General features: G+C 27.5%; 48 protein-coding genes and 2 tRNA genes (1 of these 50 running past the window's edge). 19 read left to right on the top strand and 31 right to left on the bottom strand.

The window, feature by feature from the left end:
* Positions 1-178: 178 nt before the first annotated feature.
* From rlmB to R4I97_RS11165, 3 genes are read right to left on the bottom strand one after another with little or no spacing between them, the layout of a single operon-like run.
* Complete coding sequence (gene rlmB / locus R4I97_RS11175) at positions 179-892, bottom strand: 23S rRNA (guanosine(2251)-2'-O)-methyltransferase RlmB (RefSeq protein WP_335785119.1); 714 nt, start codon at positions 890-892, stop codon at positions 179-181.
* A complete protein-coding gene (galE, locus tag R4I97_RS11170) occupies positions 892-1881 on the bottom strand; it encodes a UDP-glucose 4-epimerase GalE (protein ID WP_335785118.1) in 990 nt (329 codons plus the stop codon). The genes rlmB and galE overlap by 1 nt, the downstream gene beginning before the upstream one ends.
* A 29-nt stretch (positions 1882-1910) precedes the next feature.
* A complete protein-coding gene (locus R4I97_RS11165; protein WP_335785117.1) occupies positions 1911-2663 on the bottom strand; it encodes an ankyrin repeat domain-containing protein in 753 nt (250 codons plus the stop codon).
* 194 nt (positions 2664-2857) lie between these two features.
* On the opposite strand from R4I97_RS11165, the gene R4I97_RS11160 reads away from it, so the two are divergent.
* A complete protein-coding gene (locus R4I97_RS11160) occupies positions 2858-3097 on the top strand; it encodes a hypothetical protein (RefSeq protein WP_013243392.1) in 240 nt (79 codons plus the stop codon).
* Here R4I97_RS11160 and R4I97_RS11155 read toward each other — a convergent pair.
* From R4I97_RS11155 to R4I97_RS11125, 7 genes are all read right to left on the bottom strand, one after another.
* Positions 3094-3567 (bottom strand): ankyrin repeat domain-containing protein, encoded by a 474-nt coding sequence (locus R4I97_RS11155; RefSeq protein WP_335785116.1) that lies wholly within the window; start codon positions 3565-3567, stop codon positions 3094-3096. The genes R4I97_RS11160 and R4I97_RS11155 overlap by 4 nt on opposite strands.
* 88 nt (positions 3568-3655) lie before the next feature.
* Entirely contained in the window at positions 3656-5056 is a 1401-nt protein-coding gene (locus R4I97_RS11150; protein ID WP_335785115.1) for a phosphoenolpyruvate-utilizing N-terminal domain-containing protein, read from the bottom strand.
* 190 nt (positions 5057-5246) lie between these two features.
* Positions 5247-5720 carry an META domain-containing protein gene (locus R4I97_RS11145; RefSeq protein WP_335785114.1) on the bottom strand — a complete coding sequence of 158 codons (474 nt, stop codon included), beginning with the start codon at positions 5718-5720 and terminating at the stop codon, positions 5247-5249.
* 138 nt (positions 5721-5858) lie between these two features.
* A complete protein-coding gene (locus tag R4I97_RS11140) occupies positions 5859-6293 on the bottom strand; it encodes an ankyrin repeat domain-containing protein (RefSeq protein WP_335785113.1) in 435 nt (144 codons plus the stop codon).
* 198 nt (positions 6294-6491) lie between these two features.
* On the bottom strand, positions 6492-7595 hold the full coding sequence (gene rsgA, locus R4I97_RS11135; RefSeq protein ID WP_335785112.1) for a ribosome small subunit-dependent GTPase A: 1104 nt from the start codon (positions 7593-7595) through the stop codon (positions 6492-6494).
* A 58-nt stretch (positions 7596-7653) separates the two neighbouring features.
* On the bottom strand, positions 7654-9465 hold the full coding sequence (locus tag R4I97_RS11130) for an alginate O-acetyltransferase AlgX-related protein (protein ID WP_335785111.1): 1812 nt from the start codon (positions 9463-9465) through the stop codon (positions 7654-7656).
* Between the two features lie 11 nt (positions 9466-9476).
* Positions 9477-10889, bottom strand: coding sequence for an MBOAT family O-acyltransferase (locus tag R4I97_RS11125; RefSeq protein ID WP_335785110.1), 1413 nt, complete (start codon positions 10887-10889; stop codon positions 9477-9479).
* Between the two features lie 34 nt (positions 10890-10923).
* On the opposite strand from R4I97_RS11125, the gene R4I97_RS11120 reads away from it, so the two are divergent.
* On the top strand, positions 10924-11067 hold the full coding sequence (locus R4I97_RS11120) for a hypothetical protein (RefSeq protein ID WP_335785109.1): 144 nt from the start codon (positions 10924-10926) through the stop codon (positions 11065-11067).
* A 58-nt stretch (positions 11068-11125) separates the two neighbouring features.
* Here R4I97_RS11120 and R4I97_RS11115 read toward each other — a convergent pair whose 3' ends face one another.
* Together R4I97_RS11115 and R4I97_RS11110 are read right to left on the bottom strand one after the other, a co-directional pair.
* Positions 11126-12724 carry a potassium/proton antiporter gene (locus tag R4I97_RS11115; RefSeq protein WP_335785108.1) on the bottom strand — a complete coding sequence of 533 codons (1599 nt, stop codon included), beginning with the start codon at positions 12722-12724 and terminating at the stop codon, positions 11126-11128.
* Positions 12725-12773: 49 nt separating this feature from the next.
* Complete coding sequence (locus R4I97_RS11110) at positions 12774-13139, bottom strand: methionine-R-sulfoxide reductase (RefSeq protein ID WP_335785107.1); 366 nt, start codon at positions 13137-13139, stop codon at positions 12774-12776.
* Positions 13140-13346: 207 nt separating this feature from the next.
* Between R4I97_RS11110 and R4I97_RS11105 the strand changes: the two genes are divergently transcribed.
* From R4I97_RS11105 to R4I97_RS11080, 6 genes are all read left to right on the top strand, one after another.
* A tRNA-Lys gene (locus R4I97_RS11105) sits at positions 13347-13419 on the top strand.
* Positions 13420-13455: 36 nt separating this feature from the next.
* Positions 13456-13529 (top strand) — tRNA-Glu (locus R4I97_RS11100).
* Between the two features lie 55 nt (positions 13530-13584).
* The gene (locus R4I97_RS11095) at positions 13585-14802 is read left to right on the top strand and encodes an LCP family protein (RefSeq protein ID WP_335785106.1); all 1218 of its coding nucleotides are present in this window, start codon (positions 13585-13587) and stop codon (positions 14800-14802) included.
* Positions 14789-15178 (top strand): ribosome silencing factor, encoded by a 390-nt coding sequence (gene rsfS, locus R4I97_RS11090; protein ID WP_335785105.1) that lies wholly within the window; start codon positions 14789-14791, stop codon positions 15176-15178. Before R4I97_RS11095 ends, rsfS begins: the two co-directional genes overlap by 14 nt.
* Before the next feature lie 42 nt (positions 15179-15220).
* Positions 15221-15961, top strand: a complete 741-nt coding sequence (locus R4I97_RS11085) for a hypothetical protein (RefSeq protein ID WP_335785104.1) — start codon at positions 15221-15223, stop codon at positions 15959-15961.
* A 21-nt stretch (positions 15962-15982) separates the two neighbouring features.
* A complete protein-coding gene (locus R4I97_RS11080) occupies positions 15983-16900 on the top strand; it encodes an alpha/beta hydrolase (protein ID WP_335785103.1) in 918 nt (305 codons plus the stop codon).
* Positions 16901-17196: 296 nt separating this feature from the next.
* Here the strand turns inward: R4I97_RS11080 and R4I97_RS11075 are convergent, their stop codons facing one another.
* The gene (locus R4I97_RS11075; protein WP_335785102.1) at positions 17197-17667 is read right to left on the bottom strand and encodes a hypothetical protein; all 471 of its coding nucleotides are present in this window, start codon (positions 17665-17667) and stop codon (positions 17197-17199) included.
* A 223-nt stretch (positions 17668-17890) separates the two neighbouring features.
* Here R4I97_RS11075 and gap point away from each other — a divergent pair, with 223 nt between their 5' ends.
* Both gap and R4I97_RS11065 read left to right on the top strand, forming a co-directional pair.
* The gene (gap, locus tag R4I97_RS11070) at positions 17891-18934 is read left to right on the top strand and encodes a type I glyceraldehyde-3-phosphate dehydrogenase (protein ID WP_335762915.1); all 1044 of its coding nucleotides are present in this window, start codon (positions 17891-17893) and stop codon (positions 18932-18934) included.
* A gap of 107 nt (positions 18935-19041) precedes the next feature.
* Complete coding sequence (locus R4I97_RS11065) at positions 19042-20241, top strand: phosphoglycerate kinase (RefSeq protein WP_335785101.1); 1200 nt, start codon at positions 19042-19044, stop codon at positions 20239-20241.
* A 142-nt stretch (positions 20242-20383) separates the two neighbouring features.
* Here the strand turns inward: R4I97_RS11065 and R4I97_RS11060 are convergent, their stop codons facing one another.
* The 7 genes from R4I97_RS11060 to R4I97_RS11030 all read right to left on the bottom strand — a co-directional run bounded on the left by R4I97_RS11060 (position 20384) and on the right by R4I97_RS11030 (position 26915).
* Positions 20384-22219 (bottom strand): methyl-accepting chemotaxis protein, encoded by a 1836-nt coding sequence (locus R4I97_RS11060; RefSeq protein ID WP_335785100.1) that lies wholly within the window; start codon positions 22217-22219, stop codon positions 20384-20386.
* Positions 22220-22522: 303 nt separating this feature from the next.
* Positions 22523-22768: a thioredoxin family protein gene (locus R4I97_RS11055; protein ID WP_420535698.1), complete on the bottom strand. Its 246-nt coding sequence runs from the start codon at positions 22766-22768 to the stop codon at positions 22523-22525.
* 145 nt (positions 22769-22913) lie between these two features.
* Positions 22914-23192: a thioredoxin family protein gene (locus R4I97_RS11050; RefSeq protein WP_420535696.1), complete on the bottom strand. Its 279-nt coding sequence runs from the start codon at positions 23190-23192 to the stop codon at positions 22914-22916.
* A gap of 113 nt (positions 23193-23305) precedes the next feature.
* Positions 23306-24253: a hypothetical protein gene (locus R4I97_RS11045; RefSeq protein WP_335785098.1), complete on the bottom strand. Its 948-nt coding sequence runs from the start codon at positions 24251-24253 to the stop codon at positions 23306-23308.
* 248 nt (positions 24254-24501) lie between these two features.
* The gene (locus R4I97_RS11040) at positions 24502-25506 is read right to left on the bottom strand and encodes a permease (RefSeq protein ID WP_335785097.1); all 1005 of its coding nucleotides are present in this window, start codon (positions 25504-25506) and stop codon (positions 24502-24504) included.
* Positions 25507-25529: 23 nt separating this feature from the next.
* Complete coding sequence (arsB, locus tag R4I97_RS11035) at positions 25530-26567, bottom strand: ACR3 family arsenite efflux transporter (RefSeq protein ID WP_335785096.1); 1038 nt, start codon at positions 26565-26567, stop codon at positions 25530-25532.
* A 27-nt stretch (positions 26568-26594) separates the two neighbouring features.
* On the bottom strand, positions 26595-26915 hold the full coding sequence (locus R4I97_RS11030) for a metalloregulator ArsR/SmtB family transcription factor (RefSeq protein ID WP_335785184.1): 321 nt from the start codon (positions 26913-26915) through the stop codon (positions 26595-26597).
* Between the two features lie 162 nt (positions 26916-27077).
* On the opposite strand from R4I97_RS11030, the gene R4I97_RS11025 reads away from it, so the two are divergent.
* Positions 27078-27593: a flavodoxin family protein gene (locus tag R4I97_RS11025; RefSeq protein WP_335785095.1), complete on the top strand. Its 516-nt coding sequence runs from the start codon at positions 27078-27080 to the stop codon at positions 27591-27593.
* Between the two features lie 37 nt (positions 27594-27630).
* On the opposite strand, the gene R4I97_RS11020 is transcribed toward R4I97_RS11025, so the two are convergent.
* The 3 genes from R4I97_RS11020 to R4I97_RS11010 form a co-directional block, all read right to left on the bottom strand.
* Positions 27631-28212 (bottom strand): RlmE family RNA methyltransferase, encoded by a 582-nt coding sequence (locus tag R4I97_RS11020; RefSeq protein ID WP_335785094.1) that lies wholly within the window; start codon positions 28210-28212, stop codon positions 27631-27633.
* 11 nt (positions 28213-28223) lie between these two features.
* A complete protein-coding gene (locus tag R4I97_RS11015; RefSeq protein WP_335785093.1) occupies positions 28224-29624 on the bottom strand; it encodes a tetratricopeptide repeat protein in 1401 nt (466 codons plus the stop codon).
* A gap of 127 nt (positions 29625-29751) precedes the next feature.
* Positions 29752-30288: a PadR family transcriptional regulator gene (locus R4I97_RS11010; RefSeq protein WP_335785092.1), complete on the bottom strand. Its 537-nt coding sequence runs from the start codon at positions 30286-30288 to the stop codon at positions 29752-29754.
* Between the two features lie 505 nt (positions 30289-30793).
* Here R4I97_RS11010 and R4I97_RS11005 point away from each other — a divergent pair.
* From R4I97_RS11005 to R4I97_RS10995, 3 genes are all read left to right on the top strand, one after another.
* Positions 30794-32740 (top strand): NAD(P)/FAD-dependent oxidoreductase, encoded by a 1947-nt coding sequence (locus R4I97_RS11005; RefSeq protein WP_335785091.1) that lies wholly within the window; start codon positions 30794-30796, stop codon positions 32738-32740.
* Between the two features lie 515 nt (positions 32741-33255).
* On the top strand, positions 33256-39072 hold the full coding sequence (gene uvrA / locus R4I97_RS11000; RefSeq protein WP_335785090.1) for an excinuclease ABC subunit UvrA: 5817 nt from the start codon (positions 33256-33258) through the stop codon (positions 39070-39072).
* Between the two features lie 343 nt (positions 39073-39415).
* A complete protein-coding gene (locus R4I97_RS10995) occupies positions 39416-40747 on the top strand; it encodes an ABC transporter substrate-binding protein (protein ID WP_335785089.1) in 1332 nt (443 codons plus the stop codon).
* Between the two features lie 167 nt (positions 40748-40914).
* Here the strand turns inward: R4I97_RS10995 and R4I97_RS10990 are convergent, their stop codons facing one another.
* The 6 genes from R4I97_RS10990 to R4I97_RS10965 form a co-directional block, all read right to left on the bottom strand.
* Positions 40915-42048, bottom strand: coding sequence for an RsiV family protein (locus tag R4I97_RS10990; protein ID WP_335785088.1), 1134 nt, complete (start codon positions 42046-42048; stop codon positions 40915-40917).
* Between the two features lie 72 nt (positions 42049-42120).
* A complete protein-coding gene (locus R4I97_RS10985; RefSeq protein WP_335785087.1) occupies positions 42121-43848 on the bottom strand; it encodes a hypothetical protein in 1728 nt (575 codons plus the stop codon).
* A gap of 285 nt (positions 43849-44133) precedes the next feature.
* Positions 44134-45606, bottom strand: a complete 1473-nt coding sequence (locus R4I97_RS10980; protein ID WP_335785086.1) for a hypothetical protein — start codon at positions 45604-45606, stop codon at positions 44134-44136.
* Positions 45607-45734: 128 nt separating this feature from the next.
* Complete coding sequence (locus R4I97_RS10975) at positions 45735-47705, bottom strand: hypothetical protein (RefSeq protein WP_335785085.1); 1971 nt, start codon at positions 47703-47705, stop codon at positions 45735-45737.
* Between the two features lie 123 nt (positions 47706-47828).
* Complete coding sequence (locus R4I97_RS10970) at positions 47829-48920, bottom strand: ankyrin repeat domain-containing protein (protein ID WP_335785084.1); 1092 nt, start codon at positions 48918-48920, stop codon at positions 47829-47831.
* Positions 48921-48951: 31 nt separating this feature from the next.
* The gene (locus tag R4I97_RS10965) at positions 48952-50148 is read right to left on the bottom strand and encodes a hypothetical protein (RefSeq protein WP_335785083.1); all 1197 of its coding nucleotides are present in this window, start codon (positions 50146-50148) and stop codon (positions 48952-48954) included.
* 389 nt (positions 50149-50537) lie between these two features.
* Here R4I97_RS10965 and pbpC point away from each other — a divergent pair, with 389 nt between their 5' ends.
* From pbpC to R4I97_RS10945, 4 genes are all read left to right on the top strand, one after another.
* The gene (gene pbpC, locus R4I97_RS10960) at positions 50538-52982 is read left to right on the top strand and encodes a penicillin-binding protein 1C (RefSeq protein ID WP_335785082.1); all 2445 of its coding nucleotides are present in this window, start codon (positions 50538-50540) and stop codon (positions 52980-52982) included.
* A gap of 72 nt (positions 52983-53054) precedes the next feature.
* On the top strand, positions 53055-53723 hold the full coding sequence (locus tag R4I97_RS10955) for a FecR domain-containing protein (RefSeq protein WP_335785081.1): 669 nt from the start codon (positions 53055-53057) through the stop codon (positions 53721-53723).
* A gap of 100 nt (positions 53724-53823) precedes the next feature.
* Positions 53824-54390: a TetR/AcrR family transcriptional regulator gene (locus tag R4I97_RS10950; RefSeq protein WP_335785080.1), complete on the top strand. Its 567-nt coding sequence runs from the start codon at positions 53824-53826 to the stop codon at positions 54388-54390.
* A gap of 6 nt (positions 54391-54396) precedes the next feature.
* Positions 54397-55944 carry a ComEC/Rec2 family competence protein gene (locus R4I97_RS10945; protein ID WP_335785079.1) on the top strand — a complete coding sequence of 516 codons (1548 nt, stop codon included), beginning with the start codon at positions 54397-54399 and terminating at the stop codon, positions 55942-55944.
* 65 nt (positions 55945-56009) lie between these two features.
* On the opposite strand, the gene R4I97_RS10940 is transcribed toward R4I97_RS10945, so the two are convergent.
* Complete coding sequence (locus R4I97_RS10940) at positions 56010-56366, bottom strand: FMN-binding protein (protein ID WP_420535695.1); 357 nt, start codon at positions 56364-56366, stop codon at positions 56010-56012.
* Positions 56367-56449: 83 nt separating this feature from the next.
* Positions 56450-56845 carry a hypothetical protein gene (locus tag R4I97_RS10935; protein WP_335785077.1) on the bottom strand — a complete coding sequence of 132 codons (396 nt, stop codon included), beginning with the start codon at positions 56843-56845 and terminating at the stop codon, positions 56450-56452.
* A 143-nt stretch (positions 56846-56988) separates the two neighbouring features.
* Between R4I97_RS10935 and R4I97_RS10930 the strand changes: the two genes are divergently transcribed.
* Positions 56989-57671: the 5' end (the start) of a hypothetical protein gene (locus R4I97_RS10930; RefSeq protein ID WP_335785076.1), read on the top strand. The gene runs 892 nt beyond the window's last position; the window shows 683 of its 1575 coding nt (coding positions 1-683); the start codon lies at positions 56989-56991; the stop codon falls past the right edge of the window.

The raw sequence follows: 57671 nt of genomic DNA, 5'->3' as shown, positions 1-57671 counted from the left end.
CCCTGCGAAGCGTGCCCTTAGGGTACACACCCCCACTTCTTTTGGTGACCCAAAGAAGAAAAAGGACTGCATTTTCATGGAATATAGTTACAAACATATATCATTATTTAATATATATTCATAATCAATAAAATTAAAACAATATAAATATTTATTAACTTACTTTGAGAACATTATATTATTTTTTATACACAGAATAAGCGTAAGATATTATAGCGGATGCTGCTGATACATTAAGTGAATCAAAATCGCTGCAGGCTCTTATTATAATGCTGCCGTCAGAATTCTTCTTCAAACTCTCCCTCACGCCGCTATGTTCATTTCCAAGTATAATAGCTGTAGGTGTATCAAATTTAAAATTTTCTAATGATGTATCGCCCTTCTCGCTCGCATAATATACCCAAAAACCTTTCTCTTTCATTATCTCAATAACCCTATTAAGATTAGTCTCTATTGATATAGGCAAATGATAGGCAGCACCAGCCGATATCTCATAAACCTTTTCATTTATAGGAGCAGCATTGTCTTTAGGTATAATAATTCCGCCCAAATCAAAAAAATATGCATTTCTTATAATAGCACCCAAATTATGAACATCTGTTATAGAATCAAGTATAAATATGAGCGGCGTATTAGTTTTTTCTAAAGCCCTATCCAAAAAAACATCAATACCTATATCAGCATTTTCTTTCACGCTCGCAGCAATAGAATAAACCTTCCCTACAATGCTTTCCATCTCTCTTTTGTCAACATTTTTAATTAAAACTTTCTTTCTCTCGGCAAGCTTAATAATTTCTTTTTCTCTTTTAGATATAGGAAATTTAATATAAATAACATCAACCAAGTCTTTAGATAGAGCTTCAACTATAGCATTCTTTGAGCTAATAAACATTATTTCTTATAACCATTAGGGTGATTTTTATGCCAATTCCAAGCAGTTTCAACTATCTTTTCTAATGAGTCTATAGTAGGAGTCCAGCCCAATACCTCTTTAGCCCTATCACTGCTTGCAATAAGTTCAGATGAATCCCCTGCCCTTCTAGGACAAACTTCTGCAGGTATAGCATGCCCTGTTACTTTTCTTGCCACCTCTATAACCTCTTTTACACTAAATCCGTTTCCATTACCCAAATTACAAGCAACACTCTTACCGCCATTTTTAAGATAATTCATAGCAGCAATATGCGCCAAAGCCAAATCGCATACATGTATATAATCTCTCAAACAAGTGCCGTCTGGTGTAGGATAATCATCACCAAATATTTTTATATTTTCTCTTTTTCCAAGCGGAACTTGAAGTATTAAAGGTATTAAATGTGATTCAGGGTTATGGTCTTCTCCAATGTCTCCGTCAGGATGAGCACCAGAAGCATTAAAATATCTTAAAGCCACATAATTAAAATCATAAGCCTTTGTATACCAAGCAAGTATTTTTTCTAATGCAAGCTTACTATCACCATAAGGATTAGTAGGCTCTTTTCTGCAATCTTCTTTTAGAGGAATAGCTTCAGGTTCTCCATAAACAGCAGCAGTAGAAGAAAATATAAAGTTCTTTACTTTAGCTCTAAGCATAGCATTAAGTAAATTGATAGAGTTAGATACATTATTGTGATAATATTTAGCAGGATTTTGTACACTCTCACCTACTTCTATATAGGCACATAAATGCATAACAGAATCAATATTATGTTTAGAAAATATTTCATCAAGTAAAGCACTATCCCCAATGTTTCCCTGATAAAAATTCTTACAATCTTTAATAGCCTCTTTATGACCATACTCAAGTGAATCTATTACAACAGTCTCTATATTCTGTTTTAAAAGTTCACGCACCACATGAGAGCCAATATATCCAGCTCCCCCACAAACTAAAACAGCCATAATAAAAAAACTCCTTTTATTTATAAAAATTAATTTTCAGCACCTAAACTCTCTAAAAGCTCAGTAGTCTCAGCATCGTTAGCATAATATAAAACACCATCTCCATCTTCATCAGTACTGTTAATATCAAATCCCAAATCATTAACCAAATATTTAATAACTTCTAAATTATCATTTAAAGAAGCAATATGAAGTCCATTAGCATCATAAATATTTACAGAATCAACTAAATCAGGATGAGCTTGAACTAACATTTTTACTTCTTCAACACTTCCAGTACCGCAAGCCCATAAAAAAGCATTCCACCCATCTTCATCTTTAATATAAGGGTCAGCATCATTGTCAAGTAAATATTGCATTATGCCCAAATCCCTATAAAATATAGCAAATATCAAAGGAGTAGCTCCATCAATGCTATAACTATCGTCCATAAACTCACTATACTCGCTTTCATCTGTACTTATAGTATCATTAATTAATTGACTATCCATCTCTACTAATTCAGCAACCCTTTTTAAACTATGATTTCTTATAGCATCAAATATATCATACTCTTCACTATATTCACCTTCTTCTCTATCTTTGTATGCAAACGCATAAGAACTCTTAGTATCAACAAACTTTCCATTCACTTTTACAACGTTAGTATATTCTTTATGATATATATTATTAGGGTCACTAACATAAACTTTATTATTATTAACTATCATTTCAGATTCTTTTTTACAAGAAAATAGTACTACAGATAATACTATTAAAACAATAAACCATATTCTTTTCATAAACTAAAAACCGCCATACTATATAACTTATAATAATTATACTATAAAACCTAAATATTTTCTATAGCAAGTATAAATAAAAAATATTTACTATTTTAATAAATAAACTGTTATAACTAATGCAGACTAATATAATTGACTTTTTTAATAAAAAATATTAGACTTTGCATCAAGCTTTTTTAGGAGATTTTATTATGGGACATAATATAATAGACGGATATAGAAAAATAGAAGGTAATTATCCAACATACAGAGAATATTTAATACATTTCTATTGTAAAGACTGTTCTAATTTCTGGGCTGTAGATGATAAAGAAATCAATATAGTAGAAGATGATGATTTAACCAATATAGATGATATAATAGATGATTCTGTATCAAATTGCCCTATATGCGGCTCAACAAATATAGCAAGAAGCAATAAAAATAATTAATTACTTAATTTATTTTTAATAAGTTCTATAATCTCTTTAGAATCAATTTCATTAGCTAATTGCAGAGCATCTTTATCTTCTTCATTTTTAATGCCTAAATTAGCTCCCTTCTCTATTAATATTTTTGCCACATGAATATTATAATTTTTTAAAGCTATTATCAAAGCAGATTCATTTTTTACATCAACATCATCTAAATTAGCACCATTGTCTATAAGGAAATTCACAGTGTCAGCTGCTCCGTCCTCAGCAGCATACATAAGAGGAGTCTTATTACTAAAATCTTTAGCATTTATATTAATTCCAGAGCTAAGCATAGCTTTAACCTTTTTTAAATCCCCATATAAACAAGCTATATGTATACTGTCATTATTAGAATCTAATCTAATATTTTTAAAAGCTCGTTTTAATACAGGTGTAAGTATAACAAGAGCAACTATGACAATAATTATTATAGTACCGTATTCCATAATACAAAATCCTATGCTTTCAAATCAACTTAAGAACTACTATAAAAAACATAAAATACCCTAATTTTGTAAAATATATAATAAATTATCAATTATCCAAATAAATTATATCCTTATTATTAGTATCTATTATAATGTTTTTTCCATCAAATTTTTTTGCATCTTTATAAACTATATATGGTATATTTAAAGCTTTAAGAAGTATAGCAGAATGAGAAATAGAGCTTCCATTCAAAGATATAACCCCTTTAATATTATTAGAAAAATTAGCAATATTTGATACATAAATATTATCTGATATCAAAATAATATCATTTTTCTCCGGCAATTCTATTTTTTTATCTAACATTACAGCTAACACCTGATTTAAAATATCCTGAATATCATATTTTCTCTCTACCATATAAAAATCATCAAACTCGTTAAAACAATCATACATATTTTGCATAATATTAGTATACAAATATAAAGCAGTATGCTTAGAAGTTTCAAGCAAGCTATCAACATCATTAATAACAGCCTCATCAAGAAGCATAGATAAATGAGAATCAAATATAAGACTCTCATCGCTGCCAAGCTTCTTTTCTTCTATTTTCTTTTTTTGCTTTAATATCTCTTTTCTTACAGTTTCTATTGCATATACAAATTTTTCTTTTTCAGTTTTTATATCTATCTCTCTTTGTTCCTCATACCCTATTTTTATATCTAAATCAACATACTTAGCTAAACCACAAGCCCTGCCCTCACAAACAATTTCAAAATCTGAATTAACCGTATAAACTTTTTTCGCTTCATTATCATTAAACTCAAACTTTCCATCAAACAAATCTTTAAAATATTCTGTTAAAACTTGATGATTATCGCCTTTTATATATACTTCTACAACATCATTATTTTGTATATTTAATAAAGATATCTTACTCATACTATCAGCGCAAACAATATTTTTATTTTTAGTTTTATTAGTAATGTATACAGAACAATGATTTTTAGAAATCATATTCATAAACATAAATATAGGTCTAACATGAAAACCATTTTTTAATTTTACTACATATTCTTTTTTTATATAATCTTTTAAATTTTCTTGAATATTTTCACTATAATATTTTTTTGCTAAATTATTTAATTTATCTTCTATCTCATCTATTTTTTTATTTAAAGATACTTCAAAAGCAGCAGCCATTCCACCTTCTACAATAGGCGCAAATGATATCCTCACATTTTTTTGCTTTTCTTTATCTAACATAGCAACAGCCATCTCACAATTAATTAAAGCCTCTTTGCTGTCAAAAAATACAATAACACCATCATCAGTATAATTATCATTTATAACTTTATAAATATCATTATGATTAGTACCAAATAAGCTGTTATTCTCCCCTATTCCTCCAGAACATGCAACAGATATCTTACTAACTTTATTAATATATTTTTGTAATGCCTTTACAAAATCATTACTGTCAGAAACAAAAATTAAACCAACCACATTTAATCCTTTTACAATTTTTTATAAATTAACATATTATTTACAAGATAAAGTATAATAAAAACATAGTTTTTTTGCAATATCATAATATATATATATTATTGTTTATAATACAAATTTAGTATTAAAAAAATAAAAAAAGGAGTGATGAAAAAATCAACACTCCTTATATAATAATACTAAATATTTATTATTGATTATTAGTTACTATCTCTACATTTTGAGTGAAAGTATAAACTAAGTTAGTACCAGAAGCAGTAGTAATAGTTAATACATCGCCATCTAAAGCAATAGTATCAGCGCCATTTAATATTTGTAAATATTCCATTTCGGCATTCATATCTTCTTCAGGACCAGCCATTTTAGTAGAACCCATAGGACTTAATTTAATTTTGTTGCCTTCTAAAGTAAACCCGCCAAAATAATTATTAATAACAGCTTTACCGCCTAACATGTTAGTAGCAGAAAAAGCAATAGTTACTGTTTTGCCTTCATACATATTAGTAAGAGCAAACTCTTTGCCTAATAAATCATCAACTGTAACCATGGCAGTATTTTGTCCAGAAGCATTTGCTGTTTCAGTTGTTGTATTTGAAGATTGTCCGCAAGATACTACGAGTATTGTTCCCATAACAGCAAGAACTAAAAATAATATTTTTTTCATTTTTATTCCTCTTAATTAAATTTTGTAAAAAGTATTATATTATAATTAAATTTTATTATCAATATCAATATTATGATTTTAATATAATTTAATGTTTTTTTTTAATTTTTTGTGTTAAAATAGTAATAATATTTAAAATTATTTAGAAGAACCTGCTTTCAAAATATTCACTATATTTTGATGACCTCTTTGAATTGCATAAGATAATGCTGTTTTACCATATTTGTCTTTGATACTAATATCTGCACCAGCATTAACCAACATACGTACTATTTCAGTATGCCCTTTATATGAGGCCCTGCTTAAAGCTGTTCTGTTTCTAACATTTACAGCATTTAAATTCGCTTTCTTTTCTATCAAAACTTTAACAACTTCTGTAAGCCCCTCTTCTGATGCCTCTATCAATGGTGTTTCTCCCATTCTGTCTTTAGTGTTAATATCAGCCCCAGAGTTTATAAGTTCTATTGCTCTTTTAGCGTCTTTTCTCTCTAAAGCTTCCATTAATGGAGTCATTTTCTTTTGAGCAAATAAAGATAAACTAAAAAACATTATAAAAACTATAATTCTTTTCATACAAAATCTCCATTTAATCTGTAAAATATATATTATAAAAAATAGTATAATAAATACAATATAATTTGTCAATTTTATGTAAATAAATTTTGTTATAAATTTACGTTTTGTTGTATAAATATAGGTTATATAAGATAAATTTACATTATAGATTCTATTATATATTAATTTTATAATAAATATCATTATGAAAATAAATTATTTCTTATTTTTGACATTCATCTTTTTATAATTATTTCTATGCTTAGTGATTTTCTTAAGAGCCATTTTTCTGTCTTTCTTTATCTCTATAGAACTTTTTTGCAACTCTCTATTTTCATTAAGAAGCGTTATATAAGCATCATATCTCTCATAAGGTATTTCATCATTTTCAAGCAGCTCCAATATATAACAATCTGGTTCATGCTGATGAGTACAATCTTTAAATTTACACTTTTTAGCGTACTCTTCTAAATCCTCAAAAGTTTTCTTTATACCTTTATCATCTTCCCAAAGTCCGAGATTTCTCAAACCAGGTGTATCTATTACAACACCACCGCTTTCCAAAACTAAAAGCTCCCTATGTGTTGTGGTATGCATTCCCTTAAAATCATACTCTCTTACCTCTTGAGTTTTCATCTTCTCATCTTTCAAAAGATAATTAATAATAGTAGATTTACCAGCACCAGATGCCCCTATAAAAACGGAAGAAGTATCTTTCTTAATATATTTCAAAAATGTATCAGCATTCTTTCCTGTCTTTGAACTATATGCAAAAGCTGTTTCATTTGGATAAGTTTCTTTTATAGTTTCTAATAATTCTTCATATTCAGCATCTTCATACAAATCTATTTTGCTTATTGCAATTATTGGTTTTATATGCGATGTGTGAACAACTGACAAATATCTTGCAATGGCAGACATCGGCATTTCATTATCAATACCAACTATTATAAAAGCATAATCAATATTGCTTACTATAGCCTGTATATCATTTTTTTTAACATTAGCTTTTCTATATAAAATATTTTTTCTTGTAAGTATAGTATCAATAAAAGCATTATTATCCGACTTTTTCATTAATACCCAATCACCAACAACAGGAAGCTCGCTTTGTACTTCAGAGTTGTATCTAATCTTTCCTTTAATTCTTGCTAAAAACTCTCCCTCATCAGAAAAAAGAGTATAATATCTTTTATTAATCCTTATCACTCTTGCAGGAATAAGTTCTTCATTATTAATTTCTTTTAAAGAATTAATTTTCAAACTTTCTAATGCTAACTTCTCAAAATATTCATCAAAGCCAATATCTCTTATTTTCAATATTTTCATCCTCTAAATTTTATATTTTTATAATACTAAATTTAAAAGTTTTGTCAATTTAATTATTAGTTATAACATTATTTATATTAAAATCTATGTTTATTTCCCCCAACCTGGGATACTTTATTAGAGATAAACCATTTTTTAATTCTCTTGATACTATTTCAAAAATTACTATATCAGGATTTTCATTTAATACATGATTAAAATTAAATTCTGATACATGTAAAAAAGTAAATTTATAAAATGAAGAAGCAATATAATCAAACATAGCTCCAGTATAAGAATCTCCAAACACTAACAATTTATTACTGTTAGTAGAATCAGATTCCATATAAGTATATTGATGAGGAATATTAGTAGCTTTTATTAATTTATAATTAATTGGATAATTAATATTATAATCATTATCATCATTATACTGTTTAATAAAATTTATCATTATTGCTAAGTCCCCAGAAATTTTAGCAGAATTTGATACTATCAAATTATCTAAGTGTTCAGGATTCATATTAATTTTTTTCATAATCTCACAATATCCTATATAACCACCTAATTTATTCCAATGGGTATCATACTTATAATATAATTGATATTTATTTTTATATTTTAATAATTCTTCTTTAGGATAAACTATTTTTAAATCTGTATTTCTATTCATATAATCAACAAATTTATCTACATAATTTATATTAGTTTTTCTTCTTACATAATGAGGAATTTTTTCTTCATAAATGAAAGTTTTATCAGGACATATCATGAATATAAAATCTATATTTCTTTTCTTTAATTCATCTCTGAAATAAATTAAATTATTTTTTATAGTAATTAACTCTTCATCTGTAAAAAATTCGCTGTCAAGACCAATATATTTTTCCATCAAATTGCCATCTTTATAAAATAACCAGCTATCTTTACCTAATAAAATTTTATCAGAAATAATATTTTGAAATATTTTTATATCTATAATATTCTTTAACTGTACTAATTTATTTCTAAAAGGAATATTATCATCAAAATATTTTTCGTATAGTTTAGGATACACATCTAAATGATTTATATCTATTATTGGTTTTGAAGCTAAAACTCTATTTTCATAATTACTTTTATCAAAATAATTTCCAAATACATTATAAATAATGGTAGGTAATATCAAAAAGCTAAAAAATATAATTATAATATAATGTGTTTTTATATTAGATAAACTTCTTAATTCTTTTATGAATAAGAATAAAACTAATAATACAAAAACTATAAATATACTATTTAAAGAAATGTTGAATAATATAAAAAAAGCAAATATAAATAAAATAATTGGAATTATATATTTTTTCAATACAAAAAAATAATCAATTTTATTAAAAAAATTAATTATAAAAATACATAAATCATCTGAAATATAAACAAATATAGCGAATAAAATAACTAATAATATAAACAATAAAAAAATATTACTTTTTACTTTCAAAATATATTTAATATTATCTATTTTTTCTATTTCTAATTTATTTGCAGTAAATAAAATGCCAAAAGGAACACCAAATTTATTATTCATTTTTATTTCTTTTATATAATTAGGTAAACTATTAGTATTTAAATATACTCCATATATATCACTATTTCTAAATACTTTGCTGTAATAACTTACTCTAAAAGAATAAGCATAATTTCTTATTATATTATCATTTTTAATATCATTAATTTCTAAATTATTAGTATTGTATAAAAACGTTTCTTCTGTATTCAATGAAATACCAGATAAATAACCTACCCTTTCTTTGCTACCTAAAACACTAAGAACTATTAAAGTTATAAAATACAAGATTAATATAGATATATAAATATTCATTAATATTTTTTTTAATTTCATAAAATACTCTCTTAAAATCTGAAATAGATAAATGGATTGTAAGTTCCATTAACTAAATACATAATACAGATAAATAGAAGTATGAATTGAATTATGCTCTCTAATACATAAACTCTGCTTGAAAATATAGCTTCTTTAATTTTTGGAAATAGACTCTGGAATAATCCACTAAACAATACTCCAAATATAAAACAAACTAAAGTCTGAGGATAAAAGAAATATCTAATTGTAAAAATACTTTCTTTATAACTAAACATTAATTTGTATAAATCTAAGGCATGTTTCAAGTCATTAGCCCTAAATAATACCCAGCCAAGTACAAATACTAATATCACATATATATGATTTAAGAATTTTAATTTATTCTTCTCTAATAACTTACCTAAAAAGATTCTCTCTATTATCAAGAAAAATCCATGCCATAAACCCCAAAGAATAAAATTAAAACTAGCACCATGCCATAAACCAGTAGCAAAAAATACAATAAATAAATTCAAATAGGTGAAATATTTTCCTTTTCTGTTGCCGCCTAATGGAATATATAAATACTCCTTAAACCAAGTAGATAAAGATATATGCCATCTTCTCCAAAACTCCTGTACAGATTTAGATATATAAGGATAATTAAAATTCTCTAAAAACTTAAATCCAAACATATAACCTAAACCTATAGCCATATCCGAATAGCCAGAAAAATCATAATATATTTGAAGTGTATAAAGAATAGCAGCAAGCCAAGCCAATATTGTTCCTATATCACCTATGGGTTGCTTTAATATCTCATCACAGGATAAAGCAAACATATTGGCAAGTATAACTTTTTTAGATAGTCCGTAAATAAACCTTTTTATTCCGTAGCTAACATTCTCTAAAGTCTCTGTTCTATTTATTATTTGACTGTCTATATCATGATATTTTACTATAGGTCCTGCTATTAATTGCGGAAAAAAAGAGATATATAAAGCCAAATTAATAATATTTTTTTGTGCTTTATTATGTTCTCTATAAACATCTATTACATAAGATAAAGCCTGAAAAGTATAAAATGATATCCCTATTGGTAATACTATTTTTTTTAATGAAATAACTTCTTTACCTGATATTGAATTAATTATTGATATAGCAAAATCAGTATATTTGAAATACCCCAATATAGATAAGTTAATAACTATACACAAAGCTAAATATAATTTCTTTTTTCTTTTATTATTATCTTCAGTTGCTTTATCAATAAATAATGCAAAAATGTAGTTAATAATTACGGAAGAAAACATTATTAAACTGTAACTAACTCCGCCCCAAGCATAGAATATAATACTTGATATTAATAACAAAACATTTCTATATTCTTTTTTGATTAAATAATACGATATAAAAACTATTGGTAGAAAAAGCCATAAAAAAATCATAGAGCTAAATAACATAATAACTCCATGACTATAAATTTTTTATGCAAAAATGAATTTATTAAAGAATTATAAGATATTAGGTGCTGTGCTGTGCTGTGCTGTGCTGTGCTGTGCTGTGCTGTGCTGTGCTGTGCTTCATAGCACTCTCCTTCTATTTATTAGTTTAAAAAATAATATTACATTTTCTATTTAAAGTCAAATAAGAATATTTCTATATCTAATTATTTTTTATAAAATAAAAACATATTTTCTCAGTCATTATTCCTCATGAGTAAAACATCTCTATATTTTATCATTGTGTTCCCGCGAGGTATAATAGTGCCTCCGTCTCTTTTTATCATTACTATTAAATTATCCTTTGGCAATTTCAAATCTTTCAACTCTTTATTTTTCCAAGGATGATTCATATTAATATTTATCTCTTTTAATGTTATATCATAATATTTTGTTCTTTTAGCATTAAGTATTATTGTATCGCCGCTGTTTATAACAGTGCTTCCATTTGGAATAATAGTTTCATCACCACGTTCTATTGTTATAATAATTGAGTTTTCTGGAAGCTCTATATCTTTAATTTCTCTGCCAACCCAATGATGATTTTTAGTGATATTAACTTGTATAAGTTCCATATCATCATCATCAACATAATCGTTAAAAGTTTTTAATACATTTTCTGCAGAATCAACAAGTCCGAGTTTTTTGGCAATAATAGGAAGTAAAGTACCCTGAAAAGATACAGATATGATTGCTAAGAAAAATACAATATGAAATATATCGTAGCTAATAGCATCCCCATTTACTATAACAAATATAGCAAAAACAATGGAAGCAGCCCCTCTAAGTCCAGCCCACATGATTAAAAGCTGTTTTTTTAATGATACCTTAAAAGGAGTTAATATTGCTAATACAGCTATAGGTCTCGATACAAATGTTATAAACAATGCTACAAATATAGCAGTAGGAGCTACATTGGATATTCTTGAAGGGAAAGAAAGAAGACCAAGCAAAAAAAACAACACCATCTGCATAAGCCCAGTAACACCATCAAAGAAATTAACTAAAGCTACTTTATTTTTAATACTGCTGTTTCCAAGAACTATACCAACTAAATAAACTGCTAAATATCCATTGCCTCCCACTATAGAAGATAAAGAATAAGAAAGCAAAGCAACAGCAAGCACAAATATAGTATCAAGACCGCTTACAGGAAACTTGAATTTTCTTAAAACATTATAAGCCATAAAAGATATTAAAGCAGCCACTATCACAGCAAATACTATCTGAGCAAATACCATATAAACTATTGAAAGAGGACTATTTAATGTTTTTCCAATAAGCCCTAAAAATATAACAGTAAGCATATAAGACATAGGGTCATTACTTCCGCTTTCAAGCTCTAAAAGTGAAGCAAGCCCGTCTTTTAAGTTTAAATTCTTTGAACGAAGTATAGAAAACACAGAAGCAGCATCGGTAGAACCAATAACCGAAGCTATTAAAAAACTCTCAAATAATTCAAACTTTAATACAAAATAACATAAAACACCCGTAACCATAGAAGTGATAAAAGTACCAACAAATGAGAGTAAAAAAGCTTTTTTTGCCACAGGTTTAGCAACTTTCCAATTAGTACCAAAACCTCCGTAAAACATTATGAATATTAAAGTTATGGTACATATCTGTTCTGCCACAACATAATTATCAAACTCTATTTTTAAAATTCCGTCAGAACCAAACAGCATTCCCAAAACTAAAAAAAGTAAAAGCGAAGGCACCCCAACCTTCATAGATATTTTACTAGCTACTATACAAATTATAATTATTAAAGATGATATTAATATAGCTGTATTCATATTAAAGCATTATAATCCTTATTAATTTTCTTATTATTTATTTTTTTATTTATTTTTCTTTAGGTTTAAATATTAATGAAATAGAGTTTACACAGTGCCTTATATTTTTATCTGTTAAATGCTCACCTTGAAACACATGTCCCAAATGAGCACCGCAGTTATTACATGTAATTTCTATTCTATATCCGTCTTCATCTAATGACCTTCTAATAGCTCCTTTTATTTCATCATCAAATGAAGGCCAGCCGCATCGAGACCTAAACTTATCTTCAGAGCGGTATAATTCAGCACCGCATTGTTTGCAGCAATAAACTCCGTCCTCAAAAAAATCATTATATTCACCTGTAAAAGGATATTCAGTTCCTTTAAATATTATTACATTTCTCTCTTCTTCTGTTAATTTTCTTAGCTCCATAAAAAAACCCAATAATCATATAATTTATAAAAAAATTGTATACTAAAACTTCAAATAAAACTACTCTTTTATTATTTTTTATATTAAAAAAATATAATTTATATAATAATAATTAGATTTATACAGAAAAAAATTACTTTTAATACTTGACAAAAATAAAATAATATAGTAATATAGCCAAACATTAAATTGATAAAGAAAAGAAACGGGCCAATAGCTCAGTCGGTAGAGCATCGCCCTTTTAAGGCGGTTGTCGAAGGTTCGAACCCTTCTTGGCTCATATAGGTTTTTATACACCTACAATTACTTTATATACGCCGGTGTGGTGAAGAGGTTTAACACACAGGATTTTCATTCCTGCATTCGCGGGTTCGAAACCCGTCACCGGTTCATCTACTTGCCATATCTGTAAATGATATGGTTTTTTTATAGCTATAATATTTTTATGAAAATTAAAAACAAAGATAATAATAATAAAGCACTAAAAACAATAAGCAATGCCAATAAAAAAGCTCTAATCATATTAATTTCATCAATTGCTGTAATAATTATTATCATATCTTTTTTGTTATATTATTTTCTATATAGTCAAATAAATTCAGCAAGAAAAAATGATGAAGAGTTATATTTTTCTGTGTTATTTATAGATGAAAATAATGAGCCTTATGGTGCATATATCGGAGTATTATCAAGTTTACATAATAGAATCGGATTAATAGGTATTCCAAGAAATGTTGCTCTTTGGAAAAACAAAAAAGATGACTCTATGCCTCTAAGAGAACTATACAAAGAAGGCGGAGATTCTGCCGTATTTAAAGCTATAGAAAATACCGTTAATAAAAAAATAACATACAAAATAACCCTTGATAATAAAAGCATATCAGACATAATAGATTTGATTGGCGGGGTAAAGATGTATGTAGAAGAACCTATATATTACACAGCAAAGAACAGCCTTTATAATATTAACTTTGATATAGGGGAATGGATTTTTCAGGGAAATAAAGTAGTATCATACTTACATTATATTAGTATGAAGCAATATGAGGATATAGAAACATTATATAGACTTGAAGATGTTATTATTAATTTAATGATTAGTTTTATACAAAGCCCAGAACTTAAATCTATGATAATTAGAAAAGATATGAGGAATGCTATATATTCAAAAATAAAAAGTAATTTAAGACCTCCTGATATTAAGGCTATATTAAAAATAATATCAAACAGCAATGAAAAAAGTTTAATAGTGCAAAATATTGATGGACGAGTTGACGAAAAAGGAATAATTAATCCGTTGCTCAAAGGAAGTGCTTTTGTGAAACAGATGGAAGATTTGGCTTTATATGTGGGGTTAAAAACGGAGAGAAGCGAATTAAACAATGAAGATGTTAGTTTAATAATTTTAAATGGAACTGATGTTTCGGGGCTTGCGGACAGAATAAATATTAGAATGCGTTATAGGGGCTTTGCGGCTGGTGAGTATGGAAATTTCCCTGCTAAAGTGTATAATAGCATCGTTCTTATAAGAAACGGTGAAATAGAGAAGTCTTTTATGGTTGCTAATGAATGCAGAATTAGCAGAATATATGCTAAAACAGATAGAAGGCTTTTAAATAATGCAGTATTAATTTTGGGGTATGATTATTATGAAATTCAATGATTCAAACAAAACAAAAAAAATGATAGACAGAGAAATGGCTAAACACTTAACTCTAAAAGCCGCAAAAGCTTTAGATGATAAAAAACTTGAAGATATAGTAATATTAGATTTGGACGGAGTTACTACCCTTTCAGATTTTTTTATTATAGCAACAGCCTCTTCTGCTCCTCAAATGAAAGCTGGTTCTGACGCTATTTATAAAGAATTAAAAGAAGAAGGCGTTACTCCTTATGCAGAAAATGATAATAATTCTGATTCTTTATGGTATTTAACAGATTATGGCTTTTTGGTGATACATTTGTTTACACAGGAAGGAAGAGAGTATTATGATTTGGATAAATTATGGCATGAGGCTAAAAAAATAGATATGAATTAAATTTATTAAAAGTTATTTTAAAATTATTTTATGGAGAGTTTTATGAAAAAAATTATTATTTTATCTTTTTTATTTATATTCGCTAAATTATCATTTGCAGAAAGCGGTTGGCAATTAGGAGCTACTATACCTATTGGAGCTAGTTTTAGTTTTTATAATGTTTATTTTTCTAAAGATGCACCTCAAAGCTATAAGGATAATTATAGAAAAAATAGCGGTACTATTGGATTTGATGCCGGCATAAGTTTTCAGGCTGGGTATTTAGTAACTGATGAAGAGAAAGGAATTAGCTTACTCGTAGATATAGGTTATTCTCATGATTCTTTCGGACTTAAAAGCTCTTATAAAGATGAAACTACTCAGAAAGATGTAAATGTGAGAGAATATTATACTTTTGAAAATATGCAAATTGGCATACTTCCTAAATTCCATTATAGTAATTTTGCTTTCGGTCTTGGTATTGGAGTAAAAGTACCTTTATATCTCACACATTCTGCAGAGTTCTTTAATGATAACACAAGTACTAAAACTTTTAGCTATTATGATGTTGGAAAAATTGATGATGTAATGAAAAATATGGTAATGACATATATTAAGCTCACTTTTGATTATTCTTTTAATATTCAAGATAATGTTGCTTTATTAGTTGGAGCATATATTGGTACTGATTTTGGCATAGATTTAAGAGGGGCAGAAAAAGTTATTGTTGAAAGCAGAAATTTAGCTTCTTTAGATATAGGTGCACAAGTGGGAATGAAATTCGGTACTACTATAGGCAATTAAAATCGGCAATTAAAAAATAATATGATATTTATAATAATATTAGTAATATTACTTTTAGCCATTATTATAATATCAAATTATTATGTACAGTTAGTTTTAATTAAAGGCAAAAAAAGAATACTCGAAATCAAAAAAAACAGCAAAGAAGAAACTGAAGAAGAATTATTAGAAAAAGAAAAAAGAAGAGAATGGTTTGAAAAGTCTCAATCAGATGTATATACAAAAACTTCTGATAATTTAAAAGTGCATGCTCATTTCATAGAAAATAAAAACTCTAATATTTACACAATAATAGTTCATGGATATGAGAGTAAAGGCTCTAATATGAGGTATTATGGTGAGAAGTTTTTTAATATGGGGCATAATGTTCTTCTTATAGATTTGAGAACTCATGGTTTAAGCGAGGGTAATTCTTATGGCATGGGGTATTTAGAAAAAGAAGATATTCTCGCTTGGATTAAATATATATTATCAATTAACAGTAATGCTGATATTATTTTATTTGGAATTTCTATGGGGGCAGAGTCTATAATGATTGCTTTAGCTCAAAATATTCCTTCAAATGTTAAGCTTGCAATAGAAGATTCTGGATATACTAATGCTAATGAACAGCTTGGAAATAGGTTAAAAATAAGTTATCATCTGCCCTATTTCCCATTTATACCCATAATATCATTAATAACAAAATTAAGAATAGGATATTTCTTTTCAGAGGCTAATGCTTTAAAATCTGTATCAAAGACAAAAACTCCTATATTATTTATTCATGGAAGTGAAGATGATTTAGTACCTTTAGAGATGATGGAAAGACTATATAATGCATGCTCATCAAAAAAAGATAAATTAATTGTAGAAGGTGCTTATCATATAAGTTCTGCAAAACATAATGAAAAATTGTATTGGGACAAAATAAAAGAGTTTATAGCAGAGCATTTATAATTTTTCATTGTTGGTGATATATATTGAAATAAATATATTTTGTCAATTTATATATTTTTATAAAAATTTTATCAACTTTTTCCCGCCGCAAAAAGTGCAAGTTTTTTAGATTTACATGTTAAGAATATATATTAAATGTGGAATAAAACCTAAATTTTAGCTAAAAATGCAGTCTTTTTGCTTCTTTTATACCAATACCGAAGATACCTTACCGCAGGCACGCAGAACGTCAGTAAAAGAAATGGGGAATAAAGCCACCACAAATAAAAAAACATAAAAATAAACTCTACACAGTGTTAATTATTATTTACTTTCGTATTAGTTTCTACAATACGGTTTGTGTAGAGAGAATATAGCCTATATGAAGCTTTATCTGTAGTATAAGCTTTATTATTCATTTCAAAAGCGTATAACTCCCAATTATAATGGTCAAGTATTTTAAATTGAAAAATATATTTATTTGTATCTATTGTGCCTATAATGTCCACATAACGCATATAATCATCTTCTGCTATAAAATCTTCCCATTCAACAGTATTAAAAGAAGTTATTAAATCTTCTATTTTTATATCAGGATACATTGTAAAGGAGCTTTTTTTTATTAAACCTATAGCATCAAATTTCCTGCTTCTAACATCTATATCATTGGTATATATATTATTTGTCATATTGCCAGTATATTGCTTACTTTCATAAACTATATTTTTTTTACAAGATATTACAAATATTGCAGCAAACAATAATGAAATAATTAATAATTTATTCACTACTTAAAAACCCTACCATTTTTAATATATAATTAAAATTATAAAATTCAATTATATTTTTTATTAATAATTATAGTTTAACTATCTCGGAAAATAAAACAAATAAAATTATGTTAGATAAAATTAAAAATATTAAATTATCCTTGACTTAATTTTTTATTTATGATAGCATAGATTTTATATGTTCGTATATAGAATATTATTTTAATTAAGGAGTAATTTTATGGCTGTAAAAGTAGCAATAAATGGTTTTGGACGTATTGGTCGTCTAGTTTTTCAGGCATTGGTAGAACGCGGTTTATTAGGTAAAGAGATAGATGTAGTTGGTGTTGTTGATGTTAGTACTGATGCTAAATATTTTGCTTATCAATTAAAATATGACTCTGTTCATGGCAGAATGAAAGCTGACATCACAACAGAAGGCGAAGATGTATTAGTAGTAAACGGAAACAAAATTAAATGTATCGGTGCTACTAAAGAATTAAAAGACCTTCCTTGGAAAGATTTAGGTGTTGAATATGTAATCGAATCTACTGGTCTTTTCACTGACAAAGAAAAAGCTGAAGGTCATATAGCTGCAGGTGCTAAAAAAGTTATCATATCTGCTCCTGGTAAAGGTGATTTAAGAACTTTCGTTTATGGTGTTAACCATGAAGAATATGACCCTTCTAAACATCATGTAGTATCAAATGCTTCTTGTACTACTAACTGTTTAGCTCCATTAGTACATGTACTTCTTAAAGAAGGTATCGGTATAGAAACAGGTCTTATGACTACTATTCACTCTTATACTGCTACTCAAAAAACAGTAGACGGTCCTTCTAAAAAAGACTGGAGAGGCGGACGTGCTGCTGCTGTTAATACCATCCCTTCTACTACTGGTGCTGCTAAAGCTGTTGGCGAAGTTTTACCAGTTACTAAAGGTAAATTAACAGGTATGAGTTTCAGAGTTGCTACTCCAGATGTATCTGTTGTAGACTTAACTTTTAGAAGTGAAAAAGATACTTCTATTGAAGAAATCGATGCTTTAATGAAAAAAGCTTCTGAATCTTATATGAAAAATGTTTTAGGTTATTGTAACGAAGAATTAGTATCTAGCGACTTCATACATGACAATAGAAGCTCTATTTACGATTCTTTAGCTACAGTTCAAAACAACTTGAAAGGTGAGAAAAGATTCTTCAAAATCGTTTCTTGGTATGATAATGAATGGGGTTATTCTAACAGAGTAATTGATTTATTATTGTATATGTACAACAAAAAATAATAATAAGTTATAATAATTAATTTATTAGGCTATAATAAGGGTGCATAATATTAAATTATAGCACCCTTTAAATTTTTAATGAATATAAAAATTAAAAGGATATAAAAATGAAAAAATCAGTAAAAGATATAGATATTAAAGGCAAAAAAGTCATAATGAGAGTTGACTTCAATGTTCCTCTTGATAAAGAAACAAGCTCTAAAATTACAGACACTACAAGAGTAGATGCTGCTATGCCTACTATTGAGTATATTCTCTCTCAGGGTGCTTCTCTTATACTTATGAGCCATTTAGGAAGACCAAAAGGAGAAGCTAATCCTAAATATTCTCTAAAACCTGTTTATGATTATTTAAAAACTAAACTTCCTAACAATAAAGTTATTTTTGCTAATGATTGTATAGGAGAAGAAGTAAAAAAACTTGCTGCTGAATTAAAGTCAGGAGACGTACTTTTACTTGAAAACTTAAGATATCATGCTGAAGAAGAGAAAAATGATGCTAACTTCTCAAAACAATTAGCTGATTTAGCTGATGTTTATGTTAATGATGCATTTGGTACTGCTCACAGAGCACATGCTTCTACTGCTGGTATAGTATCTGCTAAAGCTGGCATGCCTGCTGTTGCTGGTTTCTTAATGGAGAAAGAGATACAGTATTTGGGTGATGCTGTTGCTAACCCTGCTCGTCCTTTTGTTGCTATCATTGGCGGAGCTAAAGTTTCTTCTAAAATTTCTGTACTTAAAAACTTACTCAACAAAGTAGACACTTTAATTGTTGTAGGCGGTATGGCTTATACTTTCTTTAAGGCTAAAGGATTAGAAATAGGTGCTTCTTTATGTGAAGATGATTATATTGCTACTGCTAAAGAGATTATGGACAAAGCTAAAGAATTAAACAAAACTTTATATTTGCCTGTTGATAATGTTATAGCTGATAAATTTGATAATGATGCTGCTATAAAAGTTGTAGATTCTACTGCTATACCTGCTGGTTGGATGGGTATGGATGTTGGACCTAAAACTTTAACAGAAATTGAAGGTATACTTAAAAATGCTAAAACAGTTGTTTGGAATGGACCATTAGGTGTATTTGAAATGGGTAATTTTGCTAAAGGTACTTTTGAAGTAGCTAAGTTTATTGCTAATTCTGGAGCTGTAAGCATTATCGGCGGAGGCGACAGTGTATCTGCTGTAAATAAATCTGGGGTTGCTGACAAGATGACTCACGTATCTACAGGCGGCGGAGCTTCTTTAGAGTTCCTTGAAGGTATAGAATTACCAGGAATCGCTGTATTACAAGATAAATAATGCATTTATTTAGATTTGAATAAAAAAACTCTGATAGCTTTTTTAGCTGTCAGAGTTTTTTATAAGCTATTTCATATATATTTCAAAACTAAATTAATAGTATTTTTTAGTTTATAACCCATCTACTTCTAATAAAAATTAATCACATCTTTTTAAACTTAAAATAGGAAATATTTTCAGCTATATGCTCTGTTTTATCTAATATTTCTTTACTTGAAATAGCACTGTCATTTGCAAGAGAACTATTTCTTTGTGTAATATCATTAATAGAAGAAACACTTATATTAATTTGTTCAATATTATCTTTTTCTTCCTCTGCTGCATTCGATATATTAATCAATGAATTTGATACTTCTGTAACAAAATTATTAATTTCTTCTAATATAGAAGATGATTCTGATACTGTTTCATAACCCGAATCTATTTTTTGAATTGTACTTTCTACTATAGCTGTAATATCATCAGCAGATTTAGCAGAAGTTTGTGCTAAATTTCTCACTTCACTTGCTACAACCGCAAATCCTTTACCCTGTTCACCTGCTCTTGCTGCCTCAACAGCTGCATTAAGAGCTAATATATTAGTTTGAAAAGCTATAGACTGTATCATTTTAATAATTTCTGATATACTTTTACTTGCCTCAGATATTTCAGTCATATTTGACAATGTTTTTGATACGATATCCACTCCTCTGCTGGTATATTCTAATGCCTTCTCACTTGTTTCTTTTGCCTTATTAGTATTAACATAAGTTTCTGTAATTGAAGAAGATAATGATTCTATAGCACTTGCTAATTCATTAATTGAAGATGATTGAGAAAGTGTTTTTACAGACAAATCGCTATTGCCTGAAGATATTTTATCCATTTCACTATTAATAGAATCTATATCCAATTTTAAATTATAAATCACTGAACTAATATTTTTTTGCATTTCATATATAGAAGACGATAATACTTGTGCTATATTATGATTAGCTTTATCATTATCATCATTATCAATATCAAAATTACCTGATGCCATCTTATTTATATGCTTAACAGCTTCATTTAAAGTATTAGTAATAGGTATAGTAATAATTGTAACCAAAACAATCTCTAATATTATAGAAAGCATAATAATCATTAATAAATAAAATGTTAATTTATATATATTTGATTTTAAATCGTTATTATTACCCTTAGCTATTATGTACCAAGGGAACCCCTTTATTTCTCTTATACCATACCATTCATTTCTTAAAACAGATACAGCGCTGCCATTTTCTATGTTGTTTTTTATTTTAGCAAATTCAGGTATATTAAAAGCTAAATACTGAGAATTGAGCAAATAATCTTTATTATCATGATTAAAATATCTTCCATCTTCCAAAACTACAAAAAACTCATATCCTTTATCATTTTTTATTTTATTAATTATTTCTTGTATCTTTGAAAAATAAACATCTAATGCCACAACCCCTTTTAAATTACCATAAGAATCTGATACCTTTTTTGATAATGTTATTATTACAGAATCTACAGATATATCAGTATATGGTTCTGTTACAAAAATATTATTAGTATTAACAGCTCCTATATACCATTCTCTGCTTGTTTGGTCATAATCGCTTGGTATATTGCCAAGAGCTGTTATAAACTGACCTCCCTGAGAATAAGGAGTTGTATTTCCAAAATATATATCAAATATTTCTTTATCTGATGCTTTCACATTAGAAACAGACAAATTAATATAGTATTCAGGCAAATCTGATTTTATAAAATTTTCTGCAGCATCCACTTTTACGCTATATTCAGATATCCATTCTAAAACATTTGCTGAAACATCTTCCATCATATATGAAACATCATATATAAAATTTTGTTTATAACTATTATAATAAACTAAATATATAGGAATACAAATTAACACAAAAAATATAAAATAAGGTATAACAAATTTTAATACTACCGCCCTTCTGCTAACTTTTAATTTATCCATATATAAAAACTCCTATATAAAATTAGTTTATAAATAATATAAAATCATATAAAAATATCATATTATTGTCAATCAATTTTTTTAATGATACTTAATACAAAATTGATAACTTTTGCTATATAACATAATAACTATAATATATCATAATACTTTTTGATATATTGTAGTTATCTCGGTTTGTTAAAATAAAAAATTTAAAATTATATTTAAGGCAAACATATAAAATATTTACTTATTAGATTATAAAAATAAGAATAAAAAAGAGATGAATATAAAAATACTCATCTCTTTTTATATAAAAGATTATAAATTAGCTTTCAATAATTCAATGATCTCTTCTTTACTTAATACTTTTCCATAAGAAAGAACCTTATCATCTAAAACCAAAGCTGGAGTTGACATAACACCATAAAATGCTATATCCTCCATATTTTCTACATGTTTAATAGCCAAATCAAGTTTAGCTTCTTCGATTGCTGCTATAGTATTTTCTTCTAATTTTTTACAATTTTCGCAACCTGTTCCAAGTATTTTAACTCTTGCCTCAATAGGTTCCTCTTGTACTTTTTCCTCTTCACCGAAGGGATCTACAGCAGGTCCTCAGCCGCAGCCTCCATTACCAAAAAAAAGATCTTTTAATGACATAAAATTTTCTCCTTATAAATTTTATTTTTATATATTTTAACTTTTTAAATTATAACAATTTTTCTTGTAAAATTACTATTAATTTTTCTTCAGAAAGTATTTCTCCATAAGAAACAAGTTCATCATTTATTATAAGTGCAGGCAAAGTCATAACACCATAATATGACATAGTAGCCTTATCATCAGTACACTTAATAGGAAAATCAATATTTAACTTATTTATAGCATTTTGCAAATTAGTTAGCATCTGAGAATAGTTTTCGTTAGATAATAATAAGATTTTATCAACTTCTCTTTGTATACCCTCATCTTCTAGAGAGTCTGGCAAACAGCCTCAGCCAAAATCTATTCTTTGCATATAGCCTCCATAACATTCTTTATATATACATCATACAGGTATATTAATATAATTGCAAATTTATTTTTAAAATATTAAATAAATTATTTTCTATAAGCCATTCTCCTGTAAGTGTGTCTTATACCCCTAAGAGCAATAGACATAGCCATAATATTTTCAGGCAATGCCATTCCCCCATAAGCAGCATCGCCAATATGTACAATATCAGCCCCAGCCATCTTTGACCATAAAGTCATCTCTCTAATAGTATTAACATCAGCCCCCTCTTGAGAAGTACCTATAGCAGTTTTTGCTAAAACTCCAAAACTATGTATTCTTTTTATCTGTTCATAAACAAAATCAACAGTATAACCAGGAAGCGTTGAAGGAGAGCCAACCATAACAACATCAGCACCAGCCTTAACCATATTGTCAAGCTCTTCCATAGAATATACATTATCCCCGCCTGCTCCATGCATTTTACCAGCAATAATAAGGATTTTATCACCGCACACACTTTTTAATTCTTTAGCAGCCTTTGATATATTTTCTATTGTAACTCCTGTATTAGGGTTTCCAGTAAGAACAACATAATCAAAACCATATTTAAGAAGTTTTTCATAATTTTCTTTTGAAGCTCTAAAACCAGGATTATAATTACTATCTTCTGGTACAGGCTCCAAATTAACTCCTATTAATCTTCCTGTAATTTTTTTTAAATCTCTAATGATATTATCATTGCTTTTATTAATTTCATTAATTATGCCTTTTAACCTTGCACAAAGCCAAGTTTGCTCTGATGAATCAGGATTTTCTTTGTATAATCCCCAAATAAAAGGTTTATTCATATCAAATAAATTTAATGTAATAAAATCTGCCCCAAATGCCCCTGCTGCTTCTGCATTACTAACAGAATCTATTAAAGGCTGATGTCCAGAGCATATTTCCGCCATCACAGATCTCCCCTCAGATTTTTTTACAATCTCTTTTAATAAAGATGCATTCATATTTAATACATCTTCTAAAGCAAGTTCAAAAATTCTTTTAGACATAAAAATACTTCCTTTTTAATTAATAATATTTATGATATATATTAAACTATCAATCTTTAAACAACTCTCCTATATTCATTGTTAAATAGATTTGTTAATAATTTACTTTCATGTTTTTTTTTTTTTTTACATTATAAATAATAAAATATAATTCTCAAATAAAAATATTACAGCAATAATCTGACAGTAATTTTTTTATCATTTATAAATAATCAAATATAATTATTTCTTAATTAAAATAAATACTTTTACACAAAATAAAAAGCATTAAATAAATAGCCCATTATTATTATACCAACAGTAACAATACCAACAAACACTATAAGAAGCGGCATTTTTACAACCTTTTTAATCATAATCATAGAAGGAAGAGACAAAGCAGTAACAGACATCATAAATGCTAAAATAGTACCGATTCCTGCTCCTTTATAAAATAAACTTTCAGCTATAGGAAGCGTGCCAAATATATCAGCATACATTGGAATGCCCACCAAAGAAGCCAAAGGCACAGAATACCAATTATTTTTTCCAAGTATTGTATTTATCCACTCTTCAGGTATAACATTATGTATAAAAGCCCCAATTCCTACACCTATAAATATATATAAATAAACCTTTTTTATAGTTTGCTTTACCTGATTTTTTGAATATATTAATCTCTCTTTTTTTGTCATAGTTTGTATTTCTATATTAGCATTAGATTTTATATTTTTTACAAAGTCTTCTAAATATCTCTCCATTTTAAGTTTGCCTATTATAGTTCCACCCAACACAGCAAGTACAAGACCAACAACAACATAAGCAATGGCAATCTTCATTCCAAACACGCTTGAAAGAAGTATTAAAGATGCTAAATCTACAAGAGGAGATGATATTAAAAAAGAAAATGTCATAGATATTGGTATTCCCGCAGAAGTAAAGCCTATAAAAAGAGGTATAGAAGAACAAGAGCAAAATGGAGTAACAGTTCCAAAAAGTGCTGCTAATATATTTGCTGATATTCCATTAAATCTTCCTAATATTTTTTTAGTTCTTTCTGGGGGGAAGTAGCTTTGAATATATGATATACAAAATATGAGCACTGATAATAGAATAAATATTTTTATAACATCATAAACAAAAAATTGTATAATTCCTTTTAATGTTTCTGAGATAGCAAAATTATTTAAAATATTTCCTATCAAAGTATTAAGCCATTTCATAGATATAATTTGATCTTGTATAAAGATAAATATATTTTTTATGTTTTCCATTTTTTATAACTCCAAATATTAAATTAAAATTTATATTTTGTTGCATTTGCTATTTTTACAAGTGTAAGCATTACAGGCACTTCAACTAAAACTCCAACTATAGTAGCAAGTGCCGCCCCAGAATTAACTCCAAATAACGATACAGCTACAGCCACAGAAAGTTCAAAGAAATTTGATGCTCCTATCATTCCTGCAGGTGCTGCTATGTTATGAGGAAGTTTTAATAAATAACTTGCAATATATGCTATAAAAAATATTAAAAATGTTTGTAATATTAAAGGTATAGCTATCAAAATTATATGAATGGGGTTTGATAAGATAACATTTCCTTGAAAGCTGAATAATAATATCAATGTTAATAATAATCCTATTATAGTAATATTATCAAATTTATGAATAAAAATATTATTAAAATACTCTGCTCCTTTTTTACCGCATACATAAAGTCTTATAATAATTCCAGCAGTTAAAGGAATAAGAACAAATAATACAACAGATAAAAATAATGTATCCCAAGGCACCGTAACATTTGATATGCCTAATAAAAATTTTACTATAGGAACGAATGCAACAAGTATTATTAAATCATTAGTTGCAACTTGCACTACAGTATATGACGGATTTCCATTTGTTAAAGCACTCCAAACAAATACCATTGCAGTGCACGGAGCAGCTCCTAAAAGTACGGCACCTACCAAATATTCCTTTGCTAAGTCTTTTGGTATAAAATTACTTAGTATAGTATAAAAAAAGAATGAAGCTATAAAAAACATAGTAAAAGGTTTTATAAGCCAATTTACAATCCAAGTAACAAACAAGCCTTGCGGATTTTTTGTAACATTCTTAATGCTTTGAAAATCTACACTCATCATCATAGGATATATCATAAGCCATATTAATATAGCTATAGGTACAGACACATTTGCATATTCAAATTTATTTAATGTATTTGGTATGATAGGAAAAAATTTAGATATTAATACCCCTATAACCATGCATATAAATACCCATAAAGTTAAATATTTTTGAAAAAAACTTATATTTTGTTTTTTATTTTCCATAATATTGAACCCTCTAAAATTATTTTATTAATCACATTTACATTTTATTTTCTTGTTAGTTTTTGATTTATCTAAATGTTCTCCATAAGAGTTCAGAATATTTTTTGCCTCTTCAAAGCCTTTTTTACTTATACTATAATGAGTCCATTTGCCTTCTTTTCTACCGTTTACTATTTTTGCATCTAAAAGTATTTTCATGTGATGTGATAATGTTGACTGAACGATATTTAGTTTCTCTAAAATTTTACAGGCACATATCTCCCCTTCTTTTAACATATCTAATATTTGAAGTCTATTTTCATCACAAAAAGCTTTGAATACTAAAGCATCTTTTTTATAATTTTTCATTAAGCCTCCTAATATATATCGAACTTTATCGATATGTATTATAGCAATCATATCGAAATTTGTCAATATGTTTTTAATATATATTTTCAAAAACCTTATACTTGCAAAAATATTCAAATAATATATTATTAGATTAATCTAACATTTAAAGGAGATTGTAAAATGAAATACTCAATAGTTTATACAAGTAAAAGCGGAAACACAGAAAAATTAGCTCTTGCTATAAAAGAAGCTGCTAATGGAGAATGTTTACAATGCGTTAAAGTAAATGCAGTAGATAATGCTAAAGTTAATGATTCTGATATAGTATTTGTTGGTGCTGGAAGCTACAAGGGCACTTGCGATGAGGCTGCTGGCAAATTTATGGAAACATTAAAAAACAAAAAAGTATTTTTATTTATGACAGTTGGTTACGGAGATAATCAAGCTTATTATGATAAAATGCTTAATCCTGCTAAAACATTTATAGATTCTTCTAATACAATAATTGGCACTTATGCTTGTCAGGGTCAATGGATAGAAGGACAGAAAAAAAATCTTGAGAATATGTTAGCTAAAGCTGCTACTGATGACGAGAAAAAAGTTATAGAAGGCAAATTAGCTAATCATTCAAATGCTATGGGGCACCCTAATGCTGAAGATTTGAATAAACTTAAAGACATAGTTAAATCTTTATAATAACTTTTATAAGAGGGCAGGTTTTATACTTGCCCTTTTAATTATTCTTTTTAAAACCTTTGGCAAATAAAAATACTTCCCTGCTTTCATCTCTTGAACTTTTTGGCTTAAATACTGTTACAGAAGCAAAATAATCATTGAGCTCTTTCTTAAAATTAGGCAAATCTTTTCCGTCAAAAACTTTTATAAAAAAATTGCCATTATCTTTTAAAACATCTTTTGCCAAATAAAATATTTTCTCACACAAACCTATAGAACGCAAATGATTAGTTTCTCTATCTGAAGTAGTATTAGGCATAGCATCACTAACAACAACATCAAACTCTATATTATCAAAAGTAGAAGCGTCCATTTCTTTTATGTCGCCAAGAATAAATTTAAATCTCTGATGTGATAAATTATTAGGAAGTATATCGACCCCTACAACAGTACCTGTTTTAATAATTTTATTGAGCATATACTGACTAAAAGAACCCGGAGAACAGCCCACATCAAGCACATTATCTGAAGATTTAATAAACTTGAACTTATTTTGTGCCTCTTCCAATTTAAATACACTTCTCGCTTTATAATTTTCTTCTTTAGCTTTTTTAAAATAAAAATCTTGAACTTTTTTCATAAGATAAAAATTTATACAATCCAGTCTAATTTTTCTTCACTTCTAGTAACACCAACAGGGACGCTTGTAAATGTAGACTTCTCTACTAAACTCTCTAAACGTTTAATACCAACTATATCAATCCTAGACATAGCAGCATATCTTATAGCATCAGGAGTAGCCATAGCACAAGTCACAAGCACAGAATTAACGATGTTAGAATTAACCGCATAATCATACAACTGTATAAGCTCTTCATTAAATATAGGACTATAAGACATTCTAAAGAAAACTATTTTTTTAGTAGAATGTACACTCTTACCGTCTTTAGCAAAAATTATCACATATTTTTTATCTGTAGTCTTCAATGAATATGGAATTAAATTCATAGACGCTACTATTTTTAATGCCAAATCAGCAAATTCATTTTCATCAAGCTTAAAGAAACTTTTAATATTATCACTATATCTTGACTCTTTATATTCGGCCAATTTTTTCTCAGCATCTTTGTAATTTGGGTCTATTATAATGATATTTTCTAAGAACTCTATAGCTTTATTAATATTTTCCATTCTGCTGTAGCATTCGGATAATTGATATAATATAGCTAAATTCAATTCTCTATCAATACCGTCATAAGCAATAGCCATTTCCAAATATTTAATAGCAAACTCTATATTATTTAATTCTATATAACATAAAGCAATCTCATACAAAGATTTAATAGCATACTCTCTATCTTTGCTTGATATTTTATAATGCTTAATAGCATTTTTACAGTCAGATTTACCTTTATAAGCACGTCCTAAATTATAATTCAAAGCAGGGTCATTAGGATATTTGTTTATAATACCATTCATTATAACTATAGCTTCATTATAGTTACCAGCACTAACATAACAATATGCCTTATATTTTAAAGCCTCTTTATTTGTAGAATCATTCTCTAAGGCATTCTCAAAAAATTGAAAAGCAGTATTGTATTGCCCATTCTCATAGTATATCTTGCCTATTTCTATAGAAACATTTACTTTATACTCTCCGCCCAATTTTAATAAAGATAAAAACTGAGCCAATGATTCTTCTTTTCTTCCTATAGCATTTAAAGATTTACCTAAAGATATTACTGTTTCAGGCGCATCATCACCTGTATCTATGGCATGTCTATACTCAACTATTGCAAAAGGATATTCTCCCATTTTATAATAGCAATCTCCTATAATTTTATACATCTTAGAAGATCTATTATGAGATTTTGACTGTATATCTCTTAATTTTTTTATCGCTAAATCATATTTTTCCGCTGCTATAAAGTTATTTACTCTATCCATATCGGACTGGACATATTTTGAATACAATTTTGGAAGTATTTTACTTGCAATAAAAAGCAATATACAAAATACTACAATAAATACTATAATATAAATAGTCATATTCTTTCTTATTTTTTTTATATTCTATATTATATTACTCGGCATTATTTGCAATATGTAAAGTACTTTTTATTATATAGTATGTAAATTATAATATTTTTATATTAACATTTTTTATGATAAAATTTTATTTACTGCACAGCTCCAAGCATTTCTCAAGCCACCTGCAAGTATTCTCTTCACGCATAATAGCCCCCATTAATACCAAATAATCGCTGAAAGCATTCGTATTTTTTTCTGGAATAGAACCAAACTTCTTTTGGCTGTTTATTAAATACTCTAATCTATCTCTATGCTGATTAAGATGGTTTATAATCAATTCTTCTCTATTCTTTTCTGATAAAAAGTCTGAAAAAAATAACTGCAGTCTAAACTCATCTTTAAAAGTAGGCGGAATATCTATTTTTGATCCAAGCCATTTCATAAAATCCTTTTTACCAAGTTCTGTTATTGAATATAACTTTTTTTCGAGAACAGTACCTGATATCTCTATTTTATATTCTACCATACCATGCTCATGAAGGTTTTTTAATTCTGGATATATTTGACTATGTTTTGCACTCCAAAATTCACACAAAGCCTCTTCAAATTCTTTTGTAATATCATATCCTGTCATGCTTTTTTTATTCAAAAGCCCCAATATAGCGTACTTTAGCACTCCCATAAAAAACTGCTCCAATTATTATTTTTAGTTTTTATATTATAACACTATTTAAATTAAAATCTATAGTAAAATACATATAAAAATAAATATGTATATATTGACATGTTTATATATATATGTTATTATACCTTATATGTAAAAATGTTTTGTATAAAAATGATTTATGAGAGCATATTTAACTTTAATTAATACTTAGAGTTTATTGATGGTCGCTATGTATGGTATTTATGCAAAATATTAAAAAAAGACATTAACTTCTGCCCAAACTTAGCCATAGTATAGCTAATAGTTTGTAGCTAAATAATGATAAATTAACAATAAAGAGCTAATGTTATATATTTTTATATTAGGAATATTAGTAAGAGTTTATTTTGGTTGTTCTTAAAGATTTCCTTTGTTGTAAAAGAATTGGGTGGAAGTTAAAGCCGTACAAATTTTAAAATTAAAAATATATTTTTTTCAAAACACATTTAAGAAAATTTAATAAATATAAGGAGTATAAAATATGAAACATAAATATCCTAATCTATGTAAGCCTATAACTATAGCAGGTGTTACATTTCAAAATAGAATGTTTTCAGCTCCAATGGGGGGAACTGATATAACTAATGATGGTTGTATAGGGCCTAAATCTACTGCATTTTATGAATTAAGAGCAAAAGGCGGTGCTGGTTCTGTTACAGTAAGTGAATGTATGGTTCATCCTGAAACAGACGGCTCTCATGCTTATCATTTAGATACAAAAATATTGAACTCTCTTGCTGCTGCTACTTATAGCGCTGATGCTATACGCAGACATGGTTCAATAGCAAGTTTAGAATTATCTCATTCTGGTATGTATGCTGGAACATATATGACAGACAAAAACAAAAAGAAAAGTATGGCTCAATGGGGGCCTTCTGATACAGTTCGTCCTGACGGTGTAGAAGTAAAATCATTAACAAAAGAAATGATTAAAGAAATAGTTGATGCTTATGGCAATGTTGCTGCACTTGCTAAAAGAGCTGGTTTTGAAATGCTTTTAATACATGGCGGTCATGGTTGGTTATTAAATCAATTTTTATCTCCATATTTTAACAAAAGAAAAGATGAATACGGAGGAAGTTTAGAAAATAGGTGTCGCTTGTCAATAGAAGTATTAATAGCTGTTCGTAGAGCTGTTGGAGAAAAATTTCCAATAGAGTTTAGATTAAGCGGTTCTGAATTATTTGACGGAGGTTATGATTTAGACGAGGGAATAGAAATAGCCAAGATAATATCTCCTTATTTAGATTTACTTCATGTTTCTGCAGGTACTTATCAAAGAGGTTTTGGGCACACTACCCCTTCTATGTTTAGTGCACATGGATGTAATGTATATTTAGCAGAAGCCATAAAAAAACATGTTTCCGTACCTGTATCTACAATAGGGGCTTTAAATAGTCCTGAACAGATGGAAGAGATTATTGCTTCTGGAAAAGCTGATATTGTATATATGGCTCGTGCTTTGCTTGCTGACCATGAACTTCCTAGAAAAGTGATGGAAAACAGAGATGAAGAGATAGTACATTGTTTAAGATGTTTTACTTGTATGGCTGAACGTGCTACTACTGCTACAAGAAGATGTACTGTTAATCCTCTAATAGGAAGAGAGCTTGATGGAGTTGAGGTTATGCCTGCAAGAGAAAGCAAAAAAGTTTTGGTTGCAGGTGCTGGTCCCGGAGGATTATATGCTGCTTACACTGCTGCGAGAAGAGGACATAAGGTTATATTATGCGAGAAAGAAGCAGAAATTGGCGGTATATTAAAAAGTGAGCAGGCTATTCCTTTCAAAAAAGAGATGTATGATTTATCTAATACCTATGCATTGCTTGCCAAAAAAGCTGGCGTAGAAATCCGCACAGATACAGAAGTAACAAAAGAGTTAGTTGAAAAAGAAAATCCTTATGCATTAATAATTGCAGTAGGTTCTACTCCTTTAGTGCCGCCTATAAGAGGTTTAGATGGTGACAATGTTGTGATAGTTAACAACTACTATAAAGAAAAAGATAAAGTAACTGATAATGTAGTAGTATTTGGAGGCGGATTGGCAGGATGTGAATGTGCTATACATTTAGGAATGGAAGGCAAAAAAGTGCATCTTGTAGAAATGAGAGATGAGCTTGCTCCTGATGCTAATATAAGACATAGACCTTTACTTTTAAAAGAAGTCGATAAATATGTTACAGTCCATACTGGATACAAAGGTATAGAAGTGAGAAAAGACGGAATATTATGTGTTGATAAAGAAAATAAAGAAGTATTAGTTGAAGGCACTACTGTTATATGTGCTTTAGGACAAAAATCTTGCACTGATACTGTTGAAAAGTTAAGAGACTCTGCTCCTTTTGTAAGAGTGATTGGTGATGCTTCAAAAGTTGCAACAATAACAAATGCTGTTTATTGGGGATATCATGCTGCTTTAGACATATAATAACACATATTCATAATTTCCTATGGGCTTTATAGTATAGCTATATATTATAAAGCCTTTTTTAATTTTACTTACGCACCCCACCCTATTATATTTATTGTCTTATTTTGTGTTTTTTACTTAACTATTTCTTACTGTTTAATTAGAAAAAGCACCCCCTCCCTAATGTTTATTAAATTTATAATCTCTTTAACGCACGGTTAGGTTAAATTATAACTTTATAAAATTTAAATTATAATTTAGCTATATTTTTTAGTTTCACTCTGCGTGCGGTGAATAAGTTTTAAAATTCTATTTTCTAATAAAAATTCTGAATTTAAAAACTGCTTGGGTGGGCGTGCTTTTTAGTGTTCACTACAAAATATAATTAAATTTTATACTCAAATTTAAATAGCAAATATTAAAGGGCGGGGCATGTAATAAAATTTATTTATAAATATTTAATATCAATAAAACCTTTTTTTATGTAGAATTTATGTTATAATAGTTTAACTTTTTTAAAAAAGGATAAATCAATGTCTAACAATTCTATAGAGATAAGAGGTGCTAAAGAGCATAACCTTAAAAATATATCACTTTCAATACCTCATAAAACTTTAACTACTTTAACAGGAGTATCAGGAAGCGGAAAAAGTTCACTTGCATTCGATACTATTTTTAAAGAGGGACAGAGAAGATATTTAGAATCATTATCAGCTTATGCAAGACAGTTTTTAGGCGTTATGGCTAAGGCTGATGTTGAACATATTGAAGGACTATCTCCTACTATTTCTATAGACCAAAAAAGCGTAAATAAAAACCCCCGCTCTACTGTTGGCACTGTTACAGAGATTTATGACTTTTTTAGATTATTATTTGCAAGACTTGGAGTACCATATTGCTCTAAATGCGGACATAAAATCTCTAAACAAAGTGAAGACCAAATTGCACAAAGTGTTTTAAGAGAGTTTGCAGAGAAAAGAATTCTTGTTCTTGCCCCTATTGTAAGAGATAGAAAGGGAGAGTATAGAAAAGAAATTGAAGAAGTTAAACTTGCAGGATACCCTAGAATAAGAATAGATAATATTGTTTATAAATTTGATGAAGATGAAATTCCAGAACTTAAAAGATATGAGAAACATACTTTAGAAATAGTAATTGACAGAATAAAAGTTGAAGATAAATATTTGTCAAGAATAACTGATGATATTGAAAGAGCAATAAGAATAACAAAAGGCTTAGTAGCATTCTATGAAGAGCATGAAAAAAGTGAAAAAGCATTAGAAATACAAACTGCAGAGAATGCTGAAGAAAATACAAAAACAAAAAAGAAAAAAATAAAAATGAGTAAGCAGTTTGAAATAGATAAATATTACAAGCTCTATACTACTGAAAGGTCTTGTGCAAACTGCGGACACTCTATTGCTGATATTGAGCCTAATTTATTTTCATTTAATAACCCTATGGGAGCCTGTACTGTTTGCGGAGGACTTGGAGTTGAACATATATTTACAGAAAAGCATATTGTAAGAGATGAAAATTTAAGCATTTATGATGGGGCTTTATCCTGTTTTGTAGATAGGCATATTGGTTTTGATGCTGAATATGGCACTGATGAATTAGAAGTAATTGCTAAAACTTATAAAATAGATTTAAAAAAACCTTGGAAAGATTTAACTAAAACAGAAAAGAAATATTTACTTTACGGCACTGATAAAGAAGTTAAATGGAGAAAAAGATATTGGTATCATAGTAAACTTGTAGAAGAGAGAGTTCCCGGAATTTTAGACAGATTAAAATACGACTACGAAACTTATAAAATGAATTATTATGCTAATTTTATGGACGAAGTTGAATGTCCTAAATGTAAGGGTAAAAGAATTAATGAAGATGCTTTATCAGTAAAGTTTAACGGAAAAACTATAGCCGATTTCTCTTCAATGACTATAGAAGATTTATATGATTATTTTACCAAATTAAAATTGAAGCCAAATGAAGAGGTGATTGGTGCTCCTATAGTAAAAGAAATAATTTATAGATTAACATTTTTGGTAAAAGTTGGACTTACTTATTTAACAGTAGAGCGTTCCTCACCTACTCTTTCGGGTGGAGAATCTCAAAGAATAAGATTAGCATCACAAATAGGAAGCGGACTTGAAGGTGTATTATATGTACTTGATGAGCCTTCAATAGGACTTCATCAATCAGACAATAAAAAATTAATTGAATCATTAAAAACATTAAGAGATAAAAATAATACAGTTATAGTTGTAGAACATGATAAAGAAACTATGGAGGAGTCAGATTATTTAATTGATATAGGTCCTAATGCAGGAGTCAATGGAGGGGAAGTTGTAGGTATTGGAGATTATGAAGAGTTTATAAAATCTGATAAATCATACACTGCAAAATATTTACGCGGTGATGATGATATAGAAATACCAAAACAAAGACGCGAAGGAAACGGAAAGTTTTTAAAAGTAATTGGAGCTAATCAATTTAATCTTAAGAATATAGATGTTCAATTTCCATTAGGTGTATTTATTGTAGTTACAGGACTTTCTGGAAGCGGTAAATCTACTTTAGTTGAAAATATTTTAATGCGTGCATTGCATAATCATTTTTATGGTAAGACTTTAACTCCAGGAAGTCATGAAAGAATAGAAGGTCTTGAAAATATTGATAAGGTTATAGAAGTTGATCAATCTCCTATAGGAAGAACACCAAGAAGCAACCCTGCAACATACACAAAAGTTTTATCGCCTATAAGAGATTTATTTGCAGCTACTAAACTTGCTAAAATGAGGGGATACGATAAAGGAAGATTTTCATTCAATGTAAAAACCGGAAGATGTCCTACTTGCGAAGGTGCTGGAGTTATAGAATTAGAAATGCAGTTTCTTTCTAATGTATTAGTGCCTTGTGAGGAATGCGGCGGAAAGAGATTTAATGCAGAAACTTTAGATGTTAAATATAAAGACAAAACTATTTATGATGTTCTTGAGATGAGTGTATCAGAGGCGATTACATTTTTTGACGGTATAACTTCTATTACAAGAATATTAAAAATAATGGAAGATATAGGACTTGGATATATTAAATTAGGTCAGCCTTCCACTACACTTTCAGGAGGAGAAGCTCAGAGAATAAAACTTGCAAGTGAGCTTCATAAAATATCTACAGGAAACACTTTATATATATTAGATGAGCCTACTACAGGACTTCATTTCGAGGATATAAAGAAATTATTAAAAGCATTGGATGGACTTGTTGAGAAAGGCAACACTGTTTTAGTTGTAGAGCATAATTTGGATGTTATTAAATGTGCTGATTATATTATAGATATGGGACCTTTAAGCGGTGATAAGGGCGGAAGAGTTGTTGCTGAGGGTAAGCCTGAAGACATAATAAAAGTAAAAGAATCTCTCACTGCAAAAGAACTTAAAGAAATATTAAAGCCTTCAAAAAAGAAAAAAGAAAATATCAAAACAGAAGAGGCAAAAAAAGAAGAAAATACTTCATTAATAATAAAAGGTGCTAATAAACATAATCTAAAAAATATAAGTTTAACACTTCCTAAAAACCAAATCAACGTTATAACAGGAGTATCAGGAAGCGGAAAAACTTCTCTTGCATTCGACACCATATTTAAAGAAGGTCAAAGAAGATTTGTTGAATCACTTTCTACTTATGCAAGAAGATTTTTAGGAAGATTTGAAGATGCTAATGTTGACAAAATAGAAGGCTTAGCACCAGCAATTGCAATAGACCAAAAAAATGTAAGCAGAAACCCTCGCTCTACTGTAGCAACTGTTACAGAGATTTATGATTATTTTAGATTAATTTTTGCAAGACTTGCTAAACCACATTGCCCTCATTGCTCTGATAAAAACACTCTAAAAGCTGAAACTCCTTCAATACTTGCTACTGAAATTGTTGACACTATGGACTTGCATAAACTTGTTATAATTTCTCCTCTATATCATAGTTCATTTAATCATAGATTTACTTTTAATGATAATGATGCAAAAGATATTAAAAAGATTATAGAAAAAACAAGAGAAGCAGGATATGTAAGAATGCAGATTAACAACAATGACTATGTTATAGATGATATTACTGAAGAAGATATTACTGCATTATCAAAAGAAGAAATATATTCTGTGGGTATAGTAATAGATAGAATTGTTGTTGGAAAAGATAAAAGAGCAAGGATTGCAGATGCCCTTGAAAAAGCAATGGATTTATCAAACGGAGTAGCACATATAAAAGCAACTCAAGGAATAATCGTAAAAGAAAGTTTCCATACAAAATTCCCAGCATGCTTGCTTCATGGAATATTATTTGATTTTGAAGTTACACCAAGACATTTTTCATTTAATTCGCATTGGGGATATTGCGATGAATGTAAAGGGCTTGGAAGCAAACCTACATTTAGTATAGATTTAGCAATAAAAGACAGCACAAAACCTTTATTTGACGGGGCATTAGACACTGCTATTCATAATATGTTTTCTACTCCGGGAAAATATTATACAGATTCTTTAATGAGATTTTTAAAAAGAAACGGCATAACAAAAAAAGATTTATATGAAACTCCTTTCAATGAACTAGACAAAAAAATTATTGATACATTCTTTTTTGGAGGAGATTATTCTGTAGGAAATGTTATAACTCAGTGGCATTCTAATAATGATGTTACAAGTGAAGATTACTCAGAGTGGAAAGATAAATCCCTCGGCAAATTCTTTATTGATGAAGAATGTGATTCTTGTCATGGAGAAAGACTAAACGAAATAATAAGGTCCTACACCATACAAAATAAAAACATAAGCCAAGTATGTGCAATGACCGTAGAAGAAGCTATTAATTTCTTTGATGAACTTCCAAATCTTTTGACAGAAAGAGAAAACACTATATCAAAAGAAGCAATAAAAGAGATTAGAACAAGATTAAGTTTCTTAGATAAAGTGGGGCTTGGATATTTATTTTTGAGCAGAAAATATGCAACTCTTTCAGGAGGAGAAGCACAGAGAATAAGGCTTGCTAGTCAGTTAGGCTCTAAACTTACAGGAGTTCTTTATGTATTAGATGAGCCTACTGTAGGGCTTCACCCAAGAGATACTAATCATTTGCTTGATACTTTAAAAGAATTAAGAGATTTAAAAAACACTCTTGTAATAGTAGAGCATGACAGAGATACTATGAAAGCTGCTGACAATATTATAGATATGGGTCCTTTCGCTGGTGCTTTTGGGGGTGAAGTAGTTTTTCAAGGTAAATACGATGATATATTAAAAGATAACAATTCACTTACAGGAAATTATTTAAGCGAGAGAAAAAAAGTATTTGAAAAAACTGCTGTAAGAAATGAAGAGACTGAATGCATAAAATTAAAAAATGTTTCAACAAACAATTTAAAAAATATAGATGTTGATATACCACTTAAAAAAATAGTAGTGGTTACTGGAGTGTCTGGAAGCGGTAAGTCATCATTAATAATAGACACTCTCTACCCTGCCCTAAAAAAACGAAGATTAAATCAATACTCAAAATTTGAAAGTGTTGAAATACCTGAGATTGTTTCGGACACTATATTGGTTGATCAAATTTCAATAGTTGGCTCTATTAGAAGTACATTAGTAAGCTATAGTAAAGTGTTTGATAAAATAAGAAACATATTTGCTAAAACTCCTACAGCAAAGGCTAAAGCGTTTGCAGCAGGACGTTTCTCATATAATGGCAAGGAAGGAAGATGCAACATCTGCGAAGGTAAAGGAATAAGAAAAATTGCAATGCACTTCTTATCCGATATGGAAATAGTTTGTGAGGCTTGCGGTGGTAAAAGATATAATGATGAAACTTTGTCTGTAAGATTCAAATCTTTAAATATAGCCGAAGTATTAGAATTAACAGTTGATGAGGCAATAGAGTTTTTTGACTTCGACAAATCAATTGTAAAAACACTTTCCATAATGAGCGAGGTTGGACTCGGTTATATAAAACTCTCTCAAAGGCTTGATACTTTCTCTGGCGGTGAATTACAGCGTTTGAAACTTGCTACAGAATTAGCAAAAAAACAAGGCGATGAGCATATAGTTTACATATTAGATGAACCTACTACAGGGCTTCATTTTGATGATGTTAATAAACTTCTTATAGCTTTAAACAAATTAGTAGAAAAAGGACATAGCGTTATAATAATAGAGCATAATCCTGATGTTATAAAAGCTGCTGACTATATAATTGATTTAGGATTAGAGGGAGGCACTAATGGAGGAGAAATCATTGCAAAAGGTACTGTCGAAGAGATTTTAGAGATGAAAAAAGGCTACACTTGGAAGTATATTTAGTTATATAATATATACTGAAATTTTTTAAGTTTGTCAATTTTTCTCTTGTTCTTTTTCCCGCCGATACGCTGTGCGGACTTCGTCAAAGAATTAAAAAGTGCAAGTACAAAATTAATTAAGCCATAATATAATAATATTTTTAATATAATAATTTATATTTTGAAAAATAAATTAAAATAATATATAAAAAATTAAATGCATTAATAAAAAAATAATTAATGCATTTATAAAAATATTCAATTATAACTCATCTCTTCTAAACTATTTATAAAAAACATTTTACATATAGAATATTATAGATTTTTATACTATAATATTTCATATATAATTAAGGAGTTTTTATATGAAACGTTATTTCAATTTGTTTCTGCTCACTTTATTTTCGATAACTTTATTTTCATGTTCAGGAGGGACAAACAAAGAAAATAAAACTCAACCTGCAGAATTGCCTGCTATAGATGAAAATACTGAAACAGAACTTATAGTATGGGGTTGGAATGTTGCTGCTAAAGCATTAGAAGAAACTGCAAAAACATTCAATGAAAAATATCCAAAAATAAAAATTACAGTACAAGAATTTGGCGGTGCTGGTCAATTATATGAAAAAGCTGGGGTTGTACTTTCTTCTGGTCAAGGTGTTCCTGATATAATGCAATTAGAAAGTGATTATGTACAAACTTATGCCGAAAACTATCCTCAATATTTCTTAGATTTAAAATCATTGGCCCCTGCTGATATAGATAGTAAAGTAGATCCTTCTAAAGTATCTACAAGTTACGATACTGAAGGAAAATTAGTAGCTATAGCTTGGGATTCTGGTCCTGTAGTACTATTCTATAGAGCTGATTTATTCAAAGAAGCAGGAATAGACCCTAATTCTATAGAAACTTATGATGATTATATTGCTGCTGGTAAAAAATTCCAAGAAAAATTTCCTAATATGAAGTTTTTTGGAAATATGTATGTACAAGATGATGGAGTTTGGAGAAATATGATGGTTCAAAATAATACTTATTATCTAAATAAAAATGGTGAAATAACCATATCATCTCCAAAAACAATAGAAGCCACAAAAGTGTTAAGAAGTTTCGCTGATGAAAATATAATGATAAATACTGTTAATTGGGACGGTTCTATAAGAGCCAACAAAAGCGGAGAAATAGCTACTTATTTATCAGGAGCTTGGTGGGCTGGTACTATAAAAGATCAAATGCCTGAAATGAAAGGTAAATGGGCTATTATGAAAATGCCTGCTTATACTAAAGGAGGTGTTAGAGCTTCTTCTCATGGAGGTTCTACTTTAACTATAACTGCTTCAGACCCTGTTAAACAAGCTGCTGCTTGGGCTTTTGTAGAACATTCTTTATTAAATGTTGATAATCAAATATTAATGTATAAAAATTATGGATTATTTCCATCTTACTTACCTGTTTATGATGACCCTAGATTCCAAGAAGCAGATGAATATTTTGGAGAAGGTTTTAATCAAATGTTAGGGGAAATAACTAAAGAAATACCTGCTGCTATATACACTTCTTCTGATTATTCTGAAATCAGAAATATTTGCGTAGGAGCTTATGAAGCTATTTTAAATAATAACGCTAATATAGAAGAAACTTTACAAAATGCCGCTCAGCAAATAAGCAGTTCAACTGGAAGAAAAATAGCTAAATAGTATATAGCTTAAAACATAATAAATGCGTCTGATATTTATATATTGGACGCTTTTATTTTTTATATCTATATATTTTTTATTATAAAAAGTTATATTTCTAAATATAAAATTAAGAGGATAATTATATTAAATAACTATCCTCTTATTAACTTTATATAAAGATTTTATTATTCAAAAATTGTTTTATATTCGTCTTTTAAATAAGGCTTGATTTCTTCTGTTGGTATTAATACTCTTGTTTCACCTATTGCATAAGGTCCTATTTCATATATTCCCCAAGTAAATACTAAGCCTTTTGATGTTAAATAGAAATTGTTATTTTCTAATGTAAGTTCATTTAAATCAAAATAAGAATTAGCATCTCTGCCTTCTATTTTTACAAGTTTATCTTTTACTAAATTAAGCAAGTCAGTATTGTTTAAATCTGTTATTAAATCTTCTATTTTTAGCTGATTTCCATTTTCTAATAAATATACACTGTTTATTGTAGCATAATTTCCATGTGCTCCGCCTGTATATTCATAAACTAATTTATTAATAGATACAACTTTTTCACTTAAATAATCTATTCCAAATTGTGAAGAATAATTTTCTATATGTGATATATAATCAGATTTTACCCATTCATCATATACTGGAGCCATTTTATTGCTTATAATACTTTGAGCTGTCAATAATTTTGTTGGGTCATTAAAAGTGCTTACATCAGTAATGCCAAAATCTTTGTTTATGTCTAAATTAATTTTATCTATACTTGCAGATTTACTGTCATTGTTTAGAGCAAATATTGCCGTTTTGAATTGAAATACTCTTGGGTCATCAGCTTTTGGAGAAACATTTGAATAAGTATATTCTATTATTTTAGCACCTGTTACAGGAGTTTTTGCTGATTTGAAAGTCATTTCTTTACCATCTATTTTTGCAACAAAAGGATATGCTATACTTGGAAAATTTCCTTCTAATGTTTTATTGTCATAAGAAACAGCTGAAATATTTCCTTCATCAAGCTCGCCTGCTTTTGTAACATTAAATGTGTTTAAGTTTTGATTGATATCTCTGTAATATACAACTCCAAAATTGCCATTTTCATTTTGTGCTATCTCAGAGTTAATATATTCACCTGTATCAGAAACCAAATATACAACATCATAATTATTAGCTTTTTCATTTTCGCTGAGTTGTAATGGTGTGATTTCTGCTGTATTGTTATCAGTTACTGTTTCTTGTTTGGCATTATTTGAATTACCGCATGAAACAAAAATAAATAAAGTACATAATACTGTTAAAAAAATTGCTTTCATTTTTTATCCTTAATATAATTTTCTATATAAAAACAAAACATATTTTAACTTGTAAAAATGATTTAGAAGAAATTAATATTTAAACTCCACAGTATAATGCGTAAGAGACTCATCAGGCATAATATACTCTTTATAATTCTTCATAAAAGCTTCTGTCATATCAGCCTTAGCACCATAATACATAGCTTCATGTATACTAGTAACAAAATAACCAAGCACAGGGTCATAAAAACCTTCTCTATACTTCTTTTCACAATCTCTAAAATAATTAAGCAAAGCAGTATATGATTCAATAGGAGGGCTTTTAAGCATAAGCTCTATTTGATAATAGTCTATAAACTGTATTACTTTATTATTAATATTAAGCAATACTTTTTCACCTCCGCTCTGCCATACCATTAAATCATCTGTATAATCTATTGGAGTAATGAGTTTCCAGCTGTCAGCTTCATTAGGTTTTTCTTTTGCAGCAAAAAATTGGTTCTTACCCGCACCTTTTAAATGTTGTTCTGAAACAGTAAAATATTCTTCACCTCTATTATATGCAGCATCTATTTCTGCATAAGGTACTGTAGGATAATAATATATTTTTCCGTTAAGCTCCTGAGATGAATATGTGTTGTCTGATTTATAATATATGCCGTTATCCGCTTTTACCCAATTAGGCTCTTCTGGAGTTTTTATTCTGTTTTGTAAATATCTGTCTAATCCTTTAAAATCACTATCATCAACATTAGTAGCTTTATAAAAAGCATATTCATCATACTCTAAATTCCAATTTACTCCATCCGTACTTGACCATATTCTATTGTCATACTTAAAGCTTTCATATTTTACAGCCCATTTATTATCAGAAGAGTTATATTCATAATATTCTCTATATCCTTTTGAAAAATATATTTTATCTTTATCAATTTTAACATCAAAATCGCCAATAACAAATTTCATGCTTCTAGCACCCCAAGGAGTACTATCTATTTTCTCCCAATTAGCCCCCACTGAAGTATCTTTGCTTTTATGTATTCTATAATAATAATCTTTGCTTATAGTAAATGAGCCCGCCTCAACAGGTCTTGTTCCTGAAGGATTCTGTTCATAAAAAGTTTCTATTAGTCCAATTAAATATATATAATCTTTAAATTGAAAAAAACGAGATACATACATTCCATATCCGCCTTGAAAACTTTCATCAAAATTAAAAGGGTTTGGATATGGCATTTTATATCGTATATTATTATCAGAACCATTTGTCTGCCAATTAATTAAATCTGATGATGTATAATATATGTTATCATATACTATAGAATGAATAATTTTTCCAGTACTTGGTGAAATATTGCTTATTGAATATTTTCCATAACTATTAGGCTCATATATAACTTTATCATTTTCTATTACTGATATATTATATTTTAATCTATCAAAAATATCATCATAAACATTTTTGGCATATACATTTATATTGGCATTATTGTCTATTTCTAAAATTACATTAATAGCTATTTTATTCAATGTTTTGCTTTTAGGGTCATAATTATACATACGGTCAGCTAATATATACCATTTACCTTTATATTTGAATTTTTTACTAAAACCTCCGAAAACTTCACCGTCTTTAGCAGGCACTGGTTTTACATCAATATGACTGGGTATTGTTTCTTCTGGCAATCTAAAATCTGTTTCAGGCGGTATATAAGTTGTACCTAATATATTAAACTTTTCACAAGATATAATAAAAACTATTACAATAATTAATAAAACAAATATTAAACATAATCTTTTATTAAAATTCTTTTTCATAAAAACATAAACCGAAAGTATATTTTCGATGATTTCTTGAAACAATAAAACAGGCATTTTTTAAAAGAATATAATCTAATAAATTAAACATAAATTATAAACTAATAAATTACATACGTTTTCATTTTACATTACAAATATGATTTTTCAAGTTATATTTTATAATTTTTTACTAAATTGATACACTATTTATAAATATTGAATTATTTTAAATATATTACAATAAATATTTTTACTAAGAATTGTGTGATAAAAATATTAGTGTAATTGTTTATTTAGAAATTACTATTTTTCAATAAGCCATTCATCGCCATATTTTTTTACTTGCAAAATTAAAAACTTTCCCATATTCTCATTACTAATGCATAAAACATTATCATTATCAGAATAAATTGTTATATCATCAAGTTTCATTTGATTATTTATAATATCAAGATAATAATCAATCTCTTGAGTTGCCAAAAACCAGTCAGCATCCATACCTTCTGTAGCCCCGTCATTTTGTTTATTTTCTTCTAAATTATTTTTTATTTCTTCAAAACTATTTTCTAAATTTTTAATATAGTTATCAGAAAAATATCCTGATTCTCTAAATTTAGATATATAATCATTAGCATTGCCCATATTAACTTCATAATATCCGCCATTTTCAAAATTAAACTCCACTATCTTTTGGAAAGCTTCATTTATTTCATCATAATTTTGAGCATACCATTTGCATGCATTATAATATGCTTTTTCTTTAGTGTTTTTATCATTAGAATCTATTTGTTCAGGAGATTTTTTATATATACCAGTAAATCCGTAGCTTCCGTTAGGCTCTGTTACCATAATAGTATTAGCATTTATAGGCTGAATTGATATAATATAACCGCCATCAGCCCCCACAATCTCTTCATAATCTAAAGTATAAGAACCTATAGCACAATAAGGTTCAACATATTGATTTTCTTCTAATATCATTTTGCTTGTATCTGTGCTTTGAATATTAGTTACTACATCTCCATTTTCATTTGTAATTATGTTAATAGCATATAAATAAAAACTGCTGTCATCATTTTTCTTAAGCTCAATAAAAGAATTATTGTTTGAATATATACCGTCAAAATTATAATTATTAATATCCCCTATTTCTTCTGACTTATAATCTGATTCTTCTATTAATATACCTTCTTGTCTTTCATTATATTTATCAAAAGTTACATCTGCTTTATTCTCATAAGGGAAATTATCAAAATTAGGATTTTCTTTTACTTCTCTATAATAATAATTAGAATAATAATTTTCTCTTTCCCATTTAGTAATTATAGTTTCAATAGGGTCGCTTTCATATCCCATATAATTATCTTCATAAAGAATTCCATTTTTTACAGAGAAGCCTTTATAATTTGTAGCAATATTACTTGGTCCTTTTTCGTATCTATCCTGTATATTATAAAGTTCATAATAATAAGCATTAGTGCCGTCTAAAGAAGATTCAAATATATAATTTTTATCTTCTCTATAATTTCCAGTATCAAATACATAGTCTATATCGCCATTATCTTTGAAAGTATATTTAGCTCTGCCGCTTATAATTATTTTATTTTTTACCTTATCTAAAAATGCCGCATCTGCCTGTGATAGTATTTTTGTGGCTGGTATAATTTCATTTGTTTGATTAGTTTGAGTATTTTGTTCTGATTGATTTGCTTCTTTGTTACCGCCGCTACAGGAGATTATTGTTAAAGTAAGTATTGCAATAATAAGTTTTTTCATATTTTAGCCCTAGTATGTATTGTAGTTTTCGCATTATAAATTAGAATAATTAAATTTTCAATTAGAAAATTTTAATAAAAAAGTGCATACATATATAATGCAAGCACTTTTATTGAAACTATTAAAAATTATTGTATATTCAAAATTTTAAGCATTTCAGCTTCTATTGCTTTAATATCTCCTTTCGCTTCCTGAATAGCTTTTATTTCTGCTCTTCTTTTCTCCAAGAATTCTTCCTGGCCTTGTTTGTCTAAAGTAGCCTTTTTAGCAAAATATGCATCACTTATAAGTTTGTCAGCTACTCTTAAAGTTCTGTCTGATACTATTGCTTTGTCTGATGCATTCTCTGCTTTAGACATATCAAAGCTGGCATCAGTTTTTAAAGCTCCTTCAGGTACTCCATTAAGTATGCTTCCTTTCCACTCCAATTTTGGCTGATAACTATATGTAATATAATCAAAAACTTCTGCATTCTTTATTTCATTATTATCAATAAATATATCATATGCTTTATTATTAAGAGTATCCAATAAAATCATTTTATTTTTGCCATTTTCTGTGTATATTTTTTGAGTACATCCCAAATCTTGGAAACTACGATAATTAATAAACTGTCCTATTTCTGAATCAAAATCTACTTCCAAATTATCTTTTAAAAGTAAAGTATAATGTGCTATACCGCCTCTTCCTGCAGAACTTGTATATTCGCCTGAAAGCATTAATTCTTCTTTGCCGTCATTATTGATATCACATAAGAAGAAAGATACGCTATGCAAAGGATAATACATGTTGTTAGCTATATAAGATGAATATTGTTTTATATTAAAGGTGCCTGAATCTACAAATTTGGAATCTTTAGTATAATCTTTCAAATCATTTGTAGAAATTGAATTAATTTTAGCAGATTTTACTTTATCTATATCTCCAAGTCTGAAATTATAAGTTTTTATTTCTTTAAATGAAGCATATAAATTATCTTTTATAAAATCAGGATTATAATAATGCATATTTACTAATCCTTTCATAGTGCTTTCAATTAAAAATGTATTCTTTTTAAACTCAAGTAAATTAAGGTTATTCCAACCGTCATAACAATAAACAGCATTAATATTGTAATAATTTTGATAATATTCTAAATAGTCTTGTGTATCATCATTAGCTAATCTATTATTTATATAAGTTTTTATATATTTGTTCATTATATTTGTATTGCCTATTTCTTCTGCTATTTCTACTGAAGATAAACGGGCTGTACCTTCTAATTCAATTGAAGTTAAAGAATAATTATTTTCATTGAATAAATCTATATATCCATTATCTTTTACAATGTACTTATAGAAATTATCTTTATAAGCATCAGCAACTAATTTTTCTGCTCTTAAAGAATCAGGAGCTTCTATTATATAATTAATTAAATTCATCTTTTGTATATAAGTATTCTCATTATCATTTTCTCTCATCATCATAGCAATATTACTTCCGCCTGATTTTTTCCATTCTGTTAAATATTTTTTCTCTTCTTCAAAATAATAAAGCGAATCGCAAGCAAAATGAGATAAGAATAAGGCTAAATAAACATCAGCATCTTTTTTATTTAATTTTAATAATTCTTCTCTTGCTTTTTTTAATGCTAAATTTTGATCAACATATAAATATCCAACAGCATAATAATCTGTAACTTCACTATATATACCCCAATTACCCCAGCTTATTAAGAATTCCAGATCTAATGCAGCATAATTAACATTTGATATAAACTCTATAGAACATTTTTTTCTTTCATCATCATTTGCAAATTTCCTATTAAGAAAACTAAAATTCCTTTTTGCATATTCATTATTTTCTCTTAATTTTTTAAGCTTTTCATCAAATTTAGTTTTATCTGCTCTAATGCCTTTATAAACATATTTCATATCAAAGAATTCTTTTTGATTATTTGTTTGTGAAGCATTAGTTTGAATATTTTGAGATTGTGTATTGTTGTTTTGTGATGTTTGATCAGTTTGAGTATCTTGTTGTGTTTCTTTGTTAACATTGCCGCAGGAAATTACAACAATCATTAAAATAAATGCTGTAATTATAGGAATAATATTTTTCATATAGTACCCCACACATGTATTGTAGTTTTCGCATTATAAATTAGAATAATTAAATTTTCAATTAGAAAATTTTAATAAAAAAGTGCATACATATAATGCATACACTTTTTATAAAGGCTATAACTATTTTGTGAGTAATTTGATTATCTCTTCATTTTTTCCATATTCTCTTGCATAATATAATGCATCATACTTACCGTCTTTGATATTTTTATCAGCACCAGCATCTAAAAGCATTTTTGTCATTTCTAAATTTCCGATATGACAAGCCCACATCAATGCTGTCATACCGTACTTATTTTGAACATTAACTTGAGCATTATTTTTAAGAAGCACTTTTACAGCATTAATATTATTATAAGAAGCTGCTTCTATCAATGCAGTTTTGTTGTCATAAGTTTTATAATCTACATCAGCACTATTATCAATTAACTTCTGTAAAAAAACTTCATTGGTAGAATAATTTACTGCAGTTATCAATGGAACACTATAACTAAGCAAAGTTTCTTGATTAATATCACAAACTTTCAAACTTTTATCCAAAGAATCAGAACCATTTTGAAGTAAAATATCTGCTATATCCTCATGTCCATACATATAAGCATAAATCAAAGCATTTGCATTATTTCTGTTTCTTTTATTTATATCAGCTTTATTTTCAATTAATATTTTTACAGTTTCTTTATAGCCTTTCATAGCAGCATACATTAAAGGTGTTTCTTCGTTTTCATCATCTCCGTCATAAGCTATATTAACATCTGCTTTATTTTTTATTAACAGTTTGACCATTTCAATATTTTCTTTTCTATCATGTTCTAAAGCAGAAAATAATGCAGTTCTTCCTCTAAATCCTTTATAATTAATATCCGCACCATAACTTAAAAGAAGTTTAACCATTTCCATATTATTATTATCAATAGCAAGTATTAATACACTATCTGTAAGATATACTGTAGCATTAACATCTGCTTTATATTTCAAAAGAAGCTCAGCCATTTCTATATTATTATCCATAACCGCAAGAGATAACAATGTAAATCCCTCATAATTACGATTATTTACATAATCATTATATTTTTTAAGAATATTTTCAGCTTCTTTAATATTGCCTTCATTTACATAATCTATTAATTTTTCAGAAACTTTGCTTTTATTATTATTTTGACTGTATAAGCACAGACTAAATAAAAATAAAATAAATGTTAACTTTTTCATAATTCATAAACCTCTTTAAATTATTAAACTTTTATTTATTTTTTAAAAATACCATCACAATAGGAGCTATAAAAGAAAAAATAAATGAGTAAATACCATAAACATAAATAAAATTATATATTTTATTATTTCCAATTATAGCCTCATTTATATTGATGTTCTCTTTTAATATTTTTATTATGGATTTTATATTTTGTATTATTATATATATTAAATTAATAGCTATTATTATATTAAGAACTGCAATAGAAACTTCATTTATTTTTATTTCAGAAATAATCACTCTGTATATGCTTGCACCTAATACTAATATATTAAATAAAAATGCTAGTATTGGAAATATTATATAAATTGCTTTTGTTATTATTCCAGCCTTATAATCAGCCCTCACAAAATATAAAGTAAATACAAACAAATATAATAATATATTATAAACTATAAAAGACTTCATATTTTCAAAAGGTCTTATAGGTTCATAAAGTAATGCAAAAAACAAGATAAATATTAAAAATGAATATACAAATAATAATGCTCTTGAAATATATATAGACAAAACAGTTTTAAATCTCTTTTGAATAAAGAAAAATATAAAAGGTATTATAGAAAGAACAAATATAATAGACATAAAAATCAGCTTTTCAATTAACGGTTCTAAATCACTTGCTATATTAGTTCTAAAAATAAATCTGTCATATAAAAAAACAATAAATATCCAAAATACAAATGCAATAATTGCCGCTATTGCAGAAAAGAAAATTATATCTCCTAATTTAGTAAAACTATTAGATATATTATTTTTAAAATTATTATCTGCCAAAACTATTATAATAAAAAATATTATATATGATAGTATGCTTTTATTAATCATTATATTAGACATAAAAAAATCAAGCATATTAGGTATTTCATCTTTTAACGGAGCTGAAGTAAATATGCCAAGCAAAAACACAAGTAAAAATGATAAAAATGTTATTAATACAGTTCTTTTATTAACATTTTCAAAATTACTGTTAATGCTAAATAAAAATGAATAACAAAAAAAGTAAAAGACTTGAAAATAAAAACTATTAAAAATTATATTATAAATTAATTTTTCAGAATCATATGTAGTATCAAACAATAATATTTTTATATCCATAGGGATAGAAGAAAATATCATAAGAGTAAATACTAATAAAAAATATAATATCTTTTTAGTGCTATTATTAATTAATTTATTTTCAGACATATTGAGATAGCCTCTATAGGTATATTAATGTTTTAAAGTGAATTATAAATTATAATTACAAATTGTAAAGCATTTATGGATTATGATTATATTTTATAATTTTTTTATTGTTCTTTTTCCCGCAGCAAAAAGAACCAAAAAGTGCAAATATTTTAGTTTTATATATATAAAATAATATATTATATTTTTAAATATACTAAGTATTACTTCATAAAAACATAGTCTTTTTGCTTCTTTGGGTCACCAAAAGAAGTGGGGGTGTGGGGGCTAGTCCCCACAAATTACAAAACTAAAAATTGCCAAATTTAAAAATTATTACAATATAACAAAAAATTGACTATTGTTCATTTTATTGTAAAATAAAAATATAGGTTTATGGAAAACTGCTTATGGAAAAAATAATTAGAAGAACATCATTAGCTATAATATATATTTTATTAATTTCTGTTTTAGTATTGTCAGTAATATTTATTCCAAAGGGATATAATTTTTATAAGTCTTGCAAAAATTATATAAATATACCATTTAAAAAAGATGAATTAAAATTAGATGAAGAGAGAGTATTAAAAATATATGACAGAAACAATATTTTAATATCAACACTCTTTCCAAAGCAGGGCGGCTTTTATAATGAAGTAAAATACAACGATATATCAACAAATCTAATAAATGCAGTTATAAGTGCGGAGGACAAAAACTTTTTTAAACATGATGGAATAGATTATAAAGCAATAATGAGAGCATTTTTAGCTAACTTAATAAACGGCAGAGTGGTATCCGGAGGAAGCACTATCACTCAGCAGCTAGCAAAAAGTATAATACCAAGAGAGAGAACATATATTAATAAATTTTATGAAGCATTAGACGCTATAAGATTAGAAAGAAACCTATCAAAAGAAGAAATTATCACAGAATATTTAAACAGAGTTTTTTTAGGCAATAACTGTTATGGCGTGGGAGCTGCTTCTCAAGTTTATTTCAAAAAAGAGGCAAAAGATTTAAATATAAATGAATCAGCAATACTAGCTTCAATTATAAAATCTGGTACAAAGTTTAACCCATACAAATATGAAGAGAGATTAAATGACAGAAGAATATATGTTATAAACGAAATGAAAAATAATGGCTACATAGATGATGCTGAGTATAAAAAAAATATTAATGAAAAGATAGATGTTTACAACAATAAAGACGAATACACTTTCAAAGCACCGCACTTTACAATGTATGCAAAAGAATCATTAGCACAATTAAAATACAACAACATAACAGAAATAAAAACCACTTTAGACTATAAACTTCAACAAGAAGCAATAACAGTAATAAGCAATGCAAGTCAATCACTTCACACATTTAATGTAAGAAATATTTCATGCGTTATATTAAATGCTAAAACAGGCGAAATATTATCTATGGTAGGCTCTATGGATTATTTTGATAAAGAAGTTGATGGGGCTGTTAATGGAGCTACTTCTTTAAGGCAAGCTGGAAGCACTTTAAAACCTTTTTTATATGGATATTTATTTGATAAAGGGGAGACTCCTGCATCTGTTATAGCCGATGTAAAAACTTATATAAACTCACCGGGAGGAGATTATATACCAGAGAACTTTAATCATAAATATCATGGCCCTGTTACTATAAGAGATGCCCTTGCTAATTCTCTAAATATACCAGCTGTAAAATGGCTTGCAAGATACAGTATAAGAGATTTTCAAAATATATTATTAAAATCTGGTTTAAGCTCTATAAATAAAAACCCTGACTATTATGGTTATTCTTTGGTATTAGGAAGTGCTGAGGTGAGATTAGTTGATTTAGTTTCAGCATATACTATATTTCCAAATGAAGGCAAGTTTATAAATCATTACTCTATAAAATCATTAAAAAAAGAAAATGGCGAAATAATAAATATACCTAAAAAAAGCACAAGGCAAGTAATATCAAAAGAAAGTGCCTACCTTATAACAAGCATACTATCCGACAGAAATACAAGAATGGGCTCTTTTAGAAGCTATAGAGGAATTGTTTATCCTTTTTCTGTTGCCATAAAAACAGGTACATCAAAAGGCTCAAGAGATGCTTGGGGTATTGGATACACAAAAGATTATATAGTAGGTATTTGGCTTGGAGATTTTAAGGGAAGCGAGATGATAAATATTACAGGCGGAAACGGGGCTGTACCTATAATATATGATTTATTTATTATGCTTAATAAAAGTCAAAAAGAAACGAAATGGGATAAACCAGCAAATATAGTAAATAGAGATATATGTTTAATAAGCGGAAAACTAAGAGGAGAGTTTTGTAAAGAATATAGAAATGAAGAGTTTTCTAAAGAACATGTACCAACAGAAGAATGCGATGTTCATAATTTATATATAAAAAATAATGAAGATGGGAGCATAAGCAAAAAAGTATTTGTAAACCTTCCTTCAGAATATAATGGCTGGATAAAAGAACAGCAAATAGAAACCCCAACGAGAGATTGGGTAAAAGTTAATGATATTTACAATAGAAGCTTAACTTATAGAGAAAAAAGTGAATACTCAAAAAATATTATGATTACATCACCTACAGATAACTCCGTGTATAAAATAGATTCTACCCTTCCAAAAGAATATCAAAACATATTTATAAAAACATATATACCCGACAATATTGTGTCAGCAAATCTATATTGCGATGATAAAATTATAGCGAGTATTGATGAATTGAAAAGTGGAAATATTAGATGGCAATTAGAAGGCGGAGAGCATAGTTTTTATATAAAAGCAGTTAATAAAGAAAATCAAAACTTAAGCAGCATAAAAGTAAATATATTCGTGCAATAAAAAAATATTATGTATATATAAAAATATTTCCGATAATATTTTATAGTAAAAATGTATTATGGAGTTTCACAGATGTGTAAAAAAATAGTTGCTATAATATTTGTATGCGCTTTTGCTTTGAATGCACAATATAATGCTAACTATATGGAAGTAGTATCAGTTCAAGGTGAAGTAAAAATTACATCAAAAGATATAATAGCTAAACCTGCTAATATTGGCGATTTATTATTTAGTAATGATAGATTAACATTGCAGGGAAATTCTTATTTAACTTATTATATACAAAATAACTCTTTATTTAAACTAAAACAAAATGCTTTATTAAATATAGATGAATCATTAGATAGAAATAATAATATAAAATTCACATTATCTTCAGGAGAAATCATAGCAATTACAAAACTTAATTCCATCAATATAGTTACTCCAAATGCTAATATCTCTATGCGAGGTACTGTAATAATAGCCAATAATAACGGTATAACTACTATTAAAGTATTATCTGGTTCTGCTAAAATTAATAATAATACTGAACTTAATGCCTTTATGCAGGCTAATATATCAAATACAGAAATAACTACAGGTAATATAGTTTTGGATGCAAACACTAAAAGTTATTTAAATGAAATAATTAATTTGCCTTATGTTAATAATGTTACTCAAGTAAATTTCTATAGAAATATAGCTTCATTGCCTGATAATACTATACTTAATGTAAATCAGTCTACTATAGAAAAATAGATAATATATTTTAAATAATATATTACTAAACTTTATATAACTTTGACAAATAAAAAATATTGTATATAATTATTATGAGAAAGTTATATGAAGGATAGAAATGAATCCAAGAGAACAAATAGTTAATGCTGGAAAAAAGCTATTCAAGAAATATGGATTTAAAAAGACATCTATGAGCGATATTGCTTTGATGGTTCATAAATCTAAAAGTAGTATATATCATTATTTTAAAAGTAAAGAAGAAATTTTTTTTGCTATAGCAGAAAATGAAGCATCAGATTTAAAAAGGTCTATATACGAAGCAATAAAAAAAGAAGATACTGCTGAAGCTAAAATAAGAGCTTACATATTAACAAGACAAAAAGGATATATTAAATTAGCTAATCTTTATGAAGCACTACATAGTGAAATATTTGAAGACTTTACTCTAATCGAGCATATGAGAGCGAAATATCATAGAGAAGAATATGATACTATTAAAATGATATTAAGAGGCGGCGTAAAAAAAGGATTATTCAATATAGATTTAAGACTTGCAACAGAATCAATACTCGCAATAATTAAAGGTTTTGAAATGGAGTGGGCAAAAAATAAAAATATAGAAAATAATGAAAAAGATTTAGATATTATTATTAATATTATCTTCTATGGAATAGTAAAAAGATAATTATTAATGATGAAAAGCCCATACCCTATTACATATATATTTTATATCACAACAAGCTTTGCGTTTGGCATATCTACTGCACTAAAGTTTAGTGGTAATTATTTTTTTTATATATCATTAATAATATCTTTCATTCTAATAATAATATCAATAGCGCTTGCTGTATATAACAAAAATAGCTTTTTTATTTTGGTAATTTCAGTATTTTTCTTGGGATATAGTTATACAATTTATAGATATTACAATATATTTTCATCACCATTAAAAGAATTTAACAAAGAAATTAAGGCATATAGCTGTAAAATAGTAGATTATGATGGAGTGGTTACTTTAAGAGACAGATATATTGCTTATGTTGATAGAGTTTACGATGGAGAAAATTGGCATAATTATGCTGGAAAAATTAGACTATATCATAGCTCAGCTAAACCAATATATATAAATGACACTATTACAGTCTATACTAAAATTAATCTATATAAAAATATACTAACAAATAATATTAATATAGTAAAAGCGTTAGAAAATCAAATGCTCTATGGTGTAAGTAGTATTTATCCTTATATTAATTTTACCGTTCAAAAAGAAAGTTTTTCAATACTTAACTTTCTAAACAGAATTGGTATATATTTTAGAAACACAATAAAAAAATCTTTAGGCGAGCATATAGAGCCAATAAGCTATTCTGTTGCCCAATGCATCATTACAGGAGATAAACATATTATACCAGCAAACATTAATCAATACTTTATAAACTCTGGAATATCTCATATACTATCAATATCTGGTCTTCATATATCAATGATACTTTTTATATTATTTACAGCATTATCTTTTTTACCAATAAATTTCTATAATAAAATATTTATTTCTACAATCATCACCATAATAATATATCCAACCGTAAGTATATTCTCTGTTTCAATAGTTCGTTCAAGTATAATGGCTCTTTGTATATTAATATCCTATTATTTTGACAGAGATAGAAACAATGTAAATGCTCTATTTTTAGCAGCATTAATAATATTACTGATAGACCCAAACTCTATAAAAGAAATAAGTTTTCAATTTTCATTTTTAGCAACATTAGGCATAATATTATACTACCCTATTTATAATTTTTTTATAATATCAAAAATTAAAAACTTAAAAATAAATACATTTCTTAAAAATATATTTATAACTCTATTAGGATTTTTGGCAATTAATATAATATCACTCATATCAATACTTCCATTAAATATATATCATTTTAAAATTTTAAATCTTAACTCAATAATATCAAATATATTCGCTGTGCCATTATCTTTTATTATATTATCATCATCATTAATAACTATATTCACACATATAATATTTTATACTCTATCAATATACCCAGCAAAAACAACAGAGTTAGCTGCAAATATTTTAATAGAATTATCTAAAAAAATTTCAAATTTTCAATGCTTAAGATACAACTTTGAATTAAATATGTATATAGCAATATTTATTACTTTTATAATTATGTTAATAGGATTGCTGCTAAATATAAAAATAAATAAAAGGATATAAAAAAAGTGTATTCATAAACTGAATACACTCTCTAATACAATTTTTCACCTATTTTTTAATTAAAATTATTTTGCTGGAGTTAATTTAGTTAAAGCATCTTCAACAAGAGCTGTCCAAGTAGCACCAGTAACGCCATCAACATAAATGTCATTAGCTTTAATCATTTTGTCGTAAGCTGCTTTAGCTCTAGCAGGACCGCTTGAATGAGCACATTTAGTCATCACAACTTTAGTTAATTTACCACCTGCAACTGTTACTTTAGCTTGGTAGTCTCCTTGTTTTGTTTTGTAAGTAGCTTTGTAGTTACCTAAATAAGTACCATCAGGTATTTTACTCAAGTCTATTTTAGCTTGAGCAAAAGCTATCATACCAAATAGTAATGCAATTGAACCTACAAATGCAATCAATTTAGCAGACTTCATAATTTTCTCCTAATATATATTTTTATTATTATAATAAACTTATCTTTATTTTAAATGTAAAAATAAAAACAAAAAAATTTACACTATTTTGTTATTTTTTTACCTTTTCTTAAACTATCTAATAAATTATCATATTCTATGGAAGCCATTATATTATAATATCTATTATCTACATAATTTGAATATTCTATCTTTATATTATTAGATATAAAACTTTTAAGTTCATCATAATATTTATAATTTGGCGGCAGCTCTTTTGCAAAAGCATTCTCAATTTTGACAATAGAAAGAGATAAAGCGGCACTATAAGCACTATTTTTATTTTCTTCTAATGTAGCGTTATTATCAGTATTTGGATAGCCTATAGAATTAATGCTAAATTTATTTTCATTAATCCAACCATTATTAAGAGTTTTAGAATTAGTATTTACAGAGCTGCAAGAATAAATAAAAAGCAATATTACAATAAAATATCTCATAACAACCTCAAGTATTTTATATAAAAATAATCGTAAAAATTTAGTTTTTTTTAATAAGATAATTTTGTATATTATTAATTTTAGTTTATAATATTACCGAGTATATAAATAATTTTCTTTATAAAAAACAATTGGAATTTACTATGAAAAAATACATACCTATTTATTTTTTATTAATAAGCAATTTACTATTTCCTCAAATATACACATTACAAAACAATGAAACTCTAAAGAATGCCCATATATTAAATGATACAAACTATGCTATTGTTATAGAAAAGAATAATGCTAATAATAAAACCTATGATATACTTTATAAAAACAGCAGATTAGAAGGATATAAAGATTCTGGCATAATAAAAGTTTTACTAAACGGCACATTGGTTGCCACAATGCTTAAACCTTCTATTGGCAAAGATATGTGGGTTGTTATATACGGAAACAAAGAACAAGAATTTGACTCTATAGAAACATCTGCTTTTGCTGGAAATAACTCTATAATATTTGCAAGACTTATGGATTACGGTATTGCTGTTATTAATGGAGAAGCAAAAACACAGTATTCTGAATTATATGAATATGTTATAAATAACAACAATTATGCATTTTCTTATTATAGAGACGGAGAATATTTTGTTAATATCAATGGAGAAGAAAAAACTGTTTCAGGAAAAGCAGAAAAAATGAAATATGGTATTGACGGAAGAACTTTAATGTATGTCATAAACAACGAAGGAAGTGCCGTTATATATAATGGAAACAATGATACAGAGAGTTTTATATCTGTTGATGATTTAGCTTCATACAGCTTACAAAATCAAGCCTT

Source organism: Brachyspira pilosicoli (genome assembly GCF_036997485.1).
GTDB classification, from domain to species: domain Bacteria; phylum Spirochaetota; class Brachyspiria; order Brachyspirales; family Brachyspiraceae; genus Brachyspira; species Brachyspira pilosicoli_C.
This window is presented reverse-complemented; position numbering and strand designations above follow the sequence as displayed.

Coding starts and splice junctions, on each gene's coding strand:
- R4I97_RS11115 (WP_335785108.1), bottom strand. CDS start 12,724: ATGAATACAGCTATATTAATATCATCTTTAATAATTATAATTTGTATA.
- R4I97_RS11040 (WP_335785097.1), bottom strand. CDS start 25,506: ATGGAAAACATAAAAAATATATTTATCTTTATACAAGATCAAATTATA.
- R4I97_RS10970 (WP_335785084.1), bottom strand. CDS start 48,920: ATGAAAAAGTTAACATTTATTTTATTTTTATTTAGTCTGTGCTTATAC.
- R4I97_RS10950 (WP_335785080.1), top strand. CDS start 53,824: ATGAATCCAAGAGAACAAATAGTTAATGCTGGAAAAAAGCTATTCAAG.
- R4I97_RS10975 (WP_335785085.1), bottom strand. CDS start 47,705: ATGAAAAATATTATTCCTATAATTACAGCATTTATTTTAATGATTGTT.
- R4I97_RS11030 (WP_335785184.1), bottom strand. CDS start 26,915: ATGAAAAATTATAAAAAAGATGCTTTAGTATTCAAAGCTTTTTGTGAT.
- R4I97_RS10945 (WP_335785079.1), top strand. CDS start 54,397: ATGATGAAAAGCCCATACCCTATTACATATATATTTTATATCACAACA.
- gap (WP_335762915.1), top strand. CDS start 17,891: ATGGCTGTAAAAGTAGCAATAAATGGTTTTGGACGTATTGGTCGTCTA.
- R4I97_RS11095 (WP_335785106.1), top strand. CDS start 13,585: ATGAAAATTAAAAACAAAGATAATAATAATAAAGCACTAAAAACAATA.
- R4I97_RS11065 (WP_335785101.1), top strand. CDS start 19,042: ATGAAAAAATCAGTAAAAGATATAGATATTAAAGGCAAAAAAGTCATA.
- R4I97_RS10985 (WP_335785087.1), bottom strand. CDS start 43,848: ATGAAAAAGAATTTTAATAAAAGATTATGTTTAATATTTGTTTTATTA.
- pbpC (WP_335785082.1), top strand. CDS start 50,538: ATGGAAAAAATAATTAGAAGAACATCATTAGCTATAATATATATTTTA.
- R4I97_RS11060 (WP_335785100.1), bottom strand. CDS start 22,219: ATGGATAAATTAAAAGTTAGCAGAAGGGCGGTAGTATTAAAATTTGTT.
- R4I97_RS11165 (WP_335785117.1), bottom strand. CDS start 2,663: ATGAAAAGAATATGGTTTATTGTTTTAATAGTATTATCTGTAGTACTA.
- uvrA (WP_335785090.1), top strand. CDS start 33,256: ATGTCTAACAATTCTATAGAGATAAGAGGTGCTAAAGAGCATAACCTT.
- R4I97_RS11025 (WP_335785095.1), top strand. CDS start 27,078: ATGAAATACTCAATAGTTTATACAAGTAAAAGCGGAAACACAGAAAAA.
- R4I97_RS11130 (WP_335785111.1), bottom strand. CDS start 9,465: ATGAAATTAAAAAAAATATTAATGAATATTTATATATCTATATTAATC.
- R4I97_RS11155 (WP_335785116.1), bottom strand. CDS start 3,567: ATGGAATACGGTACTATAATAATTATTGTCATAGTTGCTCTTGTTATA.
- R4I97_RS10955 (WP_335785081.1), top strand. CDS start 53,055: ATGTGTAAAAAAATAGTTGCTATAATATTTGTATGCGCTTTTGCTTTG.
- rlmB (WP_335785119.1), bottom strand. CDS start 892: ATGTTTATTAGCTCAAAGAATGCTATAGTTGAAGCTCTATCTAAAGAC.
- R4I97_RS11085 (WP_335785104.1), top strand. CDS start 15,221: ATGAAAAAAATTATTATTTTATCTTTTTTATTTATATTCGCTAAATTA.
- R4I97_RS11080 (WP_335785103.1), top strand. CDS start 15,983: ATGATATTTATAATAATATTAGTAATATTACTTTTAGCCATTATTATA.
- R4I97_RS10940 (WP_420535695.1), bottom strand. CDS start 56,366: ATGAAGTCTGCTAAATTGATTGCATTTGTAGGTTCAATTGCATTACTA.
- R4I97_RS11160 (WP_013243392.1), top strand. CDS start 2,858: ATGGGACATAATATAATAGACGGATATAGAAAAATAGAAGGTAATTAT.
- R4I97_RS11045 (WP_335785098.1), bottom strand. CDS start 24,253: ATGTCTAAAAGAATTTTTGAACTTGCTTTAGAAGATGTATTAAATATG.
- R4I97_RS11005 (WP_335785091.1), top strand. CDS start 30,794: ATGAAACATAAATATCCTAATCTATGTAAGCCTATAACTATAGCAGGT.
- R4I97_RS10995 (WP_335785089.1), top strand. CDS start 39,416: ATGAAACGTTATTTCAATTTGTTTCTGCTCACTTTATTTTCGATAACT.
- R4I97_RS11015 (WP_335785093.1), bottom strand. CDS start 29,624: ATGACTATTTATATTATAGTATTTATTGTAGTATTTTGTATATTGCTT.
- R4I97_RS11125 (WP_335785110.1), bottom strand. CDS start 10,889: ATGTTATTTAGCTCTATGATTTTTTTATGGCTTTTTCTACCAATAGTT.
- R4I97_RS10965 (WP_335785083.1), bottom strand. CDS start 50,148: ATGTCTGAAAATAAATTAATTAATAATAGCACTAAAAAGATATTATAT.
- R4I97_RS11145 (WP_335785114.1), bottom strand. CDS start 5,720: ATGAAAAAAATATTATTTTTAGTTCTTGCTGTTATGGGAACAATACTC.
- R4I97_RS11140 (WP_335785113.1), bottom strand. CDS start 6,293: ATGAAAAGAATTATAGTTTTTATAATGTTTTTTAGTTTATCTTTATTT.
- R4I97_RS10990 (WP_335785088.1), bottom strand. CDS start 42,048: ATGAAAGCAATTTTTTTAACAGTATTATGTACTTTATTTATTTTTGTT.
- rsfS (WP_335785105.1), top strand. CDS start 14,789: ATGAAATTCAATGATTCAAACAAAACAAAAAAAATGATAGACAGAGAA.
- arsB (WP_335785096.1), bottom strand. CDS start 26,567: ATGGAAAATAAAAAACAAAATATAAGTTTTTTTCAAAAATATTTAACT.
- R4I97_RS10935 (WP_335785077.1), bottom strand. CDS start 56,845: ATGAGATATTTTATTGTAATATTGCTTTTTATTTATTCTTGCAGCTCT.
- R4I97_RS11010 (WP_335785092.1), bottom strand. CDS start 30,288: ATGGGAGTGCTAAAGTACGCTATATTGGGGCTTTTGAATAAAAAAAGC.
- R4I97_RS11120 (WP_335785109.1), top strand. CDS start 10,924: ATGAATTTATTAAAGAATTATAAGATATTAGGTGCTGTGCTGTGCTGT.
- galE (WP_335785118.1), bottom strand. CDS start 1,881: ATGGCTGTTTTAGTTTGTGGGGGAGCTGGATATATTGGCTCTCATGTG.
- R4I97_RS10980 (WP_335785086.1), bottom strand. CDS start 45,606: ATGAAAAAACTTATTATTGCAATACTTACTTTAACAATAATCTCCTGT.
- R4I97_RS11110 (WP_335785107.1), bottom strand. CDS start 13,139: ATGGAGCTAAGAAAATTAACAGAAGAAGAGAGAAATGTAATAATATTT.
- R4I97_RS11020 (WP_335785094.1), bottom strand. CDS start 28,212: ATGAAAAAAGTTCAAGATTTTTATTTTAAAAAAGCTAAAGAAGAAAAT.